Annotated in this window: 57 protein-coding genes (1 of these 57 running past the window's edge); 31 read left to right on the top strand and 26 right to left on the bottom strand. The window is 51.2% G+C overall.

Annotated features, from left to right (window positions below):
- A protein-coding gene (locus tag HOM51_01225; GenBank protein ID MBT5033115.1) for a hypothetical protein crosses the window boundary here: on the bottom strand, positions 1-109 show its 5' end (the start). Its footprint begins 215 nt before the window's first position; only the first 109 of its 324 coding nucleotides appear in the window; it begins with the start codon at positions 107-109; its stop codon lies beyond the left edge, outside the window.
- 131 nt (positions 110-240) lie between these two features.
- Positions 241-1,545, bottom strand: a complete 1,305-nt coding sequence (locus tag HOM51_01220) for a hypothetical protein (protein ID MBT5033114.1) — start codon at positions 1,543-1,545, stop codon at positions 241-243.
- A gap of 360 nt (positions 1,546-1,905) precedes the next feature.
- Here HOM51_01220 and HOM51_01215 point away from each other — a divergent pair, with 360 nt between their 5' ends.
- The 10 genes from HOM51_01215 (at position 1,906) to HOM51_01170 (ending at position 10,585) form a co-directional block, all read left to right on the top strand.
- Positions 1,906-2,280 carry a hypothetical protein gene (locus HOM51_01215; GenBank protein MBT5033113.1) on the top strand — a complete coding sequence of 125 codons (375 nt, stop codon included), beginning with the start codon at positions 1,906-1,908 and terminating at the stop codon, positions 2,278-2,280.
- A gap of 163 nt (positions 2,281-2,443) precedes the next feature.
- Complete coding sequence (locus HOM51_01210; protein MBT5033112.1) at positions 2,444-3,325, top strand: DMT family transporter; 882 nt, start codon at positions 2,444-2,446, stop codon at positions 3,323-3,325.
- Positions 3,326-3,341: 16 nt separating this feature from the next.
- Positions 3,342-4,034, top strand: a complete 693-nt coding sequence (locus HOM51_01205; GenBank protein MBT5033111.1) for an NnrU family protein — start codon at positions 3,342-3,344, stop codon at positions 4,032-4,034.
- A gap of 68 nt (positions 4,035-4,102) precedes the next feature.
- Complete coding sequence (locus HOM51_01200; protein MBT5033110.1) at positions 4,103-4,798, top strand: glycosyltransferase family 2 protein; 696 nt, start codon at positions 4,103-4,105, stop codon at positions 4,796-4,798.
- A gap of 59 nt (positions 4,799-4,857) precedes the next feature.
- Positions 4,858-5,283, top strand: coding sequence for a cupin domain-containing protein (locus HOM51_01195; protein ID MBT5033109.1), 426 nt, complete (start codon positions 4,858-4,860; stop codon positions 5,281-5,283).
- A gap of 5 nt (positions 5,284-5,288) precedes the next feature.
- A complete protein-coding gene (locus tag HOM51_01190; GenBank protein MBT5033108.1) occupies positions 5,289-6,533 on the top strand; it encodes a class I SAM-dependent methyltransferase in 1,245 nt (414 codons plus the stop codon).
- 3 nt (positions 6,534-6,536) lie between these two features.
- Complete coding sequence (locus HOM51_01185) at positions 6,537-7,598, top strand: NAD-dependent epimerase/dehydratase family protein (GenBank protein ID MBT5033107.1); 1,062 nt, start codon at positions 6,537-6,539, stop codon at positions 7,596-7,598.
- Positions 7,599-7,600: 2 nt separating this feature from the next.
- Positions 7,601-8,545, top strand: coding sequence for a Gfo/Idh/MocA family oxidoreductase (locus HOM51_01180; protein ID MBT5033106.1), 945 nt, complete (start codon positions 7,601-7,603; stop codon positions 8,543-8,545).
- Complete coding sequence (locus HOM51_01175; protein ID MBT5033105.1) at positions 8,545-10,146, top strand: hypothetical protein; 1,602 nt, start codon at positions 8,545-8,547, stop codon at positions 10,144-10,146. The genes HOM51_01180 and HOM51_01175 overlap by 1 nt, the downstream gene beginning before the upstream one ends.
- A 22-nt stretch (positions 10,147-10,168) precedes the next feature.
- The gene (locus HOM51_01170; GenBank protein MBT5033104.1) at positions 10,169-10,585 is read left to right on the top strand and encodes a hypothetical protein; all 417 of its coding nucleotides are present in this window, start codon (positions 10,169-10,171) and stop codon (positions 10,583-10,585) included.
- 11 nt (positions 10,586-10,596) lie between these two features.
- On the opposite strand, the gene HOM51_01165 is transcribed toward HOM51_01170, so the two are convergent.
- On the bottom strand, positions 10,597-11,187 hold the full coding sequence (locus HOM51_01165) for a hypothetical protein (GenBank protein ID MBT5033103.1): 591 nt from the start codon (positions 11,185-11,187) through the stop codon (positions 10,597-10,599).
- A gap of 76 nt (positions 11,188-11,263) precedes the next feature.
- Here HOM51_01165 and HOM51_01160 point away from each other — a divergent pair, with 76 nt between their 5' ends.
- Positions 11,264-11,800 (top strand): Crp/Fnr family transcriptional regulator, encoded by a 537-nt coding sequence (locus HOM51_01160; protein ID MBT5033102.1) that lies wholly within the window; start codon positions 11,264-11,266, stop codon positions 11,798-11,800.
- Here the strand turns inward: HOM51_01160 and HOM51_01155 are convergent.
- Positions 11,797-12,639 carry a TauD/TfdA family dioxygenase gene (locus tag HOM51_01155; protein MBT5033101.1) on the bottom strand — a complete coding sequence of 281 codons (843 nt, stop codon included), beginning with the start codon at positions 12,637-12,639 and terminating at the stop codon, positions 11,797-11,799. The two genes, HOM51_01160 and HOM51_01155, sit on opposite strands and share 4 nt — an antisense overlap.
- A 170-nt stretch (positions 12,640-12,809) precedes the next feature.
- Here HOM51_01155 and HOM51_01150 point away from each other — a divergent pair, with 170 nt between their 5' ends.
- Positions 12,810-13,298 carry a helix-turn-helix transcriptional regulator gene (locus tag HOM51_01150; protein MBT5033100.1) on the top strand — a complete coding sequence of 163 codons (489 nt, stop codon included), beginning with the start codon at positions 12,810-12,812 and terminating at the stop codon, positions 13,296-13,298.
- Between the two features lie 11 nt (positions 13,299-13,309).
- On the opposite strand, the gene HOM51_01145 is transcribed toward HOM51_01150, so the two are convergent.
- Entirely contained in the window at positions 13,310-13,780 is a 471-nt protein-coding gene (locus HOM51_01145; GenBank protein ID MBT5033099.1) for a M67 family metallopeptidase, read from the bottom strand.
- Positions 13,777-14,118: a hypothetical protein gene (locus tag HOM51_01140; GenBank protein MBT5033098.1), complete on the bottom strand. Its 342-nt coding sequence runs from the start codon at positions 14,116-14,118 to the stop codon at positions 13,777-13,779. The genes HOM51_01145 and HOM51_01140 overlap by 4 nt, the downstream gene beginning before the upstream one ends.
- A 33-nt stretch (positions 14,119-14,151) precedes the next feature.
- Here HOM51_01140 and HOM51_01135 point away from each other — a divergent pair, with 33 nt between their 5' ends.
- Positions 14,152-15,138 carry an RluA family pseudouridine synthase gene (locus tag HOM51_01135; GenBank protein ID MBT5033097.1) on the top strand — a complete coding sequence of 329 codons (987 nt, stop codon included), beginning with the start codon at positions 14,152-14,154 and terminating at the stop codon, positions 15,136-15,138.
- 113 nt (positions 15,139-15,251) lie between these two features.
- A complete protein-coding gene (rpoH, locus tag HOM51_01130) occupies positions 15,252-16,136 on the top strand; it encodes an RNA polymerase sigma factor RpoH (protein ID MBT5033096.1) in 885 nt (294 codons plus the stop codon).
- Between the two features lie 12 nt (positions 16,137-16,148).
- On the opposite strand, the gene HOM51_01125 is transcribed toward rpoH, so the two are convergent.
- The 7 genes from HOM51_01125 to HOM51_01095 all read right to left on the bottom strand — a co-directional run bounded on the left by HOM51_01125 (position 16,149) and on the right by HOM51_01095 (position 25,346).
- Positions 16,149-16,718, bottom strand: a complete 570-nt coding sequence (locus tag HOM51_01125; GenBank protein MBT5033095.1) for a hypothetical protein — start codon at positions 16,716-16,718, stop codon at positions 16,149-16,151.
- Positions 16,719-16,742: 24 nt separating this feature from the next.
- Positions 16,743-18,812, bottom strand: a complete 2,070-nt coding sequence (locus HOM51_01120) for a hypothetical protein (GenBank protein MBT5033094.1) — start codon at positions 18,810-18,812, stop codon at positions 16,743-16,745.
- 104 nt (positions 18,813-18,916) lie between these two features.
- Positions 18,917-20,209: an adenylosuccinate synthase gene (locus HOM51_01115; protein ID MBT5033093.1), complete on the bottom strand. Its 1,293-nt coding sequence runs from the start codon at positions 20,207-20,209 to the stop codon at positions 18,917-18,919.
- Positions 20,210-20,212: 3 nt separating this feature from the next.
- Positions 20,213-21,385 carry an ATP phosphoribosyltransferase regulatory subunit gene (locus tag HOM51_01110; GenBank protein MBT5033092.1) on the bottom strand — a complete coding sequence of 391 codons (1,173 nt, stop codon included), beginning with the start codon at positions 21,383-21,385 and terminating at the stop codon, positions 20,213-20,215.
- A gap of 145 nt (positions 21,386-21,530) precedes the next feature.
- Positions 21,531-22,130 carry a hypothetical protein gene (locus HOM51_01105; GenBank protein ID MBT5033091.1) on the bottom strand — a complete coding sequence of 200 codons (600 nt, stop codon included), beginning with the start codon at positions 22,128-22,130 and terminating at the stop codon, positions 21,531-21,533.
- A gap of 141 nt (positions 22,131-22,271) precedes the next feature.
- Entirely contained in the window at positions 22,272-23,498 is a 1,227-nt protein-coding gene (locus HOM51_01100) for a PDZ domain-containing protein (GenBank protein MBT5033090.1), read from the bottom strand.
- 27 nt (positions 23,499-23,525) lie between these two features.
- Complete coding sequence (locus HOM51_01095) at positions 23,526-25,346, bottom strand: hypothetical protein (GenBank protein MBT5033089.1); 1,821 nt, start codon at positions 25,344-25,346, stop codon at positions 23,526-23,528.
- 61 nt (positions 25,347-25,407) lie between these two features.
- Between HOM51_01095 and HOM51_01090 the strand changes: the two genes are divergently transcribed.
- The 7 genes from HOM51_01090 to HOM51_01060 all read left to right on the top strand — a co-directional run bounded on the left by HOM51_01090 (position 25,408) and on the right by HOM51_01060 (position 34,682).
- Positions 25,408-26,715 carry an NAD-dependent epimerase/dehydratase family protein gene (locus HOM51_01090; GenBank protein ID MBT5033088.1) on the top strand — a complete coding sequence of 436 codons (1,308 nt, stop codon included), beginning with the start codon at positions 25,408-25,410 and terminating at the stop codon, positions 26,713-26,715.
- A complete protein-coding gene (locus HOM51_01085) occupies positions 26,712-28,286 on the top strand; it encodes a GMC family oxidoreductase (GenBank protein ID MBT5033087.1) in 1,575 nt (524 codons plus the stop codon). Before HOM51_01090 ends, HOM51_01085 begins: the two co-directional genes overlap by 4 nt.
- A 172-nt stretch (positions 28,287-28,458) precedes the next feature.
- Complete coding sequence (locus HOM51_01080; GenBank protein ID MBT5033086.1) at positions 28,459-30,348, top strand: hypothetical protein; 1,890 nt, start codon at positions 28,459-28,461, stop codon at positions 30,346-30,348.
- A gap of 121 nt (positions 30,349-30,469) precedes the next feature.
- Positions 30,470-32,074, top strand: coding sequence for a radical SAM protein (locus tag HOM51_01075; protein ID MBT5033085.1), 1,605 nt, complete (start codon positions 30,470-30,472; stop codon positions 32,072-32,074).
- 163 nt (positions 32,075-32,237) lie between these two features.
- A complete protein-coding gene (locus tag HOM51_01070; GenBank protein ID MBT5033084.1) occupies positions 32,238-33,236 on the top strand; it encodes a glycosyltransferase family 2 protein in 999 nt (332 codons plus the stop codon).
- A gap of 136 nt (positions 33,237-33,372) precedes the next feature.
- Positions 33,373-34,077, top strand: coding sequence for a Crp/Fnr family transcriptional regulator (locus HOM51_01065; protein ID MBT5033083.1), 705 nt, complete (start codon positions 33,373-33,375; stop codon positions 34,075-34,077).
- A 239-nt stretch (positions 34,078-34,316) separates the two neighbouring features.
- Positions 34,317-34,682, top strand: a complete 366-nt coding sequence (locus HOM51_01060) for a response regulator (protein ID MBT5033082.1) — start codon at positions 34,317-34,319, stop codon at positions 34,680-34,682.
- Between the two features lie 100 nt (positions 34,683-34,782).
- Here the strand turns inward: HOM51_01060 and rpmG are convergent, their stop codons facing one another.
- The 8 genes from rpmG to HOM51_01020 all read right to left on the bottom strand — a co-directional run bounded on the left by rpmG (position 34,783) and on the right by HOM51_01020 (position 45,742).
- Positions 34,783-34,950: a 50S ribosomal protein L33 gene (rpmG, locus tag HOM51_01055; GenBank protein ID MBT5033081.1), complete on the bottom strand. Its 168-nt coding sequence runs from the start codon at positions 34,948-34,950 to the stop codon at positions 34,783-34,785.
- A 116-nt stretch (positions 34,951-35,066) separates the two neighbouring features.
- Entirely contained in the window at positions 35,067-36,689 is a 1,623-nt protein-coding gene (locus HOM51_01050; protein MBT5033080.1) for a S41 family peptidase, read from the bottom strand.
- 77 nt (positions 36,690-36,766) lie between these two features.
- Positions 36,767-39,016 (bottom strand): ribonuclease R, encoded by a 2,250-nt coding sequence (gene rnr, locus HOM51_01045; protein ID MBT5033079.1) that lies wholly within the window; start codon positions 39,014-39,016, stop codon positions 36,767-36,769.
- Positions 39,017-39,034: 18 nt separating this feature from the next.
- Positions 39,035-41,638: a type I DNA topoisomerase gene (topA, locus tag HOM51_01040; protein MBT5033078.1), complete on the bottom strand. Its 2,604-nt coding sequence runs from the start codon at positions 41,636-41,638 to the stop codon at positions 39,035-39,037.
- A gap of 9 nt (positions 41,639-41,647) precedes the next feature.
- Positions 41,648-42,781, bottom strand: a complete 1,134-nt coding sequence (dprA, locus tag HOM51_01035) for a DNA-protecting protein DprA (protein MBT5033077.1) — start codon at positions 42,779-42,781, stop codon at positions 41,648-41,650.
- A 61-nt stretch (positions 42,782-42,842) separates the two neighbouring features.
- Positions 42,843-43,454, bottom strand: a complete 612-nt coding sequence (plsY, locus tag HOM51_01030) for a glycerol-3-phosphate 1-O-acyltransferase PlsY (GenBank protein MBT5033076.1) — start codon at positions 43,452-43,454, stop codon at positions 42,843-42,845.
- Positions 43,455-43,457: 3 nt separating this feature from the next.
- Positions 43,458-44,771: a dihydroorotase gene (gene pyrC / locus HOM51_01025; GenBank protein MBT5033075.1), complete on the bottom strand. Its 1,314-nt coding sequence runs from the start codon at positions 44,769-44,771 to the stop codon at positions 43,458-43,460.
- Positions 44,771-45,742 carry an aspartate carbamoyltransferase catalytic subunit gene (locus HOM51_01020; protein MBT5033074.1) on the bottom strand — a complete coding sequence of 324 codons (972 nt, stop codon included), beginning with the start codon at positions 45,740-45,742 and terminating at the stop codon, positions 44,771-44,773. Before HOM51_01020 ends, pyrC begins: the two co-directional genes overlap by 1 nt.
- A gap of 161 nt (positions 45,743-45,903) precedes the next feature.
- Here HOM51_01020 and HOM51_01015 point away from each other — a divergent pair, with 161 nt between their 5' ends.
- Positions 45,904-46,752, top strand: coding sequence for a sulfotransferase (locus HOM51_01015; protein MBT5033073.1), 849 nt, complete (start codon positions 45,904-45,906; stop codon positions 46,750-46,752).
- Between the two features lie 27 nt (positions 46,753-46,779).
- On the opposite strand, the gene HOM51_01010 is transcribed toward HOM51_01015, so the two are convergent.
- The 3 genes from HOM51_01010 to ruvX all read right to left on the bottom strand — a co-directional run bounded on the left by HOM51_01010 (position 46,780) and on the right by ruvX (position 49,149).
- Positions 46,780-47,661 (bottom strand): alpha/beta hydrolase, encoded by an 882-nt coding sequence (locus HOM51_01010; GenBank protein MBT5033072.1) that lies wholly within the window; start codon positions 47,659-47,661, stop codon positions 46,780-46,782.
- 2 nt (positions 47,662-47,663) lie between these two features.
- Positions 47,664-48,620 carry a D-2-hydroxyacid dehydrogenase family protein gene (locus HOM51_01005; GenBank protein MBT5033071.1) on the bottom strand — a complete coding sequence of 319 codons (957 nt, stop codon included), beginning with the start codon at positions 48,618-48,620 and terminating at the stop codon, positions 47,664-47,666.
- A 67-nt stretch (positions 48,621-48,687) separates the two neighbouring features.
- Complete coding sequence (gene ruvX, locus HOM51_01000; protein ID MBT5033070.1) at positions 48,688-49,149, bottom strand: Holliday junction resolvase RuvX; 462 nt, start codon at positions 49,147-49,149, stop codon at positions 48,688-48,690.
- 199 nt (positions 49,150-49,348) lie between these two features.
- On the opposite strand from ruvX, the gene HOM51_00995 reads away from it, so the two are divergent.
- From HOM51_00995 to HOM51_00965, 7 genes are all read left to right on the top strand, one after another.
- A complete protein-coding gene (locus tag HOM51_00995; protein MBT5033069.1) occupies positions 49,349-50,044 on the top strand; it encodes a hypothetical protein in 696 nt (231 codons plus the stop codon).
- Positions 50,045-50,168: 124 nt separating this feature from the next.
- A complete protein-coding gene (locus tag HOM51_00990) occupies positions 50,169-50,402 on the top strand; it encodes a hypothetical protein (protein ID MBT5033068.1) in 234 nt (77 codons plus the stop codon).
- 47 nt (positions 50,403-50,449) lie between these two features.
- Positions 50,450-50,737, top strand: a complete 288-nt coding sequence (gene gatC / locus HOM51_00985; protein MBT5033067.1) for an Asp-tRNA(Asn)/Glu-tRNA(Gln) amidotransferase subunit GatC — start codon at positions 50,450-50,452, stop codon at positions 50,735-50,737.
- 2 nt (positions 50,738-50,739) lie between these two features.
- Positions 50,740-52,209: an Asp-tRNA(Asn)/Glu-tRNA(Gln) amidotransferase subunit GatA gene (gene gatA, locus HOM51_00980; GenBank protein MBT5033066.1), complete on the top strand. Its 1,470-nt coding sequence runs from the start codon at positions 50,740-50,742 to the stop codon at positions 52,207-52,209.
- A 1-nt stretch (position 52,210) separates the two neighbouring features.
- Positions 52,211-53,668, top strand: coding sequence for an Asp-tRNA(Asn)/Glu-tRNA(Gln) amidotransferase subunit GatB (gene gatB / locus HOM51_00975; GenBank protein MBT5033065.1), 1,458 nt, complete (start codon positions 52,211-52,213; stop codon positions 53,666-53,668).
- A 9-nt stretch (positions 53,669-53,677) separates the two neighbouring features.
- Positions 53,678-54,061, top strand: coding sequence for a hypothetical protein (locus HOM51_00970; protein MBT5033064.1), 384 nt, complete (start codon positions 53,678-53,680; stop codon positions 54,059-54,061).
- Between the two features lie 2 nt (positions 54,062-54,063).
- The gene (locus tag HOM51_00965) at positions 54,064-54,387 is read left to right on the top strand and encodes a hypothetical protein (GenBank protein ID MBT5033063.1); all 324 of its coding nucleotides are present in this window, start codon (positions 54,064-54,066) and stop codon (positions 54,385-54,387) included.
- 2 nt (positions 54,388-54,389) lie between these two features.
- Here HOM51_00965 and HOM51_00960 read toward each other — a convergent pair whose 3' ends face one another.
- Positions 54,390-54,737 (bottom strand): hypothetical protein, encoded by a 348-nt coding sequence (locus tag HOM51_00960; protein ID MBT5033062.1) that lies wholly within the window; start codon positions 54,735-54,737, stop codon positions 54,390-54,392.
- Between the two features lie 325 nt (positions 54,738-55,062).
- Here HOM51_00960 and HOM51_00955 point away from each other — a divergent pair, with 325 nt between their 5' ends.
- Together HOM51_00955 and HOM51_00950 are read left to right on the top strand one after the other, a co-directional pair.
- Positions 55,063-56,016, top strand: coding sequence for an OmpA family protein (locus tag HOM51_00955; GenBank protein MBT5033061.1), 954 nt, complete (start codon positions 55,063-55,065; stop codon positions 56,014-56,016).
- Between the two features lie 125 nt (positions 56,017-56,141).
- Positions 56,142-56,978, top strand: coding sequence for a DUF1194 domain-containing protein (locus HOM51_00950; protein MBT5033060.1), 837 nt, complete (start codon positions 56,142-56,144; stop codon positions 56,976-56,978).
- Between the two features lie 94 nt (positions 56,979-57,072).
- Here the strand turns inward: HOM51_00950 and HOM51_00945 are convergent, their stop codons facing one another.
- Positions 57,073-57,510, bottom strand: coding sequence for a hypothetical protein (locus HOM51_00945; protein ID MBT5033059.1), 438 nt, complete (start codon positions 57,508-57,510; stop codon positions 57,073-57,075).
- Positions 57,511-57,671: the final 161 nt, after the last annotated feature.

Genomic DNA, 57,671 nt, shown 5'->3' with positions numbered 1-57,671 from the left:
GGGAAAATTTTTTACCCTTTTGAGAAATGGTGATTTCTTTGGCCATGGCACCTGAACTGAGGACGAGTGCCGCCCCAAGTATGACGAAACTCGCTCCAAAATTTTTCATGTTTAGTAATCCTTTTTCCTATCAGCGTGGATTTCACGTTTGTGACCGGGGAAGAGCATTTTGCCTAATAGGCCTAATAGCAGGGGGAGCTATTATTTCCCTTCCCCGGGTCACCTACGAAAAGTGCAAGTTTACTTTCTATACTCCTCTGGTAAGAACCGAAGAGCGTCTTCGTCTTCTGCGGCACCATGACATTCGTGACAGAACGTCATGCCTTTAGAGTTCTTGCCGCCGGTAACACCAAAGACGCTCCCGTTCGGCATGATCATGGAATACTTCCAGTTCATTGTGGCCTTGCTGAAGCTCGCCTTCATCTTCTCCATGATGAAGCCGGGACCAATCGCCAGTTTTCCGTCTGGCTTGGCCACGAAGCTGTCTTTCATCAAAACCGTCCCGACAGGTGCTTTGCCAATTTTCTCGTATCGGCCATACGCTTTCGCGCCGACTTTATTGGAGTAGTTATTGACCAAACGCCCGCCATGGGTATCAGCAATATAAGGCGCCTTATTGAACAGGGGCCAATTTTGATAGCCTTTTACGGTTTTTACGCCGGCCTTGGCATAGACGGCGGCCATCTCACCTTTCAGACAGTTGTAGGCTGCCGTAGCTTCGCTGTCCTTAATTTCAACAAACGGGGTATTGCCGCCACAGGGGTTGCCACCACAGGGATTACAAGGGTTGGCTCCGCCACACGGATTTTTCGCCGCACACGGGTTTTTCGCCGCACACGGGTTCTTCGCTGCGCACGGGTTGCAAGGATTGCAAGCGCGCTTCTTGGCCGCACATGGATTGCACGCACCGCAGCCACGCTTTTTCGCCGCGCAAGGGTTACATGCGCCGCAGCCTTTTTTCGTGGCTGCACAGGGATTGCACGGATTACAGCCGCGCTTTTTTGCGCCGCACGGGTTGCACGCGCCACAGCCACGCTTTTTAGCCGCGTACGGATTACACGCAGCCGCTTTCACCAAACGTGGAATGAAACATTTAGTCGAGACGGATCCACCGCCACCACCTGCACAGGGGTTACACGGATTGCAGCCACCGCAGGGGTTTTTTGCCGCACAGGGGTTGCAAGGGTTGCAGGCACGCTTTTTCGCCGCGCACGGGTTGCATCCACCGCACCGAGCCTTAGCACCGCATGGATTGCAGGCACCACATCCTCGTTTTTTGGCTCTACACGGGTTACACGCACCGCAACCGCGCTTTTTTGCGCCGCAAGGATTGCATCCGCCACAGCCACGCCGCTTTCCGCCACACGGGCCACAAGCAGCAAGTTGCACAGCACCCGTCCGGGCTTTCGCCACCGGCAGCAGTTCACCATTGCCAGCGGCTTGGCTGGCGCCGGAAAGGGCCATGCTTCCACCAACTGCCAGGCCCGCTCCGACTATGGCTGGCACAAGCGTTGTTGACATGAGATTTAGTTTGAATGACTTCACGAGTTCGCCTCCCGACGTTGTCTGGTTTAAAAACGATTGCAAAATCTTGGGGCTGCTCCGTATGCGTGACACCTAAAAGATTCGCTAGTGACCCCAAATGCATGTTGGAAATGATGGAGGAGAATTTGTTTTACTGCTAATCATCTAGCTTCAAATTCGCGTGATGAGCGCGCGATCTTTGTGAGCCCATTCTAATTACCTGACGGGATAGGAGAAGGAGACGACGCAGACAAACTTTCATTTTTCACCTGTATGGTTAATATTAAAATCCTCTTGTGATCTGCGTCACTGTGGGAATTGAAAAAAAATGTATTTTAGACTGTATATTCGATACGATAGCGAAATGAAGAGGAGGGAATTATGGATAGCGGATTATCAAGTTTGATTGCATTGCTGGCATTAGGGGTTTCTATCTTCGTGATGATCACAGCGTCCGAATCTGTAAAAAAGGTCCGGCGGACGATGACAGAAACGGTGGAGAGCTTACAGCTTGAACTCGCGACGGCCTTGGCGAACCAAGATTCAGAAATTCAAACTCTGAAGGATCGTCTGGCAAATTCAGCCAAAAGTTCAAAGGTCATCCAGTCTTCGCAAACTCGTAAACTCGATACCCTTGATGGCGAAGTCGATTACCTGAGCAAATCGACGACGGAGTTACGCACAGAAGTACGCTCCATTTCTGAGAAAGAGCCAGTTGTCGAGACCAAAAAGAAGAAGAAAAAGGCAGGTGCTTAGGCGGGAACGCGCTTCCCGCCCTGCCCTGTTGGGTCTTCCCGCTTCTAGAACTCTCATAGACATCGCCGTCCTTTCCCCCTATACCAATCGCCCAATTAAATTCAAATTTATGATGGCTTTCATTTGAGGAGTGATCACGCTTCTCTATTAGGATATTGCTGAGATGAACTCCTCGCGCCCCTTTCAGGGTGTTTTGTTGATGATCTTGTCTATGGTGTTTTTGCCCACCAAGGACGGATTCGCAAAAATTCTTGGGGCCTATTATTCGCCACTGGAAATCATCTGGGCCCAATTTTTCCTAATGTATCTGGTGTTGGTGCCGTTTATCGTTTGGCGCTACGGGTTCGCCATGTTGTGGCCGAGGCCGTTCGGAATTCAGGTTCTTAGGGGCGTTTCCGCGGTTGTTGGAATTGGGCTTTTTTATTGGGCAGTGCTATATATACCCTTGGCGAATACAACCGCTGTTTACTTTTTGGCTCCGTTTGTTGTGACCGCATTATCGCCGGCCGTGCTTCAGGAAAAAGTGGGATTTCGGCGCTGGACGGCAGTGATCGTCGGCTTCCTTGGCGTATCTATTATTCTGCGGCCCGATATCGATGGGTTTAACGCTGGGTATGGAATCGCACTGGTTGGAGGGTTCAGTATTGGTATTTTTTATCTTTTGAACCGAAAACTTGCTGGCGACTCGCCGCCGGTTGTTGCGCTTGCCCATTCGGTCGTGATTGGCGCAGTTTTACTGTCGTTCGCTGTGCCTGTCGTCTGGGTTGACCCAAGGGCACCGGATATCATGAACATTCTTTACTTTGTATTTTTTGCAATCTTGGGCCAGGGGTTGCTGATGGCGTCCTTTGTCTATGCACCTGCATCAACGATAGCACCATTTCAGTACTTCGGGATCGTGTCGGCAACGGCGTTTGGATATTTTGTATTCGGTGAAATGCCGGATGCTTGGACTTGGATTGGAATTGCGGTCATTTGCAGCAGTGGAATTTACATCGCTGTTCGAGAAGGCCGCGTGAAGGCGGTTGAGCAAGAGACCGCATAACGGTTAGTGTAACCCAATGACCGGATCACTTTGGCACCTTGCTCTCGCGAGCATACTCTTTGTTGGCAGTCACTTCGTGATGTCGTCGGGCTCTATCAGACCCCGACTCGTTTCGGCAATGGGGCGTGCACCATTCATGATTGGCTATTCTATTTTCTCACTGATGTCTTTTGCATGGATGTTGTGGGCCTATCAGGATGCGCCAGATGTTGTGCTTTGGATTCCAATGACCGGATTTAAGCATGCCTCGCTGACATTGATGTTATTCGCATGTTTTTTTATTGTCGGCGGCTACACCACACAAAATCCAGGTGCGATTAATACGGAGGATAAGGCGGTCGTACCTTCGCCAAAAGGGGTCCTGAAAATCACCCGCCATCCGGTGATGTGGGGCATCGCGTTTTGGGGAATCGCTCATCTTCTGGCGCATGGAGAAGTTGCTAAGCTTATTTTGTTTGGGACGATGACGGTCTTGGCCCTTGCTGGTGCGTATCACATTGACCTTCGCCGAAGGCAAAACTTAGGCGATGCTTGGCGGGCCTATGAAGCCGAGACCTCATTTTTTCCCTTAGGTGCAATCCTTAAGGGGAGGACGCGTATCGAGAACCGAGAGATTCCCCTTTGGCAAACATTACTGACAGTCTTGCTGTATATCGGGCTTCTATATGGTCATAACACTGTTTTGGGCGTGAACGTCCTACCTCTCTAAACGGCCAATTTCCTTGCAATCTGACACTGTCAGCGATAGAAGGAACGCGGCTTAAAATAGGGTGCTTCATGGTTCGCGTCAGCGTTATTATTCCCGTCTTTAACGAAGAGCGTACCGTTATCCAAATCCTGGAGCGCGTGGCAGAGCAATCTATTGATGGTGTCGAGTTTGAGCGAATCGTAATCGACGATGGCTCCAAGGACGGGACAGTTGAGCTTTTAGAGGCCCGCCCTGAATTATTTGACCGCTTGATCAAGCGTCCCGCCAATCAAGGGAAGGGGGCTGCTGTAAAGGCTGGCTTGGCAGAAGCAAGCGGGGAATACGTCTTATTTCAGGACGCGGATTTAGAATACGACCCCGCTGATTACAAAAAGTTGCTCGGCCCTGTCCTACGATTTGAGGCGGACGTCGTTCTCGGAAGCAGGTTCGTTGCACCGGAATTTACGCGGGTCTTTAATTTCTGGCATAAAATCGGCAACAACGTCATTTCCTTTATGTTTAATTTGTTGAACAACACGACGTTTACTGACATTTACAGTTGCTATCTGTTGTTCCGGCGCTCGCTGGTGGACCCGAAGGAATTGGGATCAAACGGATGGGCGCAGCAAGCGGAAATTTTGTCGCTCGCCGTGGCACGTGGAAAGCAGCTTTACGAGGTTCCAATCAGCTACTTTGGCCGTAGCTATGAGGAAGGAAAGAAAATTCGAGCGCACCACACCGTGGCCGTTATTTGGATGATTTTTCTGAAGCGTATCATCCGTTAAGTCCAATTTTTACGAGAGCCAATTCTTACGAGAGCCAATTCTTACGAAAGAAAGACATCATGAAAATCAAACCTGTTACCGAGGAAGAAAAGCAAAGTTGGCCGAAAGAAGTCATCGTGCCGTTGAAGGATACTTTTGCTGACGAGCGCGGAGAAATCCAACCGTTGGTCGACACCACGATGGAAAGCTGCGTATTTATTACATCGAAGAAAGGGACGGTCCGCGCCAACCACTATCATAAAACAGATTGGCATTACTGTTATGTGACGGAAGGTGAAATCGACTATTTCCACCGCCCCCATGGCAGCGATGCAATACCGGAAAAAGTGACGGTCAAAAAAGGTCAGTTGTTCTTCACGCCGCCGATGGTTGACCACGCCATGGTCTTTACTCAAGATTCGACGTTTGTCACCCTGGGGCGAAATTCCCGGGAGCAGGAGGTCTATGAGGCCGACGTCGAACGGATCGAAATGGTTAAAGTATAAATCTGATGACGGTGTCCTGCGTCCGGCGAACAACGTGTCGTCTCTGCGGAGGAGAGGACCTTTCGATGGTTTTCGCTCTGGAACCGACGCCACCTGCCAATGCCTTTATCCCAGCGGATCAAAAAGGGGCCGAGCAGGAGCGCTTTCCACTTGATGTTTTCTTTTGTGAAGACTGCGCCCACGTTCAGCTTTTAGACGTTGTCGACCCTCGGGTCTTGTTTGAAAACTATGTCTATGTTTCTGGCACATCGCCTGTTTTTGTAAAGCATTTCGAAAATTATGCAGATGATGTTATGGCGCGCTTTAGCCCCTCCAAGGAAGGCCTTGTGGTCGATATTGGGTCGAATGACGGGACCCTGCTTAGTTTCTTTAAGAAGGCCGGCCACCCGGTATTAGGAATTGATCCAGCAAAAGATATTGCAAAGCGCGCGACCGACGCTGGAATTGAGACGCTCACCGGGTTCTTTACGCGGGACTTGGCCCACACCATTCGATCTGACCGGGGGGCTGCTGCTGTCATCACCGCCAACAATGTCTTCGCTCATATTGATGATCTGACAGGCGTAACCGAAGGTGTGCGGGATTTATTGAGCCCAGAAGGAGTGTTCGTTTTTGAGGTTTCATACTTGGTCGATGTCTACGAAGACACCCTATTCGATATGATGTACCACGAGCATCTGGCCTATCATTCGGTCAAACCATTAACCCGGTTTTTTGAAGCCAACGGAATGGAACTGATCGAAGCCCTTCGGGTCAGCAGCCACGGTGGATCACTTCGCGGCGTTGCGCAGTTGAAGGGTGGTGCGCACCCTGTGGGCGCGTCTGTTGGAACGGCGGTTGCTCAGGAAGAAGAACTTGGTTTGGACAAAGCTGAGACCTTGCGAGGACTGGCCCGGAAAATTGATGGCATAAAGAGCGAATTAGGCGACATTTTGCGGCGCTTGAAGGAGGAAGGGAAGTCTATCGCGGGCTTCGGCGCACCGGCCAAAGCGACGACACTGATGTATCATTTCGACATTGGCCCGGACCTCATTGATTTTATTGTTGATGATAGTCCATTAAAGCAGGGGCTCTTTACCCCAGGGATGCACATTCCTGTTGTAGGAAGCGAGGCAATCGCCGATAAAAAGCCCGACGTGCTGGTGATCCTCGCGTGGAATTTCGCCAAACCAATTATGGAAAAACATGAGGCCTTTCGTCGGTCAGGGGGGCAATTTATAGTTCCCTTACCGAAAGTGGAGATATTTTAGTTCATGACCGAGTTTTCGTTACCCTCCGACGTCGCTGAAATCGCCCTTAATTTAGGGGAAGCCGCGCAAGATTTTAGCGGCAAAACGATCTTGCTAACCGGGGGTCGTGGCTTCCTTGGTCGCTACTTTACGGAGGTGTTCGCCTATCTGAACGAACATGTCCTCAAGGAACCTTGCAAGCTTGTGTCTATGGACAACCTGATTACGGCGGGCAAGGCGGGGAATGTAATTCCCGACCTGCCAAACGTTGAGTTTATTGAGCACGACGTGATCCAGCCGTTTGAATGGGACCGGCCACTTGATTACGTCATTCATGCCGCAGGTATCGCCAGCCCATATTATTACCGTGCCTATCCGATTGAGACTTTGATGGTATCGGTTAACGGTACCCGCAACATGTTGGAACTGGCGAATAAGCATCAGGCCAGATTTGTGTTCTTCAGTTCCTCAGAAATTTATGGCGATCCAGACCCCAAGCACGTCCCCACACCCGAAAGCTATCGCGGCAATGTTGCGAGCCAAGGGCCGCGCGCATGCTATGACGAGTCAAAGCGGGTCGGTGAAACGCTCTGCCACATCTACCATGACAAGTTCGGCACGTCGGCAAATGTTATTAGACCTTTTAATGTCTATGGCCCTGGTATGATGGAAGCGGACTATCGGGTACTACCGAACTTCGCGAGCCGGATTAAGGGCGGCAAACCGTTGCACGTCTATGGTTCTGGAAATCAAACTCGGACGTTCTGCTATATCTCCGATGCCATGACGGGTTTTATGCTGACGGTTCTCAAGGGTGTGCCGGGTGAGACCTATAATATTGGCAACCCCAAGCCAGAAATTTCGATGGTCGATCTTGTGAAGCACATCGAAAATGCTCTCGATCAAAAAGTCGATTACGACATTATTGAATACCCTGATAGCTATCCCGCTGACGAGCCCAACCGACGTTGCCCGGATATCCGCAAAGCCAATGTTCAAATCGAATTTGAACCGAGTGTGGGGATTGAAGACGGCCTAAAACGATTCCTGACGTGGGCGGATGGAATCTATATCGGCGAGCAATAACCGTGGCTGGCAGCCCCATCAACTTAGGTCTGATTGGTGCGGGGCCGTGGGGCAAGATTTATATCAAAACAATTGCCGGTTTAGAGGGCGTGCAACTGGCTCATTTGGCCAGTGGAAATTCAGACAGTAAGTCGCTGGTTGATTCCGACTGTAAAATCTCAACAGATTGGCGCGAATTGATCGCCGATAAAATAATTTCTGGCGTTATCATCGCAACGCCTCCTCAACACCATGCTGAGATAGCCTGTGCGGCACTTGATGCGGGCAAGGCTGTTCTGGTTGAAAAGCCGATGACGCTCGATGTTAATGAGGCAGACGAAATTCGCGAATGCGCCATTGCCAACAATGGTTTGGTGCTTGTCGAACATACTCATCTTTTCCGGCCTGCGTACCGAGAAATTAAGGACCGAATTGCAACCTCGGGACCGGCGCGTGGTGTGTGGTCAAGTGTCGGCGACCATGGGCCATACCGGAGACATACTCCCGTGCTGTGGGATTGGGGCTCGCACGAAGTGGCGCTTGCCTTGGGGGTGCTGGAGAGAACGCCGGTATCGGTCGCGGCACGTGTTCTGGAACGCCGCGAAGTAGAGGGCGGCATCGGCGAAAACCATCATCTCCGCCTGACTTTCTCAGAAAGCGCTGTCGCCGATATCACTTTCGGAAACTTAACCGACCGCCACCGCCGCTTTGCCGTCTTCTTTGACGATACAGTATTGGCTTACGATGATGCGGTTCCGGGGCAACTGATGGAATACCCCGCCCAACTTGATGTAGCTGAACCCAAGGGTGAAGGTCGCGCGATCCCTATTAGTAATGAAATGCCGGTCACCGTTGCAGTTCGGGAATTTGCCAACGCCATCTCAAATGGTGATACCTCAACGGCAAGCCTTGATCAGGGTGTTGAGGTCACGCGGATCTTGGCGCAATGCCAAGAGCGGATGGGGTGATGAGAAATCACCTGCCGCCACTGGAGCGCCAATACCTCCCCTTGTGGGGGATGTTGCTGGTTCTGCCACTTTGTTTCTTGGTGTCCGTCTTTTGGTTGCGGCACGGCGGTGGGCCGTTCTGGCTTTGGTATTTGCTAGACCCGTCTTATTTTTATCTTTACGACGCGGTGAATCTCGTAAATCTGAATTGGCCCGGGCACCCGTATCACCCAGGCACGCCGGTCCAGGTCTTCGGCGCCTTGGTCCTCAAGGCGGTCTATCCGTTAACTGGGGGCGAGGCGATTGCAGATATCGTGCTCGCCGATCCAGAAGGACATTTGCGGTTGATCAGCACGGCGACGGTTTGCGTGACGGCGATTGGTTTGGTCCTGGTAGGTGCCGTTGCCTATCGGGTGTTTGAGAGTAAGGTCTTCGCGCTCGTCCTTCAGGCGGCGCCATTCCTATCCATGGTCACGTTGAAAAATTCCTATCAGGTTCGGCCTGAATCGTTCGTGATTATCACGATGCTGATGCTGATGATGGTAATGGTGTCGGCGCAACGCTCCGGTGCCCTGCAATCGATGCGCCTGCGTTATGCGGTGGCATTTGGGATCGTCGCCGGGTTCGGTGTCGCGGTGAAGGTTATCTCCGCGCCAATTTATCTATTACCACTCTTTTTGTTGGGGTCGTTTAGGGCACTCACGGTTTACGCAGGAATCTCGTTCCTGGCGCTGGTTGTTTTCACGTTACCGGCATTTGGGTCCTGGGACATATTTTTTAATTGGATGCTGAAGATTTCGACGGGCACGGGGGCCTACGGTAGTGGTGCCGTGGGGTTTGTAGACCCTGACGCATACACCAAGGCGGTCCGCGAAATATTTGGTCGGCCGCTCCTGCATGCCCCCTTCGTTTTGGGACTGACCGCGTTGGCCGTGGCAGCTTGGAAACGGCACTGGAATAATGATGCGAAGGCCGTTGCGGGGCTTTGTCTGGCAGTATTGGCACAAGTCCTTTTGGTTGCAAAGCAACCGACCGCCAACTTCATGATTCCAGCGTATATGATGAACGCTCTCACCATTGTCATGTTGGTGCGTTTGGTAGCAGGCTTTAAATTTGGTGGTGATGTCTTTCGCGCCCGCGCGGGGCTGGTTATTCGGGGGCTTCTTTGTATCTTGATTTTAGCGCAACCCTTTAGCGTTAAACGCTTAGATAAAGAACAGCAGTTTAAACATGCGGAAGCACTTCGTATTGACGATAACCGCTTTTCGCAATGTGCAAGACTCTATGTCTTTCCCGCGAGCACACAGTCCTTTGCCCTGGCACTTGGTGATTGGTGGACTGGTAGCCGATTTGGAGAAAAGCTAGCTCAAACCAAGCCTGCTAATGATTTTTGGTTTGAACAAAACACCATGGATTTCAGGGACTGGAAGGGGTCGCGGGATGCGGCTAAGATTATCGCGAGTTACCCCTGCGTCTATATTCGAGGAACTCATTGGGTCCACTTGAGCAAGCATTTGAAGAAGGCGGCTCCAGGTTTTAAAGTGACCGCCACGTGCCCAAATAGATATGAAAAAGTTCTCCTGTCTGGCATTGATTGCGCAGGAAAATTGGTAAAAAAATAAAACGGCTGAGAAGGAAAAGAAAATGGCTCAAGAACAATTTGGATTTTCAGGATTTATCGTGCGCTTGGTCGTGGCGCTCGTGCTGGTGTTCGGAACATTTAACCCGACAGGGCATTCATTCTATCACTGGGCATTGGCCGAGGGTGGTAGCATGCCGCTCAAGTTCGTGGCCGGGATTGTAATCGCAATCGTCTATATTGTTTATTTGCGCGCAACGTGGCGTTCGATTGGTCCCATTGGCTTGGTTCTCGCGGCGGCATTATTTGGTGGCATTATCTGGGCCCTAATAGATTTTGGCCTGATTGATACTGCCAAACCCACTGTGATGACCTATTTGCTTCTCATTCTAATTTCCTTGGTCATGGCGGTCGGATTGTCATGGTCGCACTTGCGACGGCGGATCTCAGGGCAGTCCGACATGGATGATTTGGAAAGTTAAAAGTCTGCGACTTACTTGCACCCATTGTGCTTGCGCCACATTTCCGGGTCGTGACCTTCGGGCATATTGGCACAAGGGTTGGGGTTCGAATACCCTCGAAGCATGTTGTATTTCTTGATTTGAGCCGCTGATAAAATTTTGGGCGTTTTTAAATGCGTGGCCAGATGAATGTATCTCAATTCTTTCCTCGCTTCCGAGATGTTATTTAGGGAAGATCGCAGTGTCGCATCTGTTATGGACCGGGATTTGAAGAGACGTTCTAGTTCTTGTTCAAGAGTGATGAGCTTTTCACCCTGTTTAATTGCCTTGGATTTCATCTGTGTATAAAGCTCGGAAATAGCAGAAACCTGTTTCTCCGTGAGCGATATTTTGCCCTTCATCTCCAGCAAATGTGCGGGGCCAGGAACGCCATTAAGTTCCGCCGCTTTGGCCAAGCCCCACCCGCCGCCTCGTCTTAATTCGGCAATATCATCGGGCGAGAGGCTTTTAATAACCCGCTTTTCCTGTCCTGCATATTTTGAGGTATGGGAATGTGACTTTTCACTCGCTTGGGCATTGAGGCTAAGGGCCAGGAGCGGAATCACAAATAGAATTTTTTTCATCGTATTTTCTTTCAATAATTAATTTCTGCTACCAGGAACTTGCCACATCGCATGAAATTCATACATGATACAAATCATGTATGAAGGTTTTATAGAACACCTTATTGGAACGGCCCACAAGCAACGAGAGTTGGATCAGGGGAGCTACCTATTTCACCAAGACGACCCGGTACGGTCAGTCTTTGTTGTTAGCGAGGGTTCAATCGAGTTGACCCGTCATCAACGAGATGGTGCTTCAATCGTTCTCCAGCGCGCATCAGCGGGAACGATTTTGGCAGAGGCCTCAATTTATTCTGAGAACTATCACTGTGACGCGGTGGTTACTTTACCCTCAGTCGTAATTGAATGGTCAAAGAGGATATTTTTTGCGCGCCTCGAGAAAGACAAAGGCTTTGCTAACTTGTGGGCGGCTCATTTGGCCAGGGAAGTTCAATCGGCGCGAGGCCAGATTGAAATCCTATCGCGGAAAACAGTGGCGGAGCGGGTAGACGGGTGGTTGGCATGGCAAGGAAACAATTTGCCAGCAAAGGGTCATTGGAAAGAAATAGCCGTACAAATTGGCGTTAGCCCCGAAGCGCTTTATAGAGAGCTTGCGAAGCGACGATCCGTCTAACGGGGCGCGTCTCCTTCTAACAATACGCGATAAAGCAGCCGCTTTTCATCAGGTCCATAAGTGTTGGTCGCTGCATGCATGGTGCAGCGGTTGTCCCACATCATGACATCGCCGACGGCCCAGTCGTGATGGTATTGAAATTCGGGTTTTATTGAATGTGTGTATAGGTCCTCTAACAAAGCTTTTCCCTCGTCCGCATCCATGCCGACAACACTGTCGGTGCGGGCTGCATTAACGAACAACGCTTTTCGGCCTGTATCCGGGTGGGTGCGCACGATGGGATGGACAACGTCTGGCGTTTCCGCCTTTTCTTCGTCGGAGAGTTTCAGCAGTGCCACACCGGGTCGGTTCGTCCCAAAGCGGTGAACGGCCTTGAGGCCTTCAAGCATAGTCTTTGTCGATTCCGGCAATGTTTCATAGGCGCGATACATGTTTACGAATTTGGTCTCGCCCCCAGATTTTGGATTGATCATGGAATATAGCATTGTCGCTTTACTGGGTTTGGCCAGATACGATTCATCTGTATGGAAATGCGTCGCGCGTGGGTTCTTTGTTTTTTCGCCAAATAGTTTGCGGTCTTCGCTGGAGACGACAGATAAATGCGGGTGATCTTTGTGGCGAAGTTTTCTGTACAGGTGTGGCTTGGATTTTCCAAACTGATTTGCCGCCGCCAGAAATTCATCCAGGGTTAACTCCTGGCCCCGAATACACACCGCTAGATGATCTGCAAAGGCTCGGGTCACAGCGACTTTTTCATCGCTCGATAAAGTTTGGCGGAGATCCAAGCCGTAAATAGCAGCGCCAATTTTATCCGATAAAGGTTCAATGCGGATATTCATTTTAAATCCTAATTCATACCACCAGACTAGAGCAGTTAAATGCTAAAAAAAAGCTGAATACTGTTGTAACCATTCACGTGACTTTTTAATCCAGGGAAGGTATCAAAGATGCAGGGGGAAGCTCTTACTTTAGGGCTTTAGGTGATATTTAGTAACAGGAACATTTTTTTATGCAAAAAACAAAATCTCGTAAGAAGGCGCCGACTCGGTTAGCGCGCGAAAGAATTTTACCCTTGGGAACTCCAAACCCAATCGATGTCCATGTGGGAAGCCGTGTTCGGTTGCGTCGCACGCTTATGGGCTTGAGCCAGGAAAAATTGGGTGAAGAAGTTAATCTGACATTTCAGCAAATTCAAAAGTATGAGCGCGGTGCCAACCGGATTGGTTCAAGCCGCCTCTATGAGTTCGCTCAAATTCTAGACGTGCCAGTTTCATTTTTCTTTGATGACATGCCATCAGATGCGCAAAACTTCGCAGACCAAAAGACTGATGGAAAAGCGACGGCAAACAAAGGTCAACTCCAAGACCCCGATCCCATGATCAAACGTGAAACTCTCGAACTGGTGCGCGCTTATTATAAAATCATCGACCCCGGCGTTCGCAAAAGCCTCGTGGATCTAATGCGGGCAGCCGCAAAGTATGAAGCCATCGAAGATTAGAGTCGTTTGGCTTATGTATTTTCGCGCTGCGGGTAGGGCTGCCAATCAGTGGTTCTTAGGCCGACTTCTTCGAATTGGTTGGCATCGGCATTGAGCGCGTGGGCGGTCGTGTGAACGGCCTGGCCATTAATCAGCGAAACAATGAGCCATGTAAGGTCAGGCTCCCATGCTTGGGCTAAGTCACGGGCGCTGGGTTGTGCGGATTGATCGGGGTGAGAGTGGTAGACGCCGATAATGCGTTTATCGGTGTCTTTGATCTCGCGCATTAAATCGAACCTTAGTTTGGGGTCAACCTCGAACGACTTTAACGGATCACCTTCGATAACATTTGTACTGGGGGCGACGCGGGTCACGACAAGGTCGTTGTCAGATTGGCCCTCTGTCCAATTGCGCCCCACCAAAAGCCCGCAGCATTCTTCAGGCGCGGCGGTTTCTGCTTCATCGATGATTACTTTAAGAAGGGCACCTGGAATAAATATCAAGGGATGACCTTGAGCGTTCCCAAACGTTTACCCGACGCCGGGTCAACAACGATTACCCTGCTGCAAACGGCTTTGCCTTCCTGAGAAGTGCCGGCAATGATGACATACATTCGACCGTCTCCCGTTTTGACGTCTTTAACGATGCATCCAGGGGGCAGAGACACGGCCAGGTCTTGAGACCAGGACTCCGTTGCCTTTGAGATGGAACTTTCCGACGATGCGGCAGTGGATTTTTTACCAAGGGACGACGCATTTTTGTATATTCCGTAGCCAACACCGCCCAGCCCGATCACAATAAGGACGCCCATGCCAATAACGATACCCTTGAGTGCACGCATGGTTTTGCTTAACTCTTTCCTATGATGAGCACAATGCCCAGTACGACGAACCAACAGTCTTATACAGTCCCGGTGCCCGAGCACAAGGCCGGCACGCGGCTGGATAGCTTCCTGGCGGAAGCCTTGCCGGAAATGTCACGGACACGTTTTAAGTCGCTAATTGAAGGCGGACAGGTTAGCAGGGAAGGGGATGCGGCTGCCGTACTTGAACCTGCTCAGAAAGTTAAAGTCGGACAGGTCTATCAGGTGGATGTTCCGCCCGTCGTTCCAGCCCTACCGCAACCACAAGATATCCCGCTGGATGTGGTGTTTGAGGATGATGATCTGATTGTCATTAACAAGCCGGCCGGGCTTGTCGTGCATCCGGCACCCGGTCATTTTGAGGGAACCTTGGTCAATGCGCTCCTGCATCATTGCCGGGGTAGTCTCTCCGGCATTGGCGGGGTCAGTCGACCAGGGATCGTTCATCGTTTAGATAAGGATACCAGCGGCCTACTTGTCGCGGCTAAAAATGATGCGACGCACCACGGCCTTTCCGAGCAATTTGCGGCCCACACGGTTCGTCGTTCCTACTGCGCCGTCGTCTGGGGCATGCCCGCGCCACGGGAAGGAACGATTGAAGGAAACATCGGGAGAAGCCCATCGAACAGAAAAAAAATGGCGATTGTCGCGCGCGGTGGAAAGACAGCAGTTACCCATTATAAGGTAGAGCGCGCTATCGGGACTCAGGCCAGTTTAGTAACCTGTAAACTGGAGACCGGCCGCACCCATCAAATTCGTGTTCATATGACCAGCATCGGGCATTCGCTGGTCTGTGATCCCGTTTACGATGGTGGTGCCGCGCGACGGTTGCGGTCGGTCTCCGATGAACAAAAAAAACAGCTAAATTCATGCGAGTATCAGGCATTACATGCGTTAAACATAGGGTTTTATCACCCTATAACGGAAAAAGACATCGACTTGTATTCAGAAAAATCTAATTATATCAATAAGATAATTAAAATATTAGATACAGACTAAATTTATATATACCTTATCAAATTCGTCGGGTAATATGGTGTTATTCACTGCGTCGCGAAGCGTCGAAGCGAATAGCATTTATGTATTTCAACGTTCGGCGAAAGTACCTACTCATGGCATCCGTAATACCCGAAGACGGCCCCAGTCCTGAATTGAATCTGTCCCGCTATCTCAACCGGGTCCACAACATCCCCATGCTCACGCCGGGGGAAGAAGTCGAATTGGCTCGCCGTTGGGTCGAACAAGGGGATCAATCGGCGGCAGACCGTCTGATAACCAGTCACCTTCGTTTGGTCGCACGAATTGCGATGGGATACCGCGGGTATGGCTTGCCGTTGGCGGAGGTGTTGTCCGAAGGAAACCTTGGAATGATCAAGGCGGTTAAACGATTTGACCCGGATCGTGGATTCCGTTTGGCAACCTATGCCATGTGGTGGATCAGAGCATCAATGCAGGAATATATCTTGCGGTCCTGGTCGATCGTGAAAATGGGAACAACGGCAGCACAGAAAAAATTATTCTTCAATTTGCGCAAACTGAAAGCGCAGCTGCAGGCCATCGACGATGGCGATCTGTCGCCAGAGCACGTCACGATCATTGCGGATCGATTGAATGTGTCGGAGGCAGAGGTCTCCAGCATGAACGGACGTTTGTCGAGCCACGATCATTCTTTGAATGTGCCGTTGCGCGAAGATGGCTTTGATGAATGGCAAGATTTTTTGGTTGATGACTCAGAAAGCCAAGAGACCTACGTTGCAGAGGTAGAGGAATTAACCATTCGCCGCCAACTTCTAACCGGGGCAATGGGGTTGCTAACGGATCGGGAGCGCCACATTATCACTGAACGGCGCTTAAGCGATAAGCCTTCTACGCTTGAGCAGTTGAGCCGGGTGTACAGTATTTCGCGCGAACGCGTTCGCCAAATCGAGGCCAACGCCCTTAAAAAGATAAAACTTTCCATTGAACAAGAAACCAGCGGGACCGATCTGGCGATCTAGGGAGCACGTAGCCTATCGCAAATCTTCCATGATGATGCCGCCATCATCTTCTAGATCGGGTAGGTCCTGTACATCTGAGTTGCTGTCTTCATCAGGCGGATCAGCTTTCTCCTCTTTCTCATCCTCCTCCTCTTCGTCTGCGTCGGCAACGATCTGAGCGACTTCGGGTCCCCATTCGCCGATAATTTTCTTTTGTGCGGCCCGCAGTAACGCAATGCGGCGCTGCGCCATGACGTTCAAAAATGTAGTTACCATCGGCGGTATAACCATGTACATCAGGTACCCAAATGCGGCTGCGGAATACATTAGCGCAATGATAAACACGTCAGAGAATATTTCCGTTGCCGCTTCGTAGGAATTGTCAGTCTCGACCCAAAGTTCCATCAGGGATGGAAAGACGCCGGTAAAGTTCATGCTACCGACGCAAATGGCTTGAGATTTTCGGGCGGAACGATCAACGATAAACGCAACTAGGCTTGGTAGCATGCCAAAGAATAGGATGATCACGGTCGGCAAGGCGACCATGATGAGCAGAATCACCAAACAAAAAACGCCAAAATATAATTTTAAAATGCTGCCCATGCCACCGTGTTCCGAACTCGAGACTCAACCAAAGATAAAAACAAGAGTTACAATAAATGCCATAAAAAGAAATGAGGTAACAGCTGACGCATGATGCCCAGAAGATTCTGCCGAGTTGGCTCGCTCTTCTTCGTTTTCAGTCAGTTCCTTAACTTCGGCCTCTGCGGTCGCGTATTCGGCTTGTGCCTCTTCGAAACCGTTCATATCGTCCTTACGCCGCTCGGCGTTATCGATTAGATCAAACAGGTCGGGCAGGCTGCCTTGGCGCACCAGCTTGGGAATTTCACCTTCAATTTCACGCCGGGTAGACCGATTGTAGTAGGTGTTGATTGCGGGACCTAAAAGTCCCCCCATCCAACTCGATAAACCATAAACCGGCTCACCTTCTAGCTTCCACTGCATTAACGCTAGCAGGCTGAGCATGCCGATGAGTGATGACGCTTCGCCAGGACTTGCGAGTGCATTTAGGTGCGGTTCAATTTCCTGATCGAAATGGGCGGCGATGAATCCCGCAACATGCCGGTCAATAGGTTTCCCGGTCGTATCGGCGCGATTGGCCGCCCGATCTAGTGCCGTCAGAATTTCTCTAATATCGGTTACGTAGTCCTGGGCAATATTTGGACTTTGGCAAGCAAGGGATCGGTTTTCCTCATAGAGGCACCGTTCTATTCCATAGCCTAAAGAGACTTTTTGTTGAAATTTACGTAGCTCCTTAAAGTTGGCATCATAGGAAAAAGTATCTGGCGAGTTATCTCCTTGGGCAACGGTCCAAATACCGAGGACGTTACGCGATAGAACTTGAGCAGCGAATTTATTTTCCTGAGTGCGTAGGTATTCGACAGCCATTGCGCCTCCGAACCCGTCAGGCATAAAAGAAAATCCTCGATAACGAATAGGGCCGGTTGGGTCCATAATGAGACTCACTTTAGTGACCACAAAATCGTCTTTCGAATCCGCCTTATTTACGTTTATCGTCGCGACTTCGGCAATTTCCTTAATAGAATCTGCCAAGCCACTTATTTTCAGATCGCTACGAGCCCAAATTTCCAGGTCGCCGCTTTTGATTGCTTTTGCTGCTTCTGGCACGTTTTTCGCCAGAGCGTGTGCAAGTGCCCGCGGGGCTACCAGTTCATACGATTCAAACTTAAAGGGTGCGTCTGCCTTGATCAGGCTCTTGCGGGGAAGTGCCGCCGGACGTTTGCCGTTAATCCAAGTTTCTAATTCACTGGTTCCCCAGCGTTCATCAGGTTCGTCGGAAAGCAATCCCCGCAATACTTCTGTCATTTTAGCCGGAAGGCGATAATTTTTGAGGAGGACCTGATAGGTCCCAATCTCGGCACGCTGAATAACTTGATCGCTTGTTTCCAATTCAGCAATTGGATTGTCTTCCAGCAAAAAGTACAAGACGGTAATACCAAGAGAAAACAAATCGTCTTTTATATCGCCGGGGCCACGGCCGCCGGGCGAAGCCATGGCTGCTGGCAATGAATCAAAAATTACGGGCTGGTCGAAACCCGGAGGCGTCGTTGCACAGTCGCCCAAAACCATTTGGGTACGTTCTTCATCCATATAAAATAGATTATTTGGACGAATGGCCCGATGGGTAATCTTTCGGATCCCCAATTCTCGGATTGCTGATCCCAGCGGTTTTATAACCTGTGTCGGTATATCATATTCCGTAATTCGAAAACCATCCGCATCGTAGGTACTGGTGACCTTTCCACCCATCGGGCGGCGATAGATCATCGCCATAGCGGTTTGGTTCAAAGGCGGCCAATGGACCTTTCCCCAATCGACCAGCTTCATCAGTCCGGGAATATCACCGGCCTTAAGGTCATCTATGATCTCATCCCGAATTGGCAGACCCGGCGTACATATCAGGGCAAACAGTTGGCTGCCCGCCTCGCGCCGGTCTTCGACGCTGTACGCCTTCGCCGACGGGGTGTCCAAGTCTGGAATCGTGGTGTCAGAATTGATGATAAAACGATCGTACAGAATAGCCGGACCACCGCCAGACCCTGGCAGTGTTTCCGGGATCTCTGTTTTTTTGGGTTCCTCGGGAACCTCAGCTTCTGCGGGAGCTGCTTCTGCCATTACTGAACTTCCATTCCTTCAGGCTCAGGAAGAAGATTAATCGCCTGTTCTAGGCAATACAACAAAACGTCTTAATAACACTTTACCAGGATAAATTATGAGCCCTAATCGGTAAACGGGTCGGTGACCAAAATAGTGTCGTCACGCTCGGGACTTGTTGATAGAAGTGCGACCGGCGCTTCAATAAGCTCTTCAATTCGGCGGATATATTTAATGGCCGTCGCAGGAAGGTCAGCCCATGACCGCGCCCCATAAGTGGTTTCGCTCCAGCCTTCCATAACTTCGTAGACCGGCTCAACCTTGCTTTGTTGCTCCGAACTCGCTGGAAAATAATCGAAAGTTTCGTCGCCGATTTTGTAGCCCGTGCAGACTTTTAATTCAGACATGCCGTCCAAGATATCCAGCTTTGTTAGGGCTATCCCATTGATTCCATTGACCTTAACCGCTTGTCGAACAAGCACTGCATCAAACCAGCCACATCGCCGCGATCGCCCGGTGACGGTGCCGAATTCATGCCCACGCTCGCCCAGGCCCTGACCAATTTCGTCGTGAAGTTCGGTTGGGAAGGGGCCGCTGCCGACACGGGTAGTGTAGGCTTTGGTAATGCCCAGAACAAAATCAATCGCGCCGGGTCCTTGTCCTGACCCTGCGGCTGCTTGGCCGGCGACTGTATTAGAGGATGTGACGAAAGGATAGGTGCCATGGTCGATATCAAGCATGGTGCCTTGCGCACCTTCGAACAGAATGCGTTTGCCGGATCGACGAGCGTTATCAAGCTGTTTCCAAACAGTTCCTGCGAAGGGAAGGACTTTCGGTGCAATTTCTATCAATTGCTCCAACAGCTTAGCGCCATCGATCAGGTCCATGCCCATGCCCTTGAGCAAGGCATTATGATGAAACAGGAGCCTTTCGATTCGGTTTGGTAGGACGTCAGGTTCCGCCAGATCACCCACCCGAATGGCGCGACGCGCGACTTTGTCTTCGTATGCCGGTCCAATGCCTCGGCCAGTGGTGCCGATTTTGGCTTTGCCCATGGCTTCTTCGCGGGCGTTATCCAGGTTACTGTGCAAGGGCAGGATCAAGGATGCATTTTCCGCGATTTGAACAGTATCAGGGGAAATTTCGACCCCTTGTCCGCGCACGGTGTCGATTTCGGCAACTAAAGCCCAAGGATCAACGACCACGCCGTTTCCAATTATTGAAAGCTTGCCGCCTCTCACCACGCCGGAGGGTAGGCAACTTAGCTTGTACGTTACGCCATCGATAACCAAGGTGTGCCCAGCGTTGTGCCCACCTTGAAAGCGCACCACCACATCGGCGCGTTCGGACAGCCAGTCAACGATCTTGCCTTTTCCTTCGTCGCCCCATTGCGATCCTATTACAACCACGTTGGCCATATTTTATCCGTCCTTCTTTAGAATTTGAGCGTCGCCATCGATGAGGACGTGGCTGCAGGACAACCGCGTCGCCTCAGTCTCTGGGTTTTCTGTTTTGTTTAAGCCTTGCAGAGTCGACCACCCTTCGTCACGGAAATTTTTGGCGACGGCGGGTGTCGTGCCATGAGGTAAATACAAACGTTGAGTGTCTTCCAGCGGAGACACCGCACGCAAAACTGTATCCATGAATAGGGTTAAACCGGTCGCTGGTTCGCCGGGTGTATCGCCGTTGCCAGCGCGGTACCGACCTCCACTGCCCAATTCACCGCGTACACCACGGGCAAATAAGGTGAAGGTTGGTCCCGAATGATATTCGAATCCCCGGTTCTCAACAGGATCGACCGTGAGGCTAATATCTGAATTGGCTTGCCTGATGTGTCCCACCGTATCCACCAGGGCTTGCCATTGCTGTCCAGCGGCGTCTGACAGTTCAATATTTCTCACAGTTTCAAGGGCGCTGTCCACAGGCCCCACCGCAGTTAGGAGTGCCGACAGTGTCGCCGTAATGTTCGGACCCAAGGTATCCGCGAGCGCGTTGATTTCTGCTAGGTCTTTGCGGTCCAGGGCCGTTTGCAGGCGAGTGTTTGCCTCCTCATCGATTGAAAGGTCGCTACAGACCGCGTTGACCAGGGATGGTAGCCCTAAATCTACGGAAATCTCGGGACTGCCTAAGGCATTAAGCGCTTCAACCGCCATGACGATAACTTCCGCGTCCGCAGCAGTGCTATCCGAGCCGATCAGTTCGACACCGACCTGACCAAATTGGCGTTCAGGGCGAAGCTGGCTTCCTTTAACGCGCAGAACCTGCCCAGCATAGCTGAGGCGAAGTGGACGCGGTGCCTTTTTCATGCGCGTTGTTCCGATCCGCGCGACTTGCAGCGTCATATCGGTGCGAAGCCCCATCATTCGTTGAGAAACCGGGTCCATCAGCCGGAATGTTTGATTCGCCACAGCACCACCGCTGGTTCCCAGCAGGCTTTCCTCAAACTCAATTAGTGGCGGCTTTACCTGGTCGTACCCATAGGCCTTAAACGACGCCAACAGGCGCTCAACCACGTGTGCCTCAAACTCGGCATCAGGTGGTAAAACGTCAGCCATTCCGGTGGGTAGTAAGGCCTTATCGGCAAAGTCGCTCATAGCTCTGTCACAAACATGGAAATTGAAAACCCAATTGTGCGGATTAAGAAGCCTATCAAGCCTCAGTCATAGCGCAGCATAACGGGGGGTTTAGTACCCGGAATTCTCTTTCACGGCAATTGCAAATATAGGGGGGCGCGCAATGTTATTTTATTTCAAACGCCTGACCGCGAACGGTCTGGCCTAAGTTTTTGACCATCATCGGGATCATGGATGCAGCAAGGGCGGAACTGTCTGCTGCGCCGACATTGGTAATTGTCCAGGCATGCCACATGCGTCGACCATTAGATTTGTTGTCGATGGTGGTTTCAAGTCGATACTTTCGAGGTGTTACCTCGCGGTTGCCTCTGCCCGAATTGAAAACGCCGCCCCGGTCACTGTTATAGAGGTTTAAAAGAACTTTTGGTGGCTCGACACCTCGGCGATCAGGATTGTTGTGGAGCTCAATATAAGTCCGGTTGCCCGGTTGCACCCAAGCGCCCGCTTCATCGCGGGTTTCAAATGACATAATAATGTTGGAGGTGTCGGATATTTCGTAGCCAGCTTTCCGCAACGCGCTTTCAAAGTGGCCTTTTAATTTCATATTGGTCGCCGAATTATCATACGGTTCCACGGCAATTTTGATCCCAGCTTTGAGCGGACGGTAGGAAACCGCATTCAATATGCCGTCACCTTGGCTTTGTGCCCAAACAGCATCTGAGAAGAAAAGGCATAAAACGCCCAGAACTATGGTAAAATTACGCATGATTATCCTCTCGGAGCGATATCGGATGCACATTGTATTCACGCCATCGGCCCCCTGGACAAGCTCTTTTTTCGGCGGCGGGGTTGTACTTAAAATCTGCTAACAAAATGAATGATTAACTTTAAGGAACTTTTAATTTTCCTAATTTGCCGGGAATTTCGCAATAATGACCGATTTTGTTCCCTTTCGGTCAATTACGAGGGGCAGCCACGTTCCCGGAGCTTGACGTTGGATGATGCTGACTAAGGTCGCTGTGTCGTGAATAACAACCCCGGCCGCTTCCATAACACGGTCACCATCCTTAATGCCTGCGGCTTCGGCGATGCTGTCCTTGAGCACCCTATTAATCAGTACCTTTTGTTTCGCAGTGGAAATCATGACGCCGAGCTTAGGTTTCGAATTCTGAGCCGGTTCTTGAACGGGTTTCGTGCCGAACACGACCTCTGCTATCGCGACTCCGCCCGCGGATTTTAAATCGCCACAGGTGCGTTTCGGCCCCCAAGGCAATAAGACCGCGGCGTTTTTGAGCCCCAGGTCTGCAAGTTGATGGGAAATGCCATAACCAAATTCTAGATGCCCCATACCGACAATGCCGACGACAAGGGGGGAGTTGTTCGCGAGTCGGGCCTTATAAATCGCTTCCGCCATTGCACGGTCCCAGGTGGTTTGGACTTGGACAAATCGGTCGAATCGGGTTTCTACTGAATCTTTAGAGGCAGGCGCGGTCTTATTACTAGGTTTCTTTGGCTTATGAGGACTGCCAATTCCTATTTTCTGATGCGCATCGAAGACGTCGCGAAGGGATTTCCGATACGCCTCGGCGGCCGGCGCAGGCTTGCTCACGCCCTCACGTACATCTTTGGGGACTTTCTCAAACCCCTGCTTCCCCACAGCGCGAATGAGGTCCCGCTCCACATTCATCGCCACCATGGGAATCCTATGCTGACGCGCGAAATGGAACAGCGGCAGGTATTGGTTCGCATCAAACCGCCAGACGTCGTGCCAGCGGCTTTGCTTCAAGAACGCATCGACCCCCAATTCGCCACGCACCCATTTATCTAGGACTGATTGAGTCGATCGTGGAAAAGCTTCAAACGCGATGACCATGTTCGGGTTCAAGGCATGAAGGGCAGCCAACGTATGAAGTTGCCAGCGGTGGTGTTCCACATTGGTATGGACTTCGCCCAGCAGAACCACTGGACGTTTTGAAAGTTCCGCCATAAGTCCCCTATGGGTGACGGTCGTCCTGTCATCAGGCCGTAGCCATTGCCCAACGTTAACGCAGGATTCCGCAGCACTTGCATGACTGGCAAACATTGCCAGGACAATGAGGGCAAACAGCGGGATAATTCGGTGAAGTATGGTCATATTCAAATATATTACGGTGCCAAGCGGTTAATCGTCTACAAGCTTATTTATGTCGTCTGCCAATACTCTAAAATACGGGATGCTATCCGCGAACCCCTTTAATTCGGCCATTCCCTTTTCCAATGTGATCTTAGTTAGTCTATCACAGATCGCCGCATCATGAGTGAGCGACTCCGACAAAATGATGTCCCCCCCTTGGCTTTGACTTTCCAGGCGGGCCGTTAGATTGGCCGTGGCACCATAGTAATCCAACCGGTCATTTAACGTGACGGCGATACATCGTCCGGTATTTAGACCAATTTTTATGATCAAAGGTTCGCCCTCAGTGGTCGAATTATGAGCCTTCATATCATTCTGAATTTGGATCGCCGCCGCCAAACCATCTAGGGGGTTGGCGAATGCAGCCATAATCGCGTCGCCAATGGTTTTAACCACGGCACCGTTATTTTCGCGAACAGCAGTGCCAAGAACGGAAAAATGGTCTCTGACTTGAGCGTAAGCTTCTGGATCGCCGACACGATTGTAAAGCGCGGTCGATCCCTTGAGATCTGTAAACATCAGGGTGACATGATCGATATCTCCGGTATCACCAGGCCTCAGCACCTCACGGGAGAAGAGATCACGGAAGGCTTGGTAGGTTGTCACTCTATCTGCCGTCAGGGCGTCACGCGCCCAACCTCGTTCCTCTATCACCAAGGCCAGCCGACGGCCAGTACGGTTGGTTAAGGTAATTTTTCCGGAATCAACTGGGGCACCCGCTTCCATAGAATCTACATTGGCAATGACTTCCGGAAAACCGCCTGAATGCCAGTCAATGATGTGGCTTGGACCTGGCTCTACGGTGCGAAGGCGATAGCTTCCGTGAGCCAGTTCTGCTGTGACCGTTCTTGTTTCTCCTGGTTTGAGAGAAATCTGTACGACAACATGGGGTGTGACCATTGGTCCCGCCGTACAAAAGGCAGCGGTCTCGACGGGTCTAATTGCTGCAGCAGGATGAAACGCCAGTTCAACATTGCCCGAGTATTCCCGGTCAAAATCTATATTGCAGGAGTTGCAGTGTTCGCCTACGGGCAGTTGATCGAGGGAGGCAGATTCTCCTTTTCCGCCTTGGCAGTGAGGGCATAACAGATGCCAGCGTAGACCTAGGAGTCCTTGTTTCGCCGCCTGAAGGCATACTTCGACCGCGTGCCGTGCGGGAACATTCCACAGCCTTGCCAGCGCCAAGGGCCGTATCTGTGACACATCGGCGTCTTGTCGTTTGAATGCGAAGTCGGCCAGTCGTTGCGTTAAGCCGTGAGAAAAGGGCGATTGGTCGATAGCTTCCTTAAGGTCGCGGATACGGGCTTCGCTGCCAAGGGCTAAGGTTGGCGGGGGTACCTCGTAGGGTGTTTCCACCGTGCCGTCCGCAAATGATTTCATGTTAGCGGCCAGTTGATTGAGTACACGATCAGGGCCAGAAAAAAATCGAGTTGCTAAAATAAGTCGGCCCATCATCCCAGATGGGGTCGCCGCAATGGTAAATTCGGCACGACACCCTTTTTCAGTTTGGGTAATCTTAAGCCAAGAGTTTAACGTTTTTAGCGGACCCTTCAGAAATATCCGGCGTTGGTGAAACCAACGATTGAAGACTCGGTCAACTACCGCTTCTTCCCATTCTAAATCAAATGGCCCTTTTCGCGCCCGCGCGATGGAAATAACGCTGCCGTCCGATTGCGGTAGCTCTTCGACTTTGTATGTCGGTGCGCCGATGGCTTCGTTAAACCGTTGAGTGTTGGCCAGTGCGGTCCACACAACTTTGGGCGGGCTATCAAATTCCCAACTCCAGGTTCGGCTTTTCTCAGTCGACATGGTCAGATGTTCTCCCTGCTTTCAAGTATCTTAGAGATAAGTCTGCTATCGGGCGAGTTTCTTGCCGCTTGCCGACCTGCCCGCCTATACTCCGCGCATGCAAGATCAAGAAACCCCAAACCCTTTTTGCCTCGCTGTAACTGGTGGCGGTGGGTACATCGGTCGACGGTTATGTCGGCAGGCGTTAGCGCAGGGGATTGAGCTGACCGTGCTGGGGCGAAAGCGACCTGAGGGGATTGAAGAAGGTGCTTACCAGTTTGTCTCCTATGATTTGAGTGGGGCAGCCCCTGATCTCACCGACATGGACGCCGTTGTTCATCTAGCCTCTGCCGGCTTGAGCGATGGTGAGGGCGGAGAGGTTGATGTAACCGGCACCCGGGCTTTGGCGGAGGCTGCTCATAAAGCAGGTGTGTCGCGGTTTGTTTTTGTCTCCAGTCAATCATCGCGCCCAGATGCTCCTACATCGTACGGACGAGGAAAATTTGCCGTCGAAACAATGTTGGCTGAGTTCGACGCATTAATTGTGCGACCTGGACTTGTTTGTGGCGGTGAAGAAGGTGGGGTCTATGGAAAACTTTGTGAGATGGTTCGAACCGCCCCCATCGTGCCGGTGACGTGTGCGTCTACTTTATTGCAGCCAGTTCATGTGGATCAGCTTTGTGAGGCCCTCCTGCGATTGGCAGACCCAAGTGTGCAGCCAAAGCAAAAAATGTTTTATTTGGGCGATCCGACTCCTATCTCGTTTGGGCGTCTGATTAAGGACCTCGCTTGGACGCGGTTTGGAAGACGCATTCGGCTGGTGCCTTTACCCATAAGTTTTGTCTTGATGGGAATTGCAATTGCGCGGGTTATACCGGGTCTTCCCAATATCCCACGTGAGCGGGTGCTCGGGTTGACCGATATCGCAATCATGGACAGCCCGGCATCGTTTGAGGCGCTGGGGATGGCCCCGTGTGATGCGATTTCAGCCTTCGCCCAGGAAAACCCAAAAAATCGTCGGCGGCTACTGCGTGAAGGCCGAGCCTTGCTAACATATGTCACGGGGCGTTCTGTCCGTGAAAGTCTCATTCGTCGGTACGTACGAGCAGTGGAAGCGACGCGCGGGAGTATCCCACTAAATTTGCCGGGCATCGTCTATGGCTGGCCTGGACTAATGAGAATCTTTGAACCTATCGGCGGAGCAGGGAGGGTGGCGGATCGCTTGGCGATTGCCATGGTTATTGCGGAGACAACACCGGAAGGTGCCAAAGACTTCTGCGCCTTGGACCAGAGGTCTTGGCTGATTTCTATTTTTGAACTTGGTGTGTTGCTGGCTGTTGAGGCTGTTTTCTTGCCACTTAGAATTTTGTTGGGCAGGCGGAACCCATGACGGTTGACGCGGATGTCATTGTGATCGGCAGTGGTCCCGCTGGGGTCTCGGTTTCTTGGCCGCTGATAGAGGCGGGCCGGAAGGTATTGATGCTCGATCAGGGGCTGGGTCCAAAAGATACGCCGAAGACCGAAGGCGCTTTTTTGGATATTCGTCGCCAGGATGAGGATCAATGGCGGGTATTCCTGGGCGAGGATTTTCACGGTCTTAAGGATCAGGGCAACGTATCGCCGAAATTAAAAGTGCCGGCGAGCGCCTACACGTTCGAAGGATTTTCCGAAGCCTATCGGCTGAAGACCAAGTCCTTCATGGCGGTGGGGTCTCTTGCGACAGGGGGACTCTCAAATGCCTGGGGGGCTGGGGCCTATGCTTACGATGATCGGGACTTGAAGGGGTTTCCCATTTCACGGGCAGATTTGGCAGCGTCATTCAAAGCCGTTGGATCGCGCATCGGCGTGAGTGGTGAGGCGGCCGACGATATGGGTGAATTCTATGGCAGCGATGTACCGTTGCAGGCACCGATCCCTTTGCATGAAAACACGCAGCACCTTTTGCAACGGTATGAGGCGCGCCGGGAAAAGGCTCAGGCGTTAGGCTTTTATCTTGGTCGGGCGCGAAATGCTGTGCTGAGTGCGTCCTTGGGCAATCGAAGGGCGTGTACGGAAGACGACATGTGTTTGTGGGGCTGCTCGAAGGGCTCAATCTACAGCGCGGCGCAAGATGTTGAGGCGCTGGGTAAACGCGACGGTTTCACATATCGCCGAGGATGCTTTGTCCAAGCTGTTGAGCGCGAGGGGGACGAGATCGTGGTGCGCTATGAGGGCGGCGTTGTCAGGGCAAAAACAGTGGTTCTTGCGGCGGGAACGATTGGGTCAACGAAGCTTGCGCTGCAATCCCTTGGGCATCGTGATCAACCGATCAAGCTGGTCTCAAACCCAGCATTTGCGATGGCGTTATGTTTGCCGGGGAGAATTGGTCGTGCAGTTGCCAGCAAAGGTTTTTCGCTCGGGCAATTGGGGTTTAGGGTGGAGGCCGGTCCAGATGATCCCGATTATGCTCACGGGGTGGTGTTCTCAGGCGGATCATTACTGACGTCTGAGATCGCTCGCCACTTGCCCCTTAGTCGCCCAGCTGCCATTGGGTTCTTGCGCCGGGTAATGCCGTCATTGGTTTTTCTCAATTGTTTTCTGCCAGGGGACTACAGCCACCATGCCGTTACCTTGGGAAGTTCTGGCGAGCTTCAAATTCAGGGCGCGTATGCGTCGGATTTTAAAGATCGGGTGGAGACCCTTCGCCATAAGCTTACCAAAGGATTTCGCCATCTTGGGGCCTATGCCTTGCCCGGCGGTGCGCGGATCTCAGAACCTGGCAGCGATATTCATTACGCGGGGACGTTTCCCATGGGGGGAGGTTCTGGATTGGCGACGGATGCCCAAGGACAGGTGGTGGGCCTTCCGGGACTCCATATCGCCGATGGTGCCATTTTTCCTCAACTCGCCGGCAAAAACCCAACATTTACAATCATGGCCAATGCAGACCGGATCGGCAGGAATTTGGCCGCGCGCTCGTGACTGCATATCTTTAGAATTATGTTGTGTTTAGGGGCGGTTCTTGTAGGTTCAGGCCGCTTAATATTGAAAAAATTCCCGAGCTAACTTTCTAAGACTAACTTTCTGAATGTTTAGTCTGAAAATCCAAGGTACCAATCATTCTTTTGGAGCCCAAGAGGCGGTTTAATTATTGATGTCCGTAATTGATCTATTTATCCCCAGCTTAAACCAATTTTTGATGCTTGGTGTTATTGTGGCCATCGCCGCTGCGATGTCTGTGATTGGTGCTGCGATTACCGGTCGTCATCGTATGCCGGAGATGAATGTGATCTTTGGCTGGGCTTTCATAATTATCATCTTCACAGTGACGGGCGCATTATTTGGCTGGCCGTTAAAGATTGCGGGTTGGATTTTCTTTGCCGCGCTCTTGGTTTCGGTCTGGGTGGTGGTTAAACGACAAATTCCTCTTTTGCCTAAAGGGATCGGGCGGACAGCGTTGCTGGGATTACCGATGATATTGGTGGTTTCGGCAATGCATCCGTCACAGTGGGATGAATTCGCCCATTGGCTGCCAGCGGCGCATTATCTCTTCGTGTGGGACAGTTTTCCAAACGCAGACCTGCCTCGTAGCGCAGCCTCTATGGCGGGCTATCCCTATGGCATGGGGTTTCCGGTTTATTTAACGAGTAACATTGCCGGTGAATTTATTGAGAACACGACAGCCGTTTTGAACGTTCTTATGCTGATGTCGTTCGCTCATTTGGTTGCCCGGATAATTGTGGCTCAAGGTCGGCCTGAGCAGCAGACGGAGCCGCAGTTGTTCTCCGACGAGGCTCCGCCTTGGTGGGCGTGCGCAACAGGGATTCTCGCAGTAACAATTCTTAATCCGACGTTTGTGCAAAAACTGGTTCTGACGGCATACGGTGAGCTGGCATCCGGTCTGGCAATGGCCCTCGGGATGATCATTGCCTGGCATATGTTTGAGGAGTTGGCAGAGGGTAATCGGAAAGAGGCACGACGGCAGGCCTGGATGCTCGCCTTGGCGTTGCTCATTTTGATCAGTTTGAAACAGGCGACTTTGGCGCTTTTCTTGGTTTTATTGTTCGCCGTGATCCTTGTAGCGCTGCGGGATTCAAAGATAAAATTAAAAGAATTTGTGTCTCTTCTTCCTTTAATAATTATCCCGGCAATTGTGATATTTTTAATCTGGAGACAATACGTCGCGAGCAATTTAGTCGGCCCACAGCACACGATCCGACCGTTTGATAAATGGTTCTGGGAGATATCTTACGATATTTTGATGCGGGCATTTTATGTTGTTACGAAAAAGGGTGGATACTTTATTCCCTCATTTATCCTCTCGGGTATGGCTCTATACGGGTTGTTTCGATGGCGTGGAGCACGAGACCGCTTGTTCGTAATGGCAGGTTTTGCGTTCATGTCTTACAACGTCTTCCTGTTAATTACATATTTGGCAGTCTTTGGTCGGTTCGATGCGCTTCGGGTCGCATCATTTTGGCGCTATAATACGCACTTGGGTTTAATTGTTGTCGTTGCCTTTATAGTGGTTCTTGGAATTTTGTATCGGCGCTATATTTTTGGGCGCGGATGGAATCTTCGGCCCGTAATGTGGCTGGCGATCATTCTCGTTATTGGGCTTCAGGTCGGTTTGATCCATAAGCTACGCTTTGATGTGCGTGCGACCAAAATTCATATTCGAGAGATAGTGCCTGAAATTGTCGAGCTGCTTCCAAAAGACGCAACCATAGTGGCTGTTGATCCTGAAAGCGATGGCGCCTACGGCACGCAAATGCGCTATCACATGTACATGGCAGGCCGGAAGATGGTGGGACAAATTAGTGCTTATTCCAGTGCGACAGCTCAAAACATTCGACTTAACCTGGATCGGAAGAAGCCGGACTTTATTTGGGTTCATAGTATTACCCCTGGTGTTCTGGGTGCTATCAATCCTAACTTAAAAAAAGGCGCATCCTACCTACTGAAGCGCGATGGCGGCGGGTGGAAAGTGCTGAAATCATGGCCGTTCAAAGGGTATATGTCTCCGACTGAGATCAAGGACTGAATTGAAACCTCATTTTCGCTTCCGTTAAATGTGTGGCAACGAATTGGAATTAAAATAAATTTGCTGGACTTGAAAGATAGTTTAGGCGTTTTTATATAGGATTCGAAAAGGGGGATCTAATATGGATCAAGAAGTCAACATTCTGGATATCTCGCCGTTAACTTCATCGGTTAACAAGGTCGGCCACGACCAGAAGTTGGACTATGCGCCAAGCGAAGAAGCTAAGGCTCTGAAAATTTTACTTTTGGAACCGCTTTTTCCAGCAGAGGCTGCTTGGGGAAGTGCAAAAACAGAGCAGGGGTATCTCCTGCCGATCGGCACAATTTCGGTTTATTCATGGCTTAAGGCAAGAGGCTATACGGTTGATTTTTTGGATACCCAGTTTGGTGATGTTACCGAAGAATCCCTGGTCGCCAAACTAGAAGAGGAACAATACAGTATCGTTGCTTTGCCGGTATTTACGCCGACTGCCGATTATGCGTTTTCTTCTGCTAAAATTGTCAGAAGGGTCCTGCCAAACGCTAAAATTGTATTTGGTAATATTCATGCATCGACGCTGCCTGAATTCACCATGGAACAGTGCCCGGAAGTTGATTTTATCATCCGTCACGAAGCGGAGCATACGTTCGACGAGCTATTGAATGCATTGGCCGAAGGAGATGACGATTTTTCTGAAATTCTTGGCCTTGTGTACAGAGGTGAAGATGATGCCGTGAAGGTCAACCCTAACCGGCTTTTTCTTGGAGAGTTGGATGATATTCCTGTCGGTTTTAATTCGGATTTAGATATTTCGCGCTATGTGCCCCACCCGACTCAATATGTTAAACTCCCGACTTTTTCCATAATGACCCAAAGGGGATGCCCGTTTTCTTGCTCTTACTGTGAAGCCGCTCAAATTCTCGGGAAAAAGAGCCGATTCTTCTCGCCCGAGCGAATTATAGAGGAATTAAAAATTCTGAAATATGAGCATGGTGCGAAGGGTGTTTATTTCCAAGATTCGACATTTACCATTAATAAAAAACATACCATGAAGCTGATGGAATTGATGGTGAAGGAAAATTTGGATTTAAAATGGGCGGCGGGAACCCGTATGGACCGGGTGGATCCAGAACTTCTTGAGGCCATGTATACGGCGGGATGTCGGCTGCTCAGCACAGGCATTGAGTCTGGAAATGAAGAATCTCTGAAGGTCGTCCAAAAGGGGTGCACCGTCGAGCAACAAGAGGCCGGCGTCAAAATGGTGCGCGACGCGGGGATGAGAATCCTCTGTAACTTTATCCTATGCTTGCCCGGTGAAGATGAAGCGATGGTGCGGAACACCATTAAGTTTGCTAAAAAGTTGCGGCCTCATATGGCCCTATTCTATTTGCCGGTTCCCTATCCAGGGTCGGCTCTTTATAAGAGCTGCAAGGAAATGGGCGGATTGCGCAGGGCCGCCAGTTGGAGCGACTTTATTGCCATCGATTTCGACGATCCGGTGTATGTAAATCCAAACTTCGATAAAGAGAGCATGAAGTATTGGTATAAGCGGGCTTATATTGAAATGTATACGTCGCCTGGAATGTGGTACACGAACCTTAGTTCAATTCGCTCGATGGAAGACGTCAATCGGCTTTATCGGGGCGGTAAAGGTCTCACGTCGATGATAAGCCATGGAATTTTCGGCTTTATTCGTCAACAATACCGGGGATTCCATGGACAAGCTGCACCTATACGGGACTCTTAGTTCCTAGTCACCCAGAGGATTAATCGGCCTCGGATCGATAATTCTCCAGTAGCTTCCGTAACAATTGGCGATTAATTACTGCCCTAACAGGTTGTCAGGGAATCGGCGAAGCCATAGACTTGGTTTTGCCGCGCAATGTGTTGAAATTAAAACGGATCTGTTGATGGCGTTGTCTGAGTCCGGAAAAAATAGCCCCGATCCCCAAACGGTGCCTCCTAAGGTTGCTGTTGTAATTCCTTCGTATAAGGTCAGCCGGCATATCATTGGGGTCGTGGACGGGATTGGACCTGAATGTCACGCGATTTATGTGATTGATGATGGGTGTCCGGAAAAGAGCGGCAAGCTCATTGCTGAAAATATAAACTCAGATAGGGTTACAGTCTTATATAACGAGACAAATCAAGGCGTTGGTGGGGCCGTTATGACCGGTTACCGCCAAGCCATGGCCGATGGCGCGGACATAATTGTTAAAGTCGATGGTGACGGGCAGATGAATCCAGCACTGATTAACAAACTAATCGGCCCAATAATCTCAGGCGTTGCAGACTACTGTAAGGGTAATCGCTTTTATAACCCGAGTGACCTTCGTGAAATGCCCAAAATTAGGCTTGTCGGCAACGCCTTGCTATCGTTTATGACCAAGGTTTCCAGTGGATATTGGAACTCATTCGACCCGACGAATGGATTTACCGCAATTCACGCCAAGGTGGCGGAGCAATTGCCGATGGAAAAAATTGCCAAGCGCTATTTCTTTGAATCCGACATGCTATTTCATTTGAATGTCATGCGGGCCGTCGTTTCCGACTTTCCGATGTCAGCCAAGTACGGTGATGAAGTCAGCAATTTGAAAATTATGAACGTGATCGGCGAATTCCTGTGTCGGAATATCAGCAACACATTTAAGCGAATTATTTATAGTTATTTTCTCAGAAATTTTTCCGTTGCTTCTATTGAGGTTGTCTTGGGGCCGCTTCTGATCTTGTTTGGCGCTGTGTTCGGGGGCTATCAATGGTGGCTTTCTTCGACAACGGGTGTAACGGCGACAACCGGCTCTGTCATGATTGCAGCCTTACCAATTATTGTCGGAATGCAGCTTTTTCTATCGTTTTTAAATTTTGACATCCTAAATGAACCACGGGAACCTTTGCATCCGAGACTATAGCGCGGTAGAAATAGGAAGGCGCACCTATTGAAATATTTGTATATTACTCAGGGTGTTATACCATTGGGAAATACCTATATTCGTAGGATGCAGGTAATATTGAATTCTAAGGCCGCTTGGTGGGGGTATCAGCGACGTGCCGGATAATACGCCGAAGGTCCTGACGGGCATAAAGTTGCTGCAAGACGTCCCGCCTGCGGCGTTGGCCGAGGTCGAGACCCATTGCCGCTACAAAAAATTTGCCGCCGGCGAACAAATCTTTGACCGTCACGCCCAGACCAAGGATATCTTCTTCGTGGTTAAGGGGAAGGTTCGGGTGGTGAATTATTCATTTTCCGGGCGCGAAGTAACTCTGGACGACGTGACCGATGGCCAACAGTTTGGTGAGTTGGCGGCGATTGATGGCGAGCCGCGGTCAGCCAGTGTTATGGCACTTACCGATTGCCTGATCGTTGTTATGCCCTCCAGCAGGTTCTTGGCCTTATTGGAAGAAATTCCGGCACTCGCTCTGGCTATTATGCAGCACTTGTGCCGCCTTGTTCGGTTTTCAACGGAACGGATTATGGATTTGAGCACCCTGGGTGCCAATAACCGCGTTCATGTGGATTTATTGCGATTGGCACAGGCAAGTGACGAGTTCGACGGCATCCAAAACCAAGTTATTTTAAAACCGATCCCTGTGCATGGTGACATCGCGAGCCGGGTTAGCACCACGCGGGAGACTGTGGCCCGGGTGATGAATGATTTGGCCCGTAAGGGCATTGTAGAGCGCACGAAAAACTCCCTAATCATTCATGACTTAGAACAATTAGAGGGCTTAGTAGAGGAAGTTCAGGGGTAGCGACGGCAACGATATTAGTCTGAGTGGATTCGTTTTTTTTTGATAAATTTCAGCAATTTGACACAGGCAAATGAATCATCCATGATCAGCCCGAAGAATGCTGAATTTATCGTGATGCTTGGTTCGTTTTACATTAATTAGATATCAAGTTTATTTATTAGCAACTGATCTTAGTTGTTCAATCGCTAACTTTGATCGTTCCCGGAGTGGGACGGCATGTTGGCTAAGAGAGAGACAGAATGGCGCAAAAGATATTGATTGTTGAGGATAACGAACTCAACATGAAACTATTTAACGATCTATTGCAGGCGCATGGCTATGAAACGGTGCAGACCCACGATGGGCGTGAGGCACTAGATTTGGCGCGTGAGCATGAACCAGATCTTATCTTGATGGACATCCAATTGCCGGAGATTTCGGGACTGGAAGTCACAAAAATGTTGAAGGCCGATGATGAGTTAAAGGCAATCCCGGTTATTGCAGTCACCGCGTTCGCAATGAAAGGCGACGAGGAAAAAATCCGCGAAGGTGGATGCGAAGGCTATATTGCCAAGCCCATATCTGTTCCAAATTTGCTAGAGACAATTAACAAATTTCTGAACTAGATTTCTTCTGATTTCGGGAAAGAAAAAACCGCCCTGGCGTATGTCATAGGCGGTTTTATTTTGAAGCTACATTGTTTTGCAGCTCGCAGGATGATCAACGTTACTTGATCTTCGCTTCCTTGAACATGACATGCTTGCGTGCCACCGGATCATACTTCCGAAATTCCATTTTTTCAGTAGATGTCCGAGGATTTTTCTTGGTCACGTAATAAAAGCCCGTGTCCGCAGTGCTGACCAGCTTAATGAGAATGGTACTTGGTTTCGCCATGATCGGGTGTCCGGTTTCAAAAGGTATATTGTGCGCGATACTGTGTTCTGGCGCGCAAAATACAGCGCCGTACGCTGCTGTCAAGCGTCGTCATGCTCTTGGCAAGGTACAAGACTTTACTGAGGAGCATTGGTGATGTTTTGTTTTGGTGCCTTGATCGCTTCTTCCACGGGTTTTTTAGCATCAAAAGCTGCCAATGCCAGCGCTCGAGCGTAGAGTTCAACATTGTTGAGCAAGTTCCGCGCGGCGCGGACTTCAACCGCTTTCTTGCGTCTTTCAGCAGGACAACTGGCGCGGAGCTTTGAACGTTGAGCTTGCTTATAAATTCCCGTGTTTCGCCAAGATTTAAAGGCTTGGCGAACTAATTTCTCATCAGCGATCGACGCAAATAAATCCTTGTTCTTCATTTCACCGCTTCCACTGGTGCAGAAACTCGGTCGCAAGCCCAGGCCATGCAGGACGTAGCCTGCGGGAGAATAAAGGCGTGACCACGTGAGGGTGATTTCGCCATTGTTAGGCATTCGAATGACAGTTTGGACTGTGCCTTTGCCAAAAGATGTCGTGCCGATGATCACAGCGCGTCCCTGATCTTGCAGCGCAGCAGCCAGGACCTCTGACGAAGATGCTGATCTTCCGTCCATGAGAAGGATCAGCGGTAATCCACGGGCAATATCGCGCCCGCCGGCTTCGTAATATTGAATGCTTTCCGGGTGTCGACCTCTGGTGCTAACGATTTTGCCGTGATCAAGAAATAAATCGGCAATCTTGATCGCCTGATTTAAAAGGCCGCCGGGGTTGCCCCGAAGATCTAAGACGACACCTCTGATTTTATGTCCGTGAACATTTCGCAGGTGTTGCATTTTCTTGGCGAGGTCGCGAGATGTTTGCTGATTAAAGCCCGAGATTTTCATAAACACGATGCCGTCATTAATTTTGGCTTTGACCGTTGGCGCAACAATCAAGTGTCGTTCGAGAAGGAAGATTCTCGGTGTGGGTTCTGACCCGCGTGAGATGGTCAATTTGACCTTGCTATCAATTCGACCGCGTAGTTGGTCAGAAACATCACGCGATGAAAGCCCAACAACGGGGATGGAGCCGACGCGGAGAATTAGGTCACCAACAAGCAGACCAGAGCGTGCCGCGGGGGTCTTTTTGATGATCCGGGTGATGCGGACGGACTTGCTTGAAACCTTAAAACGAATACCAATACCGCCGAAGCCTTCACGACGGGCGCGGTTGCGAGTCGCTTCTTTAAGACCGGAGTACCGCGAATAGATATCTAGTTTTGACAGCGCGCCGTCGAAAACCGCTTCGTACAGTTTTTCTGGTGAGGAATTAAAAAGTTCTGGAGAAGCTTTGCGCCCCTCTGACCAAATTTTTACGGTCAGATCCGCCCATCCCTTTATGTCGTTGTCGGCCGGCGCATCGAAGTAATTTGGCTCTTCCTCTGGATCCGACGTGGGCAAGAAAATTTTATCGTCGACCCTTTTTACCGTCAGTGCTGGGTCGATGGACCCAAGACCCCGTATGCCTTCCATCGCCATTTGAGACGCCGGGATTTTTTCAATATATTTTTCCGCGATATGGGTATATCCGGCTAGGAACATTTCGGTCGCTTGTTTGTACGGAACAGGGGACTTATCTACGACGGGTGGTTGCTGCATTTGGGCGCAAGCCGCAAGGACCCCCGCCGTCAGTACCAACAGTAAACCAGACCAGTTCGTATGATTTCCCCTCATGGTGTCTATTTTCTGCGATTTTTTCGAATTCGTCACTAGCGGATTTTTTTTTGCCGGAAACAACACCATGGGCTGAATTATTTTTTAGAATCCGCTCGGCCGCGTCGACGAGAAGCCTTTGATTTTCCACGTGATTTTTTATGTGGCTTCCCACGGGGGGGCAGTTTTCTGATTTTTTCGGTCCCTGGCTCTGAGAGCCTAAAAATCAGGCCGCCGGTAAGCGGGGTCGCTTCCATCAGGACGACTCGCAAGGTTTGGCCCAACCGAAATTCGCGCTTATTCTGCCGTCCGCGCAACATATGATGGGCTTCGTCGTGAATATAATAGTCGTCTGGTAAGTCCCTGATCGGGATCAAACCGTCGGCACCGGTCTCCTCCAGGGTGATGAATAATCCGAACCGTGTGACGCCGTTAATTCGGGCTGGGAATTCTGCGCCCACGCGATCTGCTAAAAATGCAGCACTAAAACGGTCTACGGCGTCGCGTTCAGCCTGTGCTGCACGGCGCTCGGTATCAGACAGGTGCTCGCCGATATTTTCGAAGTCACCAAATTTATCACCAATATTTCCAGCGCCAAGCCCGCCCCCTTCGATTAGTGCCCGATGAACCAACAAGTCTGAATAGCGCCGGATGGGGGAGGTGAAGTGACAATACCGATGAAGCGCCAAGCCAAAATGCCCGATGTTGTTGGGTGAGTACTCGGCCTGGGACTGGCTCCGTAGGACCACCGTGTTGACCATGTTAGCGTTCGGTGTATCCGCGACTTTTTCCAAAATGTCATTGAAGTGGTCTGGCATGATCTTCTGACCTTTGGCAAAGTTGATGCCAATACCATCCAAGAACTGCCTTAACGCTTCCAGCTTATCTAACGTGGGTTCGTTGTGGATGCGGTACATGCAGGGTTGTTTCTGTTTTTCCAACGTTTCTGCAGCCGCGACGTTGGCGGCAATCATGAATTCTTCGATCAATTTATGGGACTCGAAACGCTGCCGAATGGAAACCCCGGTCACTGTGCCTTCATCATCCACGTGAATTTGACGTTCGGGAAGGTCGAGTTCGAGTACGCCGCGTTTGGAGCGATCTTTTAACAAGGCCTCAAAAGCGCCGTAGAGGGGGTTTATGACGCTCTCCATCAACGGGCCAGTCGCATCGTCCGGGTTACCGTCTCTGGCCGCCTGAACCTGCTCATAGGTCAGTCGCGCGGCGGAGCAGAGCGTGGCGCGGATAAACTTGTGCTTGAGAAGTCGTCCGTTCGCATCAATCCACATATGAGCCGCCAGACAGGGACGGTCCTCGTTCGGGCGCAGTGAACACCAACCGTTCGAAAGGACCTCTGGCAGCATGGGAACGACCCGGTCCGGAAAATAAACCGAATTTCCCCGCTCATATGCACTCCGGTCCAAATCATCCCCCGGTCGAACGTACCAAGCCACATCGGCAATGGCGACGATCAGGTGCCAGCCGCCGGGGTTGTTTTGAGAGTCATCAGGTTCGGCCCAGACCGCATCGTCGAAATCCCGCGCATCGGCACCATCAATGGTGACGAGCGGAATTTTACGCAGGTCGTCCCGTCCTTTGTGAGGCGCGGCCTTTGCCTTTTCCGCTTGCGCCAAGGCACCATCGGAAAAATCAATTGGGATGTCGCGTTCGTGGAGGGCGATCAGGCTGACCGATTTTGCACCTTGTGTGTCGCCCAGGCGTTCCAGGACTCGGGCTTGGCGGAGTCCCAACTGTTTTCCGGGGATAACTTCGGCGCGGACCAGTTCACCTGGCTTGGCATCGCCATCGTCGCCGCAGGCGATAAAAAATTCATATCGTTGTCGGCGATCGGTGGGGCGCAGGCGACCCTGACCCTTCACCATTTCAAATACGCCCAAGACGCTATCGCGGCGCTCGGCCCCGCCAATGCGATGCATGACGCTGGCTTCGTAGGTGCCGTCTTTAAGCTTTTTGAGTTTCGCCAATACTAGATCACCAGGCCCTGGCGCTTGGCGATGGGGGGCCAGATAAATCAGCGGCGGCTCGCCCTCTTCGTTCCAGTCTTTAGGTTTCGCCAAAACGTCACCGTCTTTGTCAGGTCCAATGACGGTTAGGACCGTGACATCCGGCAAGGTTCCCTTTTCAGCAAATCTTCTGCCGCGTCCTTGGGCAATAAGACCTTCCGTTTTCATTTCGCGCAGGATGTCTTTTAGCTTTACCCGTTGTGATCCAATAAGGCCGAAGGCGCGCGCAATATCGCGCTTGCCGACTTTGTTCGGGTTCTCTTGGATATAGGTAAGAATTTCCTTTTTAGATGGGAAACGCTGGCGCTTGGGGGGCGAAGGCACCTAGGTTAATCCTTCGGATCAATCACTAGATGCTGCAGATGACTTCGCCGGTTTCTTTTTCGCAGTTTTCTTTTTCGCAGGCGTCTTCTTTTTCGCGGCGGCTTTCTTAGCGGGCGCTTTTTTGCCACCCTTTGTTTTTGCAGCGATTAACTTAAGCGCCTCTTCCAGCGTTATCGTATCAGCATCTACATCCTTCGGAATGTTCGCGCGAATTTTGCCGTGCTGGACAAAAGGCCCCCAACGCCCCTTGCGTTGCGTCACTGGCTTTTTGTCTTTGGGATGCTCACCAAGAGTTTTTGGCGGCACTTTCTTCGGCGCGTCTGCGATGATAGTGACGGCACGATTTAGCCCAACCGTCAGGACGTCGTCGTCGTCGCCTTTTATCGAATAAAATAGACTGTCGTGACGCAGATAAGGCCCAAAGGGTCCAATTGCGGCGGCAATCATTTTGCCGCTCTCAGGGTGTAAGCCCACGTCGCGGGGAAGTGACAGCAGGGCCAGTGCTTTTTCCAGATCGACCGATGCAGGGTCCATATTTTTCGCTAACGAGGACCGCTTCGGTTTTTTCTTTTTCTTATCGACAACGACTTCTTCACCCAACTGTACATAGTGACCATAAGGGCCTTTGCGCAGTGTGACGTCGAGGTCGAGTTCTGGGTGCTTGCCCAAGAGAACTGGCCCAGCATTAGTGGCATCACCCTCTTCACCAGTATCGACCACAAGAGGTCGGGTGAATTTGCATTCGGGATAATTGGCACAACCGATGAAGGCACCGAATTTACCAAGCTTGAGATTCAGTCGTCCTTCATTGCAGGTCGGACAGATACGGGTGTCCTTGCCGCCTTCAACCTCTGGGAAGAAATGCGGCCCGAGAAGATCGTCCAGGGCGTTCAGGACGTCCCGAACGCGGAGTTCCTTGGTCTCGTCAACAGACGCACTGAACAGCTTCCAGAAGTCTTTGAGAACAGACTTCCACTCAATTCGTCCGCCAGATATATCGTCGAGCTGGTTTTCCAGTTCGGCGGTGAAATTAAATTCAACGTAGCGCGGGAAGAAACTGGAAAGAAAAGCTGTAACCAAGCGTCCTCTATCTTCAGGAATAAACCGGCGTTTGTCGATGACGACATAGTTCCGGTCTTGAAGAACAGATATGATCGACGCGTATGTGGAAGGACGGCCAATGCCCAGTTCTTCAAGTCGCTTCACAAGGCTGGCTTCTGAAAAACGCGGTGGCGGTTGGGTGAAGTGTTGTTCAGGGTCAACCTTTAAACGCTCGACCTTTTCGCCTTCTTTAAGGTCAGGCAAAATGCGCTCGCCGTCCTTGTCGTCACTATCGTCGATGCCTTCACGGTAAAGCTTATAAAAACCATCGAAGGCAATGACAGAACCTGTCGCGCGTAAAATTGTGCCATTCGCTTTAATGTCCGCGCCGACTTGATCCAACACAGCGGCTTCCATTTGGCTGGCGACGGTCCGTTTCCAGATCAGGTCGTAGAGCTTGCGCTGGTCATCATCTAAGTAAGAAGCAATGTCCTTAGGCAGCCTGCTCACGTCAGTTGGACGGACAGCTTCGTGAGCTTCTTGAGCATTTTTCGCCTTGGTCTTATAGACACGGGGCGATTTCGGCACGTAGTTGTCGCCATACTGTTGGCCGATCACCTTGCGGCAATCGTCAATCGCACTCGCGGCAATCGTGACGCCATCGGTCCGCATGTAAGTAATTAGGCCCACGGTCTCGCCACCAAGATTAATGCCTTCATAAAGCTTCTGTGCCACCTGCATGGTGCGCTTGGCACCAAAGTAAAGTTTACGGGCTGCTTCTTGTTGTAGAGTGGATGTGGTGAAGGGGGCTGCAGGGTTGCGCCGGGATTGCTTGCGCTCGACCTTAGCGATGGAGAAATCACCTGCCTCAATGGCGGCAACAGCGTTTTTCGCTTTTGCTTCATCGGTCAGCGACATCTTGTCTAGCTTGGTTCCATCAAGGTGGGTCAGATTGGCGGTGAATTTTTTGTCGGCAGCATTATTAAAGTCTGCGGTAACCGTCCAGTATTCCTGCGGGCGGAAAAGCTCAATCTCTGTCTCCCGATCACAGATCAAGCGTAAGGCGACGGACTGAACTCTTCCAGCAGACCTGCTGCCCGGAAGCTTCCGCCATAAAACCGGCGATAGATTAAACCCGACGAGATAATCCAGCGCACGGCGCGCAAGGTACGCATCGACAAGTTCACGGTCCAGGTCGCGGGGATGTTTAAATGCTTCGAGAATGGCTGACTTGGTAATTTCGTTGAACACCACCCGTTTAATATCGATGCCTTTCAGGACCCGCTTTTTTTCCAGCACTTCCTGCATGTGCCAGGAAATCGCTTCTCCTTCGCGGTCCGGGTCAGTCGCAAGATATAGGTGGTCAGCGCCTTTAAGGGCTGCGGTGATTTCCTTGAGATGCTTATTGGATTTTGGATCGACTTCCCAATCCATGGCAAAATCGTCGTCCGGACGAACTGAGCCGTCCTTCGAGGGCAGGTCTCGGATGTGGCCATAACTGGCCAGCACCTTATAGCCGTCACCAAGGTACTTATTTATCGTCTTTGCCTTGGCCGGCGATTCTACAATGACAACGTCCATGGGTATAAGTCATAGCTCCTGAATTAGCGAAACCCGGTTGCCTGGATGGCGTTCCAAACGCCCTGCTAACTCCAATTCCAGCAGCACCATGGCAACCACGGCGGGGGAGAATTGGCAGTTCCGAATGATTTCGTCAACACTAACAGCACTCGGACCGAGATTTTCTTTTATAACGCTGCGTGCTTTTGAAATCTCATTCTCGTCGGGTGGAGATGGAGAAACGCCAGAGAAATCAATGGGTTCTCCTTCGCTAAGGGGCTTGGAAAATAGGTCATTTAGGGACTCCAACACGTCTTGGGCAGATTCGGTCAATGTCGCGCCATTTCGGATAAGTTTGTTGGCGCCGCTGGCTCTTGGGTCCAAAGGCGAGCCCGGAACGGCGAAAACTTCACGGCCTTGTTCGGCCGCTAATCGGGCAGTGATGAGGGAACCTGACCTCGGCGATGCTTCGACCACGACCACGCCCCGGGACATTCCTGAAATAATTCGGTTGCGTTGCGGGAAGTGTCTGGCAATTGGTTTGGTTCCAGGCGGCATTTCGCTTAACACCACTCCGGATTGAACCAACTGATCGTAGAGGTCTTGGTTTTCCTTGGGGTAGATCACGTCTACGCCGCCCCCTAAGACGGCGACAGTGCCTGTTTCCAACGCACCCTCGTGGGCAGCAGTATCGATGCCTCGCGCCATGCCGGAGACAACAAGCAAGCCGCCCGCGCCTAAGTCAGCAGATATCTTGCGGGCAAAATTACGGGCATTTAGAGATGCATTGCGCGCACCGACCACCGCAACGGCGCGTTTGGAAAGAAGATGCGTGTGCCCTCTGATCGTGAGTAATGGCGGCGCCCCTTCGGTATGAGCCAGCAAGGGCGGGTAGTCGGCTTCACCATAGGCAACGAACTTACCGCCGATTTTTTCGAGGGCCTCAATCTCCCGCTCGGCCTCGGCCTTTGCGGAGATTTTAATCTGTCTTTTTGCGCCACCGCGTTTGGCAAGGTCCGGCAAGGCATCAAGGGCAGCAGACGCTGTGCCGAACCGGTCCAGCAGCTTAAAAAACGTAAATGGTCCCACGTTGGTGCTACGGATTAGGCGCAACCAATTCAGCTTTTCAGCCGCAGACAGGGCTTTGGGTGACGTTTCGTTCATGGCGGGGAAGGTGGGGGATTTGCCATGCTGCGTCAATGATTCACTTATGCAGCGCGTTTGCTTATTCTTTTTTCTTGCCGATCTTACTTTCTTCACCGGTGGCCAATCGGCGAATGTTTTCATGATGACGAACAATAGAAAGAGCAGCGAGAACAGCCGCCATCCATACGTGATGAAGATCGTCTAAATAGTACATATAAACGGGCGACGCTGCCAAAGATACCAAGGCCGCAAGTGATGAATAGCGGAAAATTGCAGCTGTCCCCAACCACGTTAAGATGCACAAAAGCCCGACAGGCCACGAGGTCGCGATGAGAACACCCAAGGTCGTCGCGACGCCCTTGCCGCCTTTGAATTTCAGCCAAATCGGGAAATTGTGACCGATGACAGCAGCCAGTCCGGCGATCAGCCCCATATCGACGCCCAGCATAGCGAAGGCTAAGGCGGCAACCGCCCCCTTGCCGCCGTCTAACAACAGTGTTGCCGCAGCTAAGCCCTTCTTGCCGGTTCGAAGAACATTGGTTGCGCCAATGTTACCCGATCCAATATTGCGGATGTCTTCTTGCCCGGCGATCTTTGTGATCAGCAGGCCGAATGGAACGGAGCCTAGAAGATAGCCGCCAAGTACCGAAACAGCATAAAATAAAAGTAACTGCTGATCGTCAACGAACATGGGTCAAGCATCCGCCCCAAACACCGCGCGACCGTCAATCACTGTGCGGATGACCCGGCCTTGCACAGGTCTGCCGTCGAAGGGGGAGTTTTTGGATTTGCTCACCAGCTCGTCGGCATCTACTTTCCAGCCCTTGTCTGGGTCGAATAGGATCAAGTCGGCAGCGCCACCTTTTTCCAAGCGACCGGCTTCCAGCCCTAACAAGTCTGCAGGAGTCGACGTCAGTCGACCGATAACGTCAAGCAGTTCCATGTCGCCGTTATGATAAAGATCTAGGGAAACGGAAAGCAGGGTTTCCAAGCCAATGCCCCCAAATGCCGCTAGTTGAAACGGCAGACGTTTTGATTCCTCATCCTGGGGCGCGTGATCAGAGGCAATAGCATCAATGGTTCCGTCCTTAATCCCTGCGACGATCGCCAACCGATCTTCTTCCGCGCGAAGCGGTGGCGACAGTTTGGAAAACGTTCGGTAATCGCCTACTGCTGTCTCGTTCAGGGCGAAATAAGGAGGTGCTGTATCACAGGTTATGTCGAGGCCTTTGTCCTTGGCGCGGCGAATGACATCAACCGACTCGGACGTGGAAACATGGGCGAAGTGAACCCGGCCCCCAGTCATTTCGACCAATCGTATGTCACGCTCAATCAAGATGATCTCGGCCTCGCGGGGGATGCCGGGCAATCCCAAACGGGTCGCCAGTTTGCCCCTGTTCATGGCACCGCCAGAGAGGCTTTTTAATTCAGGATGCTGGACAATTAAAAGACCAAATGTGGCGGCATAGCTGAGCGCTTGGCGCATAAGTTGGGTATCGGCAATAACCTTGTCACCATCGGTGAAGGCCAGCGCACCTGACTGCGACAACATCCCCATTTCCGCTAGTTCCGCGCCTTCCAGACCCTTGGTCACGGCACCGTAGCAGTAGACTTTGGCGAGGCCCAACTTGCGCGCCCGGCGGGCAATAAACTCGACCACGGACATATCATCTATCACGGGGTCCGTATTGGGCAGGCAGACAAAACTGGTGACGCCGCCCTTTGTTGCCGCGCGGACAGCAGAAGCGATGGTGCCTTGGTGTTCGTCGCCGGGCTCACGCAGTTGGACGCGGATATCGACCAAGCCCGGGGCCAAGCACTTGCCGCCACAATTGACCTCTGTCACCCCTTCGGGAACACCGTCGCTGAAAAATCCGGGACCGAAGTCCACGATGGACTCTCCTTCGGTCAAAACTCCACCCGCTGCATCTAGCCCGGTTTTCGGGTCCAACAAGCGGGCGTTGGTATAAGCGACCTTGTTCAGTGATTCAGGAATTTTATTCGACATCAGGACTCTTTCCCTACTGTCTGGGTCGAATTCCGGGTCAATATTTCCAGACAGGCCATGCGAACAGCGACGCCCATTTCAACTTGTTCGCGGATCGCACTGCGGCCGATGTCGTCAGCGACCTCCGAATCAATTTCGACACCTCGGTTCATCGGACCTGGGTGCATGATCAAGGCGTCTTCCTTGGCGTTTGATAATTTCTCGTAGTCGAGGCCAAAGAAGTGGAAATACTCCCGAACTGATGGGAAAAAATTGGAATGCATGCGTTCGGTCTGCAGGCGCAGCATCATGACGATATCGCAGTCCTTTAGGCCCTCGTTCATGTCGTAGAATATTTCCGCCCCTAAATGCGCGAACGTAGACGGGACCAAGGTCCGGGGACCGATCAGTCGAACCCGGGCCCCCATGGTGGTCAACAAATAGATATTCGACCGCGCCACCCGGGAATGCTGAATGTCACCACAAATTGCAACGGTAAGCCCTGCGAGCTTGCCGCGCCGCCGACGGATCGTCAGCGCGTCGAGTAGGGCCTGGGTCGGGTGTTCGTGACTGCCATCACCGGCGTTGATGACGGCACAATTGACTTTTTCCGACAATAATTTGACCGCGCCCGATTGGTTGTGCCGCACGACCAACACATCAGTGTGCATGGCATTTAGCGTCATCGCCGTATCGATCAGTGTTTCGCCCTTCTTAATGGAACTGGTGGCGACTGACATATTAATGACATCACTGCCAAGGCGCTTGCCGGCAAGTTCAAACGACGTCCGGGTTCGCGTCGAGTCCTCGAAGAACAAATTGATGATGGTGCGACCTTGCAGCAATGCCCCCGTCTTATTGGTTTGACGGTTTTGTTCGACGTAGGATTCTGCGAGGTCCAAAAAAAGCGAGATCTCGTTGGGCGGAAGACCTTCAATTCCCAACAAATGACGGTGCGGATAGGGCGTGTTATCTAGCGCGTCGTCTTTCATGGGCGGCACTATAAGTCGCAGTCGTTTGTTTGTGCAAGGTGGGATGTTATTTGTTTGTTGATTCTTGCATGTGGTATCAATGATTCCAATCGACTAAAGTATGGTTTAGGGTTAACCGAATAATTATCGGTAAGTAAATAATCACTGACGGGGCGAGGGGTATGGCCGACTATCGGCAACTTCACGAAAAACTGGGGCAGGTCTTTGACAAGCAAATGTTCTTTGTCACGGGCCTAACCCGATCAGGGACGGTCTGGGTGCAGAAAGCGATTGATGCACATCCGGAAGCTGCGTGTCGCGGTGAAGGGCACTTCATCGATATGCTCTATCCGCAGCTAAAGCGGGCGATCGGCGACTATAATCAGCAGGTGGGTGCCGGCCGCAGTCAGATGGAAGCGGCGGGGGTTAACAGTGTTCCGTCTGATTTTACATATCAGGAACTGGAATACCTCCTGGCGACCTCCATTGGGCTGGCCTTCAACCGGTGGATTGGCGATGACCATGTGAAATGCGTCGGTGAACGTACACCGGACTACGCCATCAATATGGAAATGCTGTCTCGGGTCATGCCGAATGCAAAATTTATCAATGTCATTCGCGATGGTCGAGACGAGGTAGCGTCAGCGTGGACATTTAACCGCCGCTATCAAGGTGATGCGTTTTCTAGTAAATTTCCGGAATTTACAGATTTTGTCGATGTCTTTGCTAACAGTTGGGCGCGCAGTGTCGGTGATGCGAGACGATTCGGTCGTTCGCATAGAGACCTTTATATTGATGTCTGCTACGAAGACCTGCTCAGCGACCCAGGCCCGGTCATGAGAGACATATGCTTGTTCTTAGGGCTTTATGATTCTGACGAAGCCTTGGATCAATGCATTCGTGCTGGCGACGCCGGCGCAATGCCGGACGGCAGTGTCGGATCTTGGCGCGATACCTTTGATGACGAAGCCGAACGCACCTTCACCCGCTATGCAGGCGAGCTTCTGAAGCTTTTGGATTACGGTGCTTAGTCTTAGAATAGAATTATAGCCCAAAATTTAGCCAGGAAAGAACTTCATAAACCAATCATAGACATCATCCGGTGCTTCTTCCTGGGTGTAGTGGCCGCAATCGATCGGACCTCCGATGGCAGCCGGGCACCATTTCCGCCAGATCGGAATTAGGTCACCGTGGACCGTGCCCGTATGACTTTTGCCACCCCATAGAACCAAGGTCGGGCCGTCAAAGGTGACGCCATTTTCGACATCTACCGTATCCATTTCCATATCGGTCGTGGCGCAGGCACGATAGTCTTCGCAGGATCCGAAGATGGTCTTTTCATTAAAGCAACGAACGTATTCTTCGAACGCCTCACCTTCACAGTGTTTGAGGCCAATACCTGGCTTAGACAGTTTGCCAGCCATAAAATCACGCGCATCGAGGCCGCCCATCATGTTTTCCGGCAAGGGTGCCGGCTGGGCCATGAACAGCCAATGCCAGGACTTCATCGCCCATTTAAGCGACGCGTTTGTCCAGATATGATAATTTGGCAGGACATCAACTATAGCTAGTTTTTGGACGATTTCCGGATGATCGACCGCCATGCGGTGGGCCGTGCGGGCCCCTCTGTCATGTCCGGCGACCATGAATTCTTTGTAGCCGAGTGCGTCCATGACCTCGATTTGATCCTGGGCCATAGCACGGAAGGTATAAGGCGTGTGTTTCTCATCCGTTGGCGGGGCAGAACTGTCGCCATAGCCGCGAAGATCAGTCGCAACAACATGAAAATTTTCAGCCAAGCGGTTGGCAATCTTACGCCAGGCAACGTGGCTCATGGGGTTGCCATGTAACAGCAGCAGCGGCGGGCCTTCGCCGCCGTGACGCAGATGAATGGTGGCGCCACTTGTCTCGATATCGCGAGTCTCAAATCCTTCGAACATTATTAATTTGCCTCCAGCACGCGAATGGGATTGCCGTCCATCCAGGCTTTTATGTTTTCAATTGAGTGGGTGTACATGCCTTCATAATTCTCCCGGGTCACGTAGCCGATGTGACCGGTCAGGATCATGTTGTCTAAAGACCGGAACGGGTGGTCGGTGGCGAGCGGCTCAATATCGTAGACATCGACTCCGGCTCCGGCGATGGTTCCATTGCGGCAGGCATCCGCTAATGCCGCCTCATCGACGATCGGGCCGCGCGACGTGTTCACCAAAAAGGCGGTGGGTTTCATGCGATTAATATCTTCTGCTGTGATCAGCCCCCGAGAGGCAGGGACCAAGGGCATATGAATGGTTACAATATCGGATTCTGCAAACAAAGCTTCCTTGCTGACAGCCGTTGCGTTGTGTTCGTCGGCGCGCTCCTGAGTCAGGTTGGGGCTCCACGCCAGGACCTTCATGCCGAAGACATTGCCGTAGGCAGCGATTTTGGAACCGAGCTTGCCCAATCCGACGGTCCCAATGGTTTTTTCATTTACGGTCGCCGGAAAGGCTTTTTGCCAGCCGCCGGAATGCATGACTGTGTTTTCCAGCGGAATTTGTTTGAACAGACTCAGGACCAGCGCCCATGTTAGTTCGGCTGCTGGAGTCGATTGCGACGCCGTGCCACAAACCACGACGCCTTGTGCGTTGGCAGCAGCAACATCAAACGACATGTTGCGCAACCCGGTGGTGATGAGAAGTTTTAGGTTGGGCAGCTTGTTGATTAACGATTTCGGGAAGGGGGTGCGCTCGCGCATGCCGATGACGATCTCGAATTCTTTAAGGGCGGATGCAATCGCGTCTTCATCGCCAAGCGCTTCGCTGAATGTCGATACGCTAAAATTGTCCGGCAACGAACCCCAATCGGCGCACTCCATGGCGACACCCTGATAGTCGTCTAAAACAGCGATGCGTGTCATTTTTCACCCTTTTACGTTCGAAGAAGACGCCTTTTAAATCACATCCGACCGGCGCACACCAGCCACACTAAGATGCTAAATCAAGTGCGCCTTGCAGGATGTAGGCGGCGGCGGCCCGATCAACGACTTGGGCGCGACGCTTTCGCGTGAGGTCGGCTTCACCAATGAGAATTCTTTCGACCGCCTGGGTTGACCAACGTTCATCCCAGAAGGCCGCGTCTATATCTATTTTTTCGAACAAATTATGTGTGAAATCTCGGGTTGATTGGCAGCGTGGGCCCTCGGTTCCATCCATACTGACCGGTAGTCCGATGACAAGGCCGCCGACGTCGTGTTCGGTAATCAAGGCCTGAAGCCGTGCGGCGTCCTTGGCAAACTTGGACCGCATGATGGTTTCCAAAGGGCTGGCGATGGTCAGAGTGACATCCGACAGGGCCAAGCCAATGGTCTTGGAACCGAGGTCCAATCCCAATAGGCGGCTATCGCGACGGCGTTCAGATTTTAATTCTTGGATGGATTTAACGGGCATAGATCATCAAAGCAAAATTTCGTTACGACAGCAAAAAGAAAGTGGTGGGACGGGTTTTGCTTGTCTATCATGTTTCCAGATCAACTGTTACGGTTAATTGCATATGAGATTTCTGTCGCACGTTTGCATATTGCGATTCAATCTGATGGCCGGGCTGCTCGTTTCATTCGCCTGGGGACCTGCCTATGCGGATACATTCTTGGGTGTTGAAGTAAAACCTACCCAAGGGACATACTTGGTCACCAAGGACGTTAATGTTCGGGCTTTACCTAAAACAGCCAGCAAGCGGCTCTCCAGACTGAAAAAAGGCATGAAGGTTACCGGGGCAGGGTATCCTAAGGATGCGGCATGGTTGGCTGTTAGAATGGGTGACAAGGACCTGGGATTTGTCTATTCACCAGTTTTAGTTCCCCTTATCGATGGGGCACTTACAGGTGAATTACGCGGTAAATTGGATGCCGGGAATAATCGAGCTTGCCGGTACAGCATAGATTTCGAAGGAAAAAGCGAAGCCGATGGCGAGCTGTTTGAAATTGCTGATTATGAAGTTGCGTACGCTTGCCTTCACAAAGGAAAAACGATCAAATTTATAGCCCTCATGTTCTTGATTGAGGCACCTTTTAAGGTGTCTAGAGCCTTAGTTCACCAGCTTACAATTGATGTTCAGGGTGTCGATGAAGAAGTGGATCGAGCATTTTCGACGAATTTCCTTATTAACACTAAGAAGAAGACGCTGGCGTTCGATGGGGTGTCATTGAAAAAATTTGGTAAGACACCTGCGTTGAAGAAGAAATCAATCGATAGTATTCAGCACGCCTTAAAATCGGCAGTAGAAATTGCGCCTTCCGCTTGGAAAGAAAGTGTCTGGGAAAGCCTAAGTATAAATAAGTCATAGGTTTATTTAGGGGCTTAATTAGGAAATTTTTATGAAGGTCAAAACCTAGACCATTGGTCCATCAGTACCACCCGCTGAGCGCGGACTTGAGGGTTATAAAGCATTCAGCGCCGAAGACTCTCACATGGTCGTAGAGAGTATGAAACAAGAGGGCATCGAATACTGGGATCGGTTACTTCCTGATCGGCCGCTGTATCAAGTGTTCATTAAAGAACCTAACGGTTTCGTCATTGAATTGAACGACTATACTCCCGCACTTGATAAAATTTCGCCGATCATTGTTTACAACGATTATGCGCGCGATCCCATCTTGCTTGGGTATCCCCACAATGTTAGGTTCCCGCCGCCGCTGGACTAAGAAATTTAGGCGGTTTTTCGTGATTTTTAGGGGAGTTGGCTAGATCCATGTCCTTGGATAAAGAGACCGTCAAGAACATAGCCTTTTTGGCTCGAATCAAAGTTCCTGACCAAGATTTAGAGCCGTTGGCAGGTGAGTTGTCCCACATTATCGGTTGGGTTGAGCAGTTGAGCGAGGTCGATACCGAGGGTGTCGAGCCGATGACCAGTGTTGCCGATATGGAGCTTTTCCGCCGTGAAGACGTAATTAGTGATGGTGGGGTGCCGGAAAAGGTCCTGGCCAATGCACCAGACCGCGAAGAAAACTTTTATACCGTGCCGAAGGTGGTCGAATAACAATGAGCCGATTAACCGATTTGAATTTGGCTGAAGCCCGGGACGGACTGGTCAAGGGCGATTTTTCGTCCGCTGAACTGACGAGCGCGTATATTGACGCGATGTCGGCAGCCCAAGACCTCAACGCCTACATCACCGAAACGCCGGAGATTGCGCTAGAACGCGCCAAAGCATCCGATGCGCGCCGTAAAGCGGGTGAGGTTGCCGGGCCAATGGACGGTATTCCTGTTGCGGTGAAAGATTTATTTGGCACCGAGGGGGTGCTGACCACAGCTGCGTCTCATATCCTGGATGGATTTAAGCCGACATACGAATCGACGGTCACGGCAAACTTGCGGGATGGTGGCGCGGTTATGCTGGGCAAGACCAACCTGGATGAGTTCGCCATGGGGTCCGCCAACATGACCAGTTATTACGGCGCTGTGAAAAACCCGTGGAAGGGTGCCGATGGTAAGGACCTTGTACCCGGCGGATCGTCAGGTGGATCTGCATCAGCGGTCGCGGCACAAATAGCTGTTGCAGCGACGGGTACCGATACCGGAGGCTCTATTCGTCAGCCCGCTTCGTTCTGCGGCATCGTTGGCATGAAGCCAACCTATGGGCGCTGTTCGCGTTGGGGCGTTGTGGCATTTGCGTCCAGCCTTGATCAGGCAGGGCCACTCACCCGCACGGTGCGCGATGCGGCAATCATGCTAGGTGAAATGGCGGGACACGATGTTAAGGATTCAACGTCGGCTCCCATTGCTGTACCAAATTTCGAAGCAGCCCTGAGTGGCGACGTTAAAGGACTCAAAGTCGGTATCCCCAAGGAATATGCCCTTGATGGCATGCCGGACGAAATCGCCAAGCTATGGCAGCAGGGAGCCGATTGGCTGAAAGCAGCCGGGGCAGAGACCCGTGAAATTTCCTTGCCGCATACCAAATACGCGCTGCCGGCCTATTACATCATTGCGCCAGCTGAAGCGTCTTCCAACCTCGCGCGTTATGACGGCGTGCGCTATGGACTTCGCGTGCCGGGGGACACCTTGGATGAGATGTATGAGAACACCCGAGCCGAAGGATTTGGCGACGAAGTCCGCCGCCGTATCTTGATCGGTGCCTATGTCCTATCGGTCGGCTTCTATGATGCCTATTACCTAAAAGCGCAGCGGGTTCGTGCCTTGATCGCACAAGATTTCGAAAAAGCCTTTAAGGACGTAGATGTCATCTTAACACCGACGGCGCCAAGTGCGGCCTTTGGCATTGGCGAGAAAATGGACGACCCCATCGCCATGTACCTGAATGATGTCTATACCGTGCCGACGTCAATGGCGGGGTTACCGGGAATTTCTATTCCGGGGGGGCTGGACGGTGATGGCCTGCCTTTGGGGTTACATTTGATTGGTAAGCCGTTCGATGAGGAAACGATGTTCCGAAGTGCGGGTGTGCTGGAAGAAGCCGCAGGCTTTACCGCTAAGCCGGGAGGAGCCTAAGATGGCCTATATCATCAAAGGTGAAACGGCGAATTGGGAAGTGGTGTTGGGCCTGGAAGTCCACTGCCAGGTGATTTCCAACGCAAAGCTATTTTCAGGTAGTTCCACGGCTTTCGGTGCCAAACCAAACACACAGGTCTCCTTGGTCGATGCGGCCATGCCGGGGATGCTGCCGGTGATCAACCAAGAATGTGTAGAGCAGGCCGTGCGCACCGGGCTGGGGCTCAATGCTGAAATTAATCTCCGTTCGGTCTTTGATCGGAAAAACTATTTCTATGCGGACCTGCCCCAAGGCTATCAGATTTCTCAGCTCTATCACCCCATCGTCGGCGAAGGGACAATCGTGCTTGATCTGGAAGGCGGTGAGAGCCGGTCGGTCGGAATTGAGCGCCTACACATGGAACAAGATGCAGGTAAATCCATGCACGATCAGGACCCCAAGCGGTCTTACATTGATCTGAACAGGTCTGGCGTCTGCCTGATGGAAATCGTTTCTAAGCCCGATATGCGTACACCTGAAGAAGCTGGAGCCTTTGTTCAAAAGCTTCGGTCGATCCTGCGCTATCTGGGGACCTGTGATGGCAATATGGAAGAGGGGTCCATGCGCGCCGACGTCAACGTCTCGGTTCGTCCGGTGGGAGAAACAGAGCTTCGGACCCGAGCCGAAATTAAAAACGTAAATTCCATCCGTTTCATTATGCAGGCGATTGAACACGAAGCCGAACGTCAAATAGATGTCTATGAGGCCGGTGGTGACGTGGTTCAAGAAACGCGTCTTTATGATGCGAACAAGAACGAAACCCGGTCCATGCGGTCAAAGGAAGCGGCCCACGATTATCGCTACTTTCCAGACCCCGATCTGCTCCCTCTCGAAATCAGTCAGGAACTGGTCGATCAGTTGAAAGCGGAACTTCCTGAATTGCCAGACGATAAGAAAGAACGGTTTATCAATGACTTAGGTCTAAGCCCGTATGACGCGAGCGTTCTTGTAGCGGAAAAGGAAACGGCGGAATTCTTTGAACGTGTCGCTGATGGACATGACGCTAAGCAGGCTGCGAACTGGGTTACGGGGACACTCTTCGCCGCGTTAAACGCTAAGGGAATTGAGATCAGCGAAAGCCCCGTTTCTTCAGAAGCATTAGGTGAGTTGATTGGTCTCATAACCGACAACACGATATCTGGCAGGATCGCCAAGGACGTTTTCGACATCATGATGGAAACCGGCGATAGCCCGGCTAAAATCGTCGAAGACAAGGGTCTGAAACAAATCACCGACACCGGTGCCATTGAGGCCATTATAGATGAGGTTATCGCCAGCGGGCCGAACCAAGTTGAACAGTTCAAGAGTGGCAACGAGAAAATCATCGGTTGGTTCGTTGGTCAGGTCATGCAGAAGACCCAAGGCAAGGCCAATCCTCAGGCTGTAAATGAACTTCTCAAAAAGAAGCTCTCAGGGTAACATGCGGCCATGTTCGGATGGTTTAACAATCCAGATCGTGAGGCCAAGCAGTTAAATAAGGACTCCGGGGCGATCCTTGATTCGGTCGTCAAAGGGTCACCTGCCGTCGTGGGGCGTGCTGTTGCAGAACAAACCCAGGCTGCAATTGATGAAGGCCACGAGAAAGGCCGGAATAGCCCGGACCTCTATCAACCGATCATCGATCACTATCGCACCATGAACGCCGACGCGCGACGTAATCGTAATCAAGTCGCGATGAGCGCCTTTAGTCTGACGATTATTTACCTGCGTGCTGAAATGCTGGGGCCGAAGGCTGTGCCAGCGCGCCAAGGAATTGATGAATTCCTTGGCAGTTGGGCACATTTGAAAGAAGACTTAAAGGACGAGACGTAGTTATGGCCGAGACAACGGAAGTCTATATCTGCGGGGAGGGTCAGGCGCTTAAAGAAGGCAAGCTGGAATATAGCGACTCCATCTACGAGAAGGCCGACGCCAAGGGCGATGCAGAATACCGCTGCATTCGCGACAGTAGTATTTTTAAGATCGCCTATTATCGAGTGAATACGGAAGGTGAGTTCCGGCTTTTTTATTCATATTCAAACCCGCATGCGCGGTCTGTCCCCAAAAAGCCAGGCGATATTGATCCCTCGAAACGCAAACGACGGCGGTTGAAGAAAAAAGTTAAAAAATCTTGGTGGCAAAAGCTGTTTGGAAAGTAAGTCTAAGATAAATTAACGGCCGATTGAATGACCATGTCGAAGGTGAATTTTCCTTCGCTATTTTTCTTGGCAGTTTTTACGGACTTTTTAGAGAGAGGAATTTTCATCTCGCTGCAAAAGGTAGTCATAGCAGCAACCACGTTATCTTTATCAAACACGTGCTGAATTTGTCGACCGTCTCTGGCTTGTATGTGCACGCGAACTTCCAAGGGGTCGTCTTCTAAGATGTCGATGGCCATGACGGTGCCTTCGGCCAAGCCCATGCTTGGCCCGACAAGGTTCACGTAGAGGTTAGCAATCACCTTGAACTCATCAGCGCTGTATAAAATACGGCGAATTTCTACGGCCATAAGCGTGTCCCACGTTTGAAGCCTAATGGATACACATTCTTAAACCGTGTTTAGTAAAGATTTAATTACCACCAATTGGCCGATTGACACAATGAACAGGAGACAATGGGCTCGCAAGAATTTTAATTTTTTCATTGGGTTGTAGTAAGTGTCGGCGAAGAGCTATGATAAAATGTGTTACCTGGGAAATTTTTACTTTTAAACTGGAGCCAGGGCACCATATATTTGAATTATCGAGTTATTCCAATAATAACGATATTTAAAATCGTCGGGATGCTCGGGGGGAGTTTGTTGTTACCAATTACAAACTTTAGGAGGAAGATCAGTGAAATCTTTTAAAATGTTAGCAGTCGTAGGTGTCACCGCATTAACGCTTTCGGCTTGTGCTGGGCAAGGCACGCAATCAGGCGGGAATAAATCCCTATTAGAAATAGCACGTGCCGACTATATGACAGGCGCTCCCTGGAAAAATGCCAATATCTACAAGGCGTCGAGTATGCAAGTTGAGGGCTCTGCATTTACCATTGCCCTTCATCAAGAATACTTGGATCTGGCGGCGTTCGAATATGGTGAGGATGACGTCGGTTCGGTGAACGCTTATTCCAAGCGCGCAATGGCCGCCGGTGGGAATAAGCCGACCAATCCAGAGGCAATTTCCAAACGAAAACTTCCCAAAAAGAATGTGGGTGAATTAACCCGTGGTAGAAGTGATCTGATGGCGGCGTTTGGCAATGGTGCTAAGACCCGCGTGCCCGGATATTCGGCCCATGCTCAGGCGATGTTTGACTGCTGGATGGAACAGCAGGAAGAGAATTTTCAGCCTAAGCACATTGCAGCCTGCCGTTCTGCGTTCAAGAACGCCTTGGCTAAATTGAAGGCGCCTAAGAAGGTGATGGCGAAGCCAATGCCGAAGCCAATGCCGAAACCCAAGCCAATGCCTAAATTGACTGGTCCTTATATCGTTTACTTCGGCTTTGATAGTGCGAAGATTCCACTGAACCAGGAAGGCATCATTAATACGGCCGGTTTTGACGCTGAAACGGTTAAGCCGGGTACGGTCATCGTTAGAGGTCACACCGATTTGGCTGGTGATAAGAAATACAACGTAGCGCTGTCATCAAAGCGGATGACTGCGGTTGCTAAGGCCCTGGCCAAAGCAGGTATTTCCGCTGGCATTTTGGTCAAAAGCCATCACGGCGAAGCACAGCCGAAGGTCGCGACGGCTGATGGCAAACGTGAGAAAAAGAACCGCCGGGTTGAAATTATCTTCAAACGGTAGACTCTTTTTTATCGATCCTAAAAGGCCGGGGAGCGTTTCCCCGGCCTTTTTTTATGACGATGGCGAACTTCTTGCTCCCATGGCGGGCCTGATGTGTAATGGTTTCAGGGGCGTTGGGATACACCATGAAAATTAAGAAGATCATCAAGGGCACGGTTGGAGGATTATGTAGCACGTTTCTCGCCGTGTCCGTTTATGCCGCCGATTTACCTGTCGATTTGGAATTGGCCTTGGGGGTGGATGTTTCAGGAAGTATCGATGAAGAAGAAGCGCGTTTGCAGCGCGATGGCTATATCAAGGCTTTTCGTCATCCAAGGGTCTGGGAAGCCGTGCGCCATGGTCGGCGGGGGCGGATCGCGGTCGTTTATTACGAATGGGCGGGCTTTGGTCATAACAAGACTGTCGCCAAATGGGCATTGATCGACAGCCGGGAAAGTGCGCTTGCGTTTGCCAAACAATTGACCAAAGAAGAACCCGAAACTGCGAGCCGGACTGCCATCGCGAGTGCCATCGATTTCGGTGCTGGTTATTTCGATAATAATGGTTTTAAAGGTACCCGGCGGGTCATCGATATTTCGGGCGACGGTCCGAACAATTGGGGTGAACTCGTTACAAAAGCCCGGGACCGTGCCGTTGTTCAAGGTATCACTATTAATGGCTTGCCGATTATGAATGGACGCCCGAGTCCGTGGGGGCTGTCCAGTCTAAAAAATTTAGATTTGTATTACCGGCATTGTGTCATAGGTGGAAAATCCGCGTTTATCGTTGCCGCTAAGAACTTTAATGATTTTGCCCGGGCGGTGCTCAGAAAACTTGTGTTGGAAATAGCCGATAATACGCCGTCGGAGCGTCACGCCGGACCTGTTCAATTGGCTCAAATAGGATCTGGTGTGATTAAAAAACGCGTACCACCACCGTGTAACATCGGCGAGCAGAATTGGCTGGACAGGGACGACTACTAGGCTAGCAAAAAAGGAAGGCCCCGCCACTCCACGGAAATTTCCAAGGAATGACGGGGCCCGGTTGATCCAAGGGGGATTGGATCGTGCTAGCGGTCTAGCGGTGGCGGCGTCCGGCGTACTCATTTACAACCCGGCGGCTGCCGCGAGCGATGTAGGCGTTACCAAATCGGTTGTAGCACATTACCGCATTAACCCGTTTCCAACTTTTATTCCTGCCCCGGCCACGAACACGTTTGATCTTGGTGACACGGTGGCAATTGTTGCCATGCAAGTGGCGGGCCCGACGCGGCAGGGCACCGGCATACTGCCAACCATTTTGCTCAACCGTCGGACGATTGCGCCTTTGGTTCCAGCGCCGGTCCCGGCGTTGGTGGTTGCCATAGCGGTCACGCGGGTCCAACAGGACATTGAAAAAATTGTTAAGAACCCGATCAAAGCTGGGCTCAGGCGCGTGAAGTCTTTCGGCAGAAGCGGGCGTCGCGGAAATTCCAACAACCATTGTGAAAATCAGTGTGGTGATAATTTTTTTCATCGTGGCCTCCATTAATGTGTCTGTTCCGTGGTTTGTTCGTGTCTTATTCAGGGTCTCATCGGGGGGGGCGTTTCCGTCCGCCGATGAAAATAACTATATATACATGCAAAATTATAGTCAATAGCTAAATTAAAAATATATGTAAAAAAATATGCAATGAA

The sequence above is a fragment of the Rhodospirillaceae bacterium genome (assembly GCA_018660465.1).
GTDB lineage: Bacteria > Pseudomonadota > Alphaproteobacteria > Rhodospirillales > JABJKH01 > JABJKH01.
Note: the sequence above shows the minus strand (reverse complement) of the source record. Positions and strands in the feature narration are given on the sequence as shown.

Bases quoted from the DNA above. Each gene is read 5' to 3' on its own strand.
- HOM51_01215 (MBT5033113.1), top strand. From the start codon at position 1,906: ATGGATAGCGGATTATCAAGTTTGATTGCATTGCTGGCATTAGGGGTT.
- HOM51_01210 (MBT5033112.1), top strand. From the start codon at position 2,444: ATGAACTCCTCGCGCCCCTTTCAGGGTGTTTTGTTGATGATCTTGTCT.
- HOM51_01205 (MBT5033111.1), top strand. From the start codon at position 3,342: ATGACCGGATCACTTTGGCACCTTGCTCTCGCGAGCATACTCTTTGTT.
- HOM51_01200 (MBT5033110.1), top strand. From the start codon at position 4,103: ATGGTTCGCGTCAGCGTTATTATTCCCGTCTTTAACGAAGAGCGTACC.
- HOM51_01195 (MBT5033109.1), top strand. From the start codon at position 4,858: ATGAAAATCAAACCTGTTACCGAGGAAGAAAAGCAAAGTTGGCCGAAA.
- HOM51_01190 (MBT5033108.1), top strand. From the start codon at position 5,289: ATGACGGTGTCCTGCGTCCGGCGAACAACGTGTCGTCTCTGCGGAGGA.
- HOM51_01185 (MBT5033107.1), top strand. From the start codon at position 6,537: ATGACCGAGTTTTCGTTACCCTCCGACGTCGCTGAAATCGCCCTTAAT.
- HOM51_01175 (MBT5033105.1), top strand. From the start codon at position 8,545: ATGAGAAATCACCTGCCGCCACTGGAGCGCCAATACCTCCCCTTGTGG.
- HOM51_01170 (MBT5033104.1), top strand. From the start codon at position 10,169: ATGGCTCAAGAACAATTTGGATTTTCAGGATTTATCGTGCGCTTGGTC.
- HOM51_01165 (MBT5033103.1), bottom strand. From the start codon at position 11,187: ATGAAAAAAATTCTATTTGTGATTCCGCTCCTGGCCCTTAGCCTCAAT.
- HOM51_01160 (MBT5033102.1), top strand. From the start codon at position 11,264: ATGTATGAAGGTTTTATAGAACACCTTATTGGAACGGCCCACAAGCAA.
- HOM51_01155 (MBT5033101.1), bottom strand. From the start codon at position 12,639: ATGAATATCCGCATTGAACCTTTATCGGATAAAATTGGCGCTGCTATT.
- HOM51_01150 (MBT5033100.1), top strand. From the start codon at position 12,810: ATGCAAAAAACAAAATCTCGTAAGAAGGCGCCGACTCGGTTAGCGCGC.
- HOM51_01140 (MBT5033098.1), bottom strand. From the start codon at position 14,118: ATGCGTGCACTCAAGGGTATCGTTATTGGCATGGGCGTCCTTATTGTG.
- HOM51_01135 (MBT5033097.1), top strand. From the start codon at position 14,152: ATGCCCAGTACGACGAACCAACAGTCTTATACAGTCCCGGTGCCCGAG.
- rpoH (MBT5033096.1), top strand. From the start codon at position 15,252: ATGGCATCCGTAATACCCGAAGACGGCCCCAGTCCTGAATTGAATCTG.
- HOM51_01125 (MBT5033095.1), bottom strand. From the start codon at position 16,718: ATGGGCAGCATTTTAAAATTATATTTTGGCGTTTTTTGTTTGGTGATT.
- HOM51_01120 (MBT5033094.1), bottom strand. From the start codon at position 18,812: ATGGCAGAAGCAGCTCCCGCAGAAGCTGAGGTTCCCGAGGAACCCAAA.
- HOM51_01115 (MBT5033093.1), bottom strand. From the start codon at position 20,209: ATGGCCAACGTGGTTGTAATAGGATCGCAATGGGGCGACGAAGGAAAA.
- HOM51_01110 (MBT5033092.1), bottom strand. From the start codon at position 21,385: ATGAGCGACTTTGCCGATAAGGCCTTACTACCCACCGGAATGGCTGAC.
- HOM51_01105 (MBT5033091.1), bottom strand. From the start codon at position 22,130: ATGCGTAATTTTACCATAGTTCTGGGCGTTTTATGCCTTTTCTTCTCA.
- HOM51_01100 (MBT5033090.1), bottom strand. From the start codon at position 23,498: ATGACCATACTTCACCGAATTATCCCGCTGTTTGCCCTCATTGTCCTG.
- HOM51_01095 (MBT5033089.1), bottom strand. From the start codon at position 25,346: ATGTCGACTGAGAAAAGCCGAACCTGGAGTTGGGAATTTGATAGCCCG.
- HOM51_01085 (MBT5033087.1), top strand. From the start codon at position 26,712: ATGACGGTTGACGCGGATGTCATTGTGATCGGCAGTGGTCCCGCTGGG.
- HOM51_01080 (MBT5033086.1), top strand. From the start codon at position 28,459: ATGTCCGTAATTGATCTATTTATCCCCAGCTTAAACCAATTTTTGATG.
- HOM51_01075 (MBT5033085.1), top strand. From the start codon at position 30,470: ATGGATCAAGAAGTCAACATTCTGGATATCTCGCCGTTAACTTCATCG.
- HOM51_01070 (MBT5033084.1), top strand. From the start codon at position 32,238: ATGGCGTTGTCTGAGTCCGGAAAAAATAGCCCCGATCCCCAAACGGTG.
- HOM51_01060 (MBT5033082.1), top strand. From the start codon at position 34,317: ATGGCGCAAAAGATATTGATTGTTGAGGATAACGAACTCAACATGAAA.
- rpmG (MBT5033081.1), bottom strand. From the start codon at position 34,950: ATGGCGAAACCAAGTACCATTCTCATTAAGCTGGTCAGCACTGCGGAC.
- HOM51_01050 (MBT5033080.1), bottom strand. From the start codon at position 36,689: ATGAGGGGAAATCATACGAACTGGTCTGGTTTACTGTTGGTACTGACG.
- topA (MBT5033078.1), bottom strand. From the start codon at position 41,638: ATGGACGTTGTCATTGTAGAATCGCCGGCCAAGGCAAAGACGATAAAT.
- dprA (MBT5033077.1), bottom strand. From the start codon at position 42,781: ATGAACGAAACGTCACCCAAAGCCCTGTCTGCGGCTGAAAAGCTGAAT.
- plsY (MBT5033076.1), bottom strand. From the start codon at position 43,454: ATGTTCGTTGACGATCAGCAGTTACTTTTATTTTATGCTGTTTCGGTA.
- pyrC (MBT5033075.1), bottom strand. From the start codon at position 44,771: ATGTCGAATAAAATTCCTGAATCACTGAACAAGGTCGCTTATACCAAC.
- HOM51_01020 (MBT5033074.1), bottom strand. From the start codon at position 45,742: ATGAAAGACGACGCGCTAGATAACACGCCCTATCCGCACCGTCATTTG.
- HOM51_01015 (MBT5033073.1), top strand. From the start codon at position 45,904: ATGGCCGACTATCGGCAACTTCACGAAAAACTGGGGCAGGTCTTTGAC.
- HOM51_01010 (MBT5033072.1), bottom strand. From the start codon at position 47,661: ATGTTCGAAGGATTTGAGACTCGCGATATCGAGACAAGTGGCGCCACC.
- HOM51_01005 (MBT5033071.1), bottom strand. From the start codon at position 48,620: ATGACACGCATCGCTGTTTTAGACGACTATCAGGGTGTCGCCATGGAG.
- ruvX (MBT5033070.1), bottom strand. From the start codon at position 49,149: ATGCCCGTTAAATCCATCCAAGAATTAAAATCTGAACGCCGTCGCGAT.
- HOM51_00990 (MBT5033068.1), top strand. From the start codon at position 50,169: ATGGTCGTAGAGAGTATGAAACAAGAGGGCATCGAATACTGGGATCGG.
- gatC (MBT5033067.1), top strand. From the start codon at position 50,450: ATGTCCTTGGATAAAGAGACCGTCAAGAACATAGCCTTTTTGGCTCGA.
- gatA (MBT5033066.1), top strand. From the start codon at position 50,740: ATGAGCCGATTAACCGATTTGAATTTGGCTGAAGCCCGGGACGGACTG.
- gatB (MBT5033065.1), top strand. From the start codon at position 52,211: ATGGCCTATATCATCAAAGGTGAAACGGCGAATTGGGAAGTGGTGTTG.
- HOM51_00970 (MBT5033064.1), top strand. From the start codon at position 53,678: ATGTTCGGATGGTTTAACAATCCAGATCGTGAGGCCAAGCAGTTAAAT.
- HOM51_00965 (MBT5033063.1), top strand. From the start codon at position 54,064: ATGGCCGAGACAACGGAAGTCTATATCTGCGGGGAGGGTCAGGCGCTT.
- HOM51_00960 (MBT5033062.1), bottom strand. From the start codon at position 54,737: ATGGCCGTAGAAATTCGCCGTATTTTATACAGCGCTGATGAGTTCAAG.
- HOM51_00950 (MBT5033060.1), top strand. From the start codon at position 56,142: ATGAAAATTAAGAAGATCATCAAGGGCACGGTTGGAGGATTATGTAGC.
- HOM51_00945 (MBT5033059.1), bottom strand. From the start codon at position 57,510: ATGAAAAAAATTATCACCACACTGATTTTCACAATGGTTGTTGGAATT.